54 protein-coding genes, 1 tRNA gene and 1 riboswitch (1 of these 56 running past the window's edge) are annotated in these 56,137 nt (G+C 69.3%); of the genes, 27 read left to right on the top strand and 28 right to left on the bottom strand.

Going from position 1 to position 56,137, the window contains the following annotated elements; all coding sequences use genetic code 11:
* Positions 1-11 precede the first annotated feature (11 nt).
* Positions 12-350 (bottom strand): MiAMP1 family antimicrobial peptide, encoded by a 339-nt coding sequence (locus tag ACGFNP_RS34765; protein WP_358331855.1) that lies wholly within the window; start codon positions 348-350, stop codon positions 12-14.
* Positions 351-469: 119 nt separating this feature from the next.
* Positions 470-1,801 carry a hypothetical protein gene (locus ACGFNP_RS34760; protein ID WP_393325855.1) on the bottom strand — a complete coding sequence of 444 codons (1,332 nt, stop codon included), beginning with the start codon at positions 1,799-1,801 and terminating at the stop codon, positions 470-472.
* Positions 1,802-1,969: 168 nt separating this feature from the next.
* Between ACGFNP_RS34760 and ACGFNP_RS34755 the strand changes: the two genes are divergently transcribed.
* Positions 1,970-2,461: a hypothetical protein gene (locus ACGFNP_RS34755; RefSeq protein ID WP_358331849.1), complete on the top strand. Its 492-nt coding sequence runs from the start codon at positions 1,970-1,972 to the stop codon at positions 2,459-2,461.
* A gap of 10 nt (positions 2,462-2,471) precedes the next feature.
* Here the strand turns inward: ACGFNP_RS34755 and ACGFNP_RS34750 are convergent, their stop codons facing one another.
* Both ACGFNP_RS34750 and ACGFNP_RS34745 read right to left on the bottom strand, forming a co-directional pair.
* Positions 2,472-2,996 (bottom strand): hypothetical protein, encoded by a 525-nt coding sequence (locus ACGFNP_RS34750; RefSeq protein WP_393325853.1) that lies wholly within the window; start codon positions 2,994-2,996, stop codon positions 2,472-2,474.
* Between the two features lie 74 nt (positions 2,997-3,070).
* Complete coding sequence (locus ACGFNP_RS34745) at positions 3,071-3,484, bottom strand: DUF4345 domain-containing protein (protein ID WP_358331843.1); 414 nt, start codon at positions 3,482-3,484, stop codon at positions 3,071-3,073.
* A 90-nt stretch (positions 3,485-3,574) separates the two neighbouring features.
* Between ACGFNP_RS34745 and ACGFNP_RS34740 the strand changes: the two genes are divergently transcribed.
* A complete protein-coding gene (locus ACGFNP_RS34740; RefSeq protein WP_358331840.1) occupies positions 3,575-4,204 on the top strand; it encodes a TetR/AcrR family transcriptional regulator in 630 nt (209 codons plus the stop codon).
* A 191-nt stretch (positions 4,205-4,395) separates the two neighbouring features.
* A complete protein-coding gene (locus ACGFNP_RS34735) occupies positions 4,396-5,880 on the top strand; it encodes an alpha/beta fold hydrolase (RefSeq protein ID WP_393325850.1) in 1,485 nt (494 codons plus the stop codon).
* A gap of 63 nt (positions 5,881-5,943) precedes the next feature.
* Here ACGFNP_RS34735 and ACGFNP_RS34730 read toward each other — a convergent pair whose 3' ends face one another.
* From ACGFNP_RS34730 to ACGFNP_RS34720, 3 genes are all read right to left on the bottom strand, one after another.
* A complete protein-coding gene (locus ACGFNP_RS34730; protein ID WP_393325848.1) occupies positions 5,944-6,945 on the bottom strand; it encodes an RNA polymerase subunit sigma-70 in 1,002 nt (333 codons plus the stop codon).
* A gap of 107 nt (positions 6,946-7,052) precedes the next feature.
* Positions 7,053-8,045 (bottom strand): NADPH:quinone oxidoreductase family protein, encoded by a 993-nt coding sequence (locus ACGFNP_RS34725; protein ID WP_393325846.1) that lies wholly within the window; start codon positions 8,043-8,045, stop codon positions 7,053-7,055.
* A gap of 105 nt (positions 8,046-8,150) precedes the next feature.
* Positions 8,151-8,624: a hypothetical protein gene (locus ACGFNP_RS34720; protein WP_393325844.1), complete on the bottom strand. Its 474-nt coding sequence runs from the start codon at positions 8,622-8,624 to the stop codon at positions 8,151-8,153.
* 63 nt (positions 8,625-8,687) lie between these two features.
* Here ACGFNP_RS34720 and ACGFNP_RS34715 point away from each other — a divergent pair, with 63 nt between their 5' ends.
* On the top strand, positions 8,688-8,912 hold the full coding sequence (locus tag ACGFNP_RS34715) for a hypothetical protein (protein ID WP_393325842.1): 225 nt from the start codon (positions 8,688-8,690) through the stop codon (positions 8,910-8,912).
* A gap of 141 nt (positions 8,913-9,053) precedes the next feature.
* Here ACGFNP_RS34715 and ACGFNP_RS34710 read toward each other — a convergent pair whose 3' ends face one another.
* From ACGFNP_RS34710 to ACGFNP_RS34700, 3 genes are all read right to left on the bottom strand, one after another.
* Positions 9,054-9,257 (bottom strand): hypothetical protein, encoded by a 204-nt coding sequence (locus ACGFNP_RS34710; protein WP_393325840.1) that lies wholly within the window; start codon positions 9,255-9,257, stop codon positions 9,054-9,056.
* Between the two features lie 138 nt (positions 9,258-9,395).
* Complete coding sequence (locus ACGFNP_RS34705; protein WP_393325838.1) at positions 9,396-10,361, bottom strand: NAD(P)H-dependent flavin oxidoreductase; 966 nt, start codon at positions 10,359-10,361, stop codon at positions 9,396-9,398.
* 165 nt (positions 10,362-10,526) lie between these two features.
* A complete protein-coding gene (locus ACGFNP_RS34700) occupies positions 10,527-11,744 on the bottom strand; it encodes a hypothetical protein (RefSeq protein WP_358331822.1) in 1,218 nt (405 codons plus the stop codon).
* Positions 11,745-12,056: 312 nt separating this feature from the next.
* On the opposite strand from ACGFNP_RS34700, the gene ACGFNP_RS34695 reads away from it, so the two are divergent.
* From ACGFNP_RS34695 to ACGFNP_RS34685, 3 genes are all read left to right on the top strand, one after another.
* Positions 12,057-12,491: a hypothetical protein gene (locus ACGFNP_RS34695; protein ID WP_358331819.1), complete on the top strand. Its 435-nt coding sequence runs from the start codon at positions 12,057-12,059 to the stop codon at positions 12,489-12,491.
* Positions 12,492-12,641: 150 nt separating this feature from the next.
* The gene (locus tag ACGFNP_RS34690; RefSeq protein WP_393325836.1) at positions 12,642-13,874 is read left to right on the top strand and encodes a hypothetical protein; all 1,233 of its coding nucleotides are present in this window, start codon (positions 12,642-12,644) and stop codon (positions 13,872-13,874) included.
* 76 nt (positions 13,875-13,950) lie between these two features.
* Positions 13,951-14,166 (top strand): hypothetical protein, encoded by a 216-nt coding sequence (locus tag ACGFNP_RS34685; protein WP_393325834.1) that lies wholly within the window; start codon positions 13,951-13,953, stop codon positions 14,164-14,166.
* Positions 14,167-14,218: 52 nt separating this feature from the next.
* On the opposite strand, the gene ACGFNP_RS34680 is transcribed toward ACGFNP_RS34685, so the two are convergent.
* The 3 genes from ACGFNP_RS34680 to ACGFNP_RS34670 all read right to left on the bottom strand — a co-directional run bounded on the left by ACGFNP_RS34680 (position 14,219) and on the right by ACGFNP_RS34670 (position 17,573).
* A complete protein-coding gene (locus ACGFNP_RS34680) occupies positions 14,219-15,304 on the bottom strand; it encodes an RICIN domain-containing protein (protein WP_358331810.1) in 1,086 nt (361 codons plus the stop codon).
* A 173-nt stretch (positions 15,305-15,477) separates the two neighbouring features.
* Positions 15,478-16,593 (bottom strand): winged helix DNA-binding domain-containing protein, encoded by a 1,116-nt coding sequence (locus ACGFNP_RS34675; RefSeq protein WP_393325832.1) that lies wholly within the window; start codon positions 16,591-16,593, stop codon positions 15,478-15,480.
* Positions 16,590-17,573, bottom strand: a complete 984-nt coding sequence (locus ACGFNP_RS34670) for a zinc-binding dehydrogenase (RefSeq protein ID WP_393325830.1) — start codon at positions 17,571-17,573, stop codon at positions 16,590-16,592. Before ACGFNP_RS34670 ends, ACGFNP_RS34675 begins: the two co-directional genes overlap by 4 nt.
* A 91-nt stretch (positions 17,574-17,664) precedes the next feature.
* Between ACGFNP_RS34670 and ACGFNP_RS34665 the strand changes: the two genes are divergently transcribed.
* The 3 genes from ACGFNP_RS34665 (at position 17,665) to ACGFNP_RS34655 (ending at position 22,798) form a co-directional block, all read left to right on the top strand.
* A complete protein-coding gene (locus tag ACGFNP_RS34665) occupies positions 17,665-18,612 on the top strand; it encodes a helix-turn-helix transcriptional regulator (RefSeq protein WP_393325828.1) in 948 nt (315 codons plus the stop codon).
* 39 nt (positions 18,613-18,651) lie between these two features.
* Positions 18,652-22,170: a protein kinase gene (locus tag ACGFNP_RS34660; RefSeq protein WP_393325826.1), complete on the top strand. Its 3,519-nt coding sequence runs from the start codon at positions 18,652-18,654 to the stop codon at positions 22,168-22,170.
* A gap of 106 nt (positions 22,171-22,276) precedes the next feature.
* Positions 22,277-22,798, top strand: coding sequence for a hypothetical protein (locus ACGFNP_RS34655; RefSeq protein WP_393325824.1), 522 nt, complete (start codon positions 22,277-22,279; stop codon positions 22,796-22,798).
* Between the two features lie 10 nt (positions 22,799-22,808).
* Here the strand turns inward: ACGFNP_RS34655 and ACGFNP_RS34650 are convergent, their stop codons facing one another.
* Together ACGFNP_RS34650 and ACGFNP_RS34645 are read right to left on the bottom strand one after the other, a co-directional pair.
* Complete coding sequence (locus tag ACGFNP_RS34650; protein WP_393325822.1) at positions 22,809-23,432, bottom strand: GNAT family N-acetyltransferase; 624 nt, start codon at positions 23,430-23,432, stop codon at positions 22,809-22,811.
* A 7-nt stretch (positions 23,433-23,439) separates the two neighbouring features.
* A riboswitch (SAM riboswitch) is annotated at positions 23,440-23,528 on the bottom strand.
* Between the two features lie 53 nt (positions 23,529-23,581).
* Entirely contained in the window at positions 23,582-24,223 is a 642-nt protein-coding gene (locus ACGFNP_RS34645; protein ID WP_393325820.1) for a hypothetical protein, read from the bottom strand.
* A gap of 460 nt (positions 24,224-24,683) precedes the next feature.
* Here ACGFNP_RS34645 and ACGFNP_RS34640 point away from each other — a divergent pair, with 460 nt between their 5' ends.
* Entirely contained in the window at positions 24,684-25,229 is a 546-nt protein-coding gene (locus ACGFNP_RS34640; RefSeq protein WP_393325818.1) for a hypothetical protein, read from the top strand.
* Here the strand turns inward: ACGFNP_RS34640 and ACGFNP_RS34635 are convergent.
* The 3 genes from ACGFNP_RS34635 to ACGFNP_RS34625 are packed head-to-tail and all read right to left on the bottom strand — an operon-like array spanning position 25,213 to position 29,281.
* Positions 25,213-25,794 carry a hypothetical protein gene (locus ACGFNP_RS34635; protein WP_393325816.1) on the bottom strand — a complete coding sequence of 194 codons (582 nt, stop codon included), beginning with the start codon at positions 25,792-25,794 and terminating at the stop codon, positions 25,213-25,215. The two genes, ACGFNP_RS34640 and ACGFNP_RS34635, sit on opposite strands and share 17 nt — an antisense overlap.
* Positions 25,791-26,123, bottom strand: a complete 333-nt coding sequence (locus tag ACGFNP_RS34630) for a helix-turn-helix transcriptional regulator (protein ID WP_358331781.1) — start codon at positions 26,121-26,123, stop codon at positions 25,791-25,793. The genes ACGFNP_RS34635 and ACGFNP_RS34630 overlap by 4 nt, the downstream gene beginning before the upstream one ends.
* A gap of 29 nt (positions 26,124-26,152) precedes the next feature.
* Positions 26,153-29,281, bottom strand: a complete 3,129-nt coding sequence (locus tag ACGFNP_RS34625) for an NACHT domain-containing protein (protein WP_393325813.1) — start codon at positions 29,279-29,281, stop codon at positions 26,153-26,155.
* Positions 29,282-29,437: 156 nt separating this feature from the next.
* On the opposite strand from ACGFNP_RS34625, the gene fdh reads away from it, so the two are divergent.
* Genes fdh through nrfD form a run of 3 tightly spaced genes read left to right on the top strand, consistent with a single transcriptional unit; the run spans position 29,438 to position 34,321 of the window.
* Entirely contained in the window at positions 29,438-32,629 is a 3,192-nt protein-coding gene (gene fdh, locus ACGFNP_RS34620; RefSeq protein ID WP_393325811.1) for a formate dehydrogenase, read from the top strand.
* A complete protein-coding gene (locus tag ACGFNP_RS34615; protein ID WP_358331772.1) occupies positions 32,622-33,419 on the top strand; it encodes a 4Fe-4S dicluster domain-containing protein in 798 nt (265 codons plus the stop codon). The genes fdh and ACGFNP_RS34615 overlap by 8 nt, the downstream gene beginning before the upstream one ends.
* Entirely contained in the window at positions 33,416-34,321 is a 906-nt protein-coding gene (gene nrfD, locus ACGFNP_RS34610; protein ID WP_358331769.1) for an NrfD/PsrC family molybdoenzyme membrane anchor subunit, read from the top strand. The genes ACGFNP_RS34615 and nrfD overlap by 4 nt, the downstream gene beginning before the upstream one ends.
* Positions 34,322-34,432: 111 nt before the next feature.
* Here the strand turns inward: nrfD and ACGFNP_RS34605 are convergent, their stop codons facing one another.
* From ACGFNP_RS34605 to ACGFNP_RS34595, 3 genes are all read right to left on the bottom strand, one after another.
* Complete coding sequence (locus ACGFNP_RS34605; RefSeq protein ID WP_393325808.1) at positions 34,433-35,629, bottom strand: right-handed parallel beta-helix repeat-containing protein; 1,197 nt, start codon at positions 35,627-35,629, stop codon at positions 34,433-34,435.
* Between the two features lie 178 nt (positions 35,630-35,807).
* Entirely contained in the window at positions 35,808-36,524 is a 717-nt protein-coding gene (locus ACGFNP_RS34600; RefSeq protein WP_393325806.1) for a GntR family transcriptional regulator, read from the bottom strand.
* Between the two features lie 14 nt (positions 36,525-36,538).
* Entirely contained in the window at positions 36,539-37,081 is a 543-nt protein-coding gene (locus ACGFNP_RS34595) for a GntR family transcriptional regulator (protein WP_393325804.1), read from the bottom strand.
* Positions 37,082-37,310: 229 nt separating this feature from the next.
* Between ACGFNP_RS34595 and ACGFNP_RS34590 the strand changes: the two genes are divergently transcribed.
* Positions 37,311-37,646 carry a hypothetical protein gene (locus ACGFNP_RS34590; protein ID WP_393325802.1) on the top strand — a complete coding sequence of 112 codons (336 nt, stop codon included), beginning with the start codon at positions 37,311-37,313 and terminating at the stop codon, positions 37,644-37,646.
* Between the two features lie 314 nt (positions 37,647-37,960).
* Here ACGFNP_RS34590 and selD read toward each other — a convergent pair whose 3' ends face one another.
* Entirely contained in the window at positions 37,961-38,965 is a 1,005-nt protein-coding gene (gene selD / locus ACGFNP_RS34585) for a selenide, water dikinase SelD (RefSeq protein ID WP_393325800.1), read from the bottom strand.
* 70 nt (positions 38,966-39,035) lie between these two features.
* Between selD and ACGFNP_RS34580 the strand changes: the two genes are divergently transcribed.
* The 6 genes from ACGFNP_RS34580 (at position 39,036) to ACGFNP_RS34555 (ending at position 45,318) form a co-directional block, all read left to right on the top strand.
* Positions 39,036-39,128 (top strand) — tRNA-Sec (locus ACGFNP_RS34580).
* A gap of 15 nt (positions 39,129-39,143) precedes the next feature.
* The gene (gene selA / locus ACGFNP_RS34575) at positions 39,144-40,433 is read left to right on the top strand and encodes an L-seryl-tRNA(Sec) selenium transferase (RefSeq protein WP_393325798.1); all 1,290 of its coding nucleotides are present in this window, start codon (positions 39,144-39,146) and stop codon (positions 40,431-40,433) included.
* Positions 40,433-42,178, top strand: coding sequence for a selenocysteine-specific translation elongation factor (selB, locus tag ACGFNP_RS34570; RefSeq protein ID WP_393325796.1), 1,746 nt, complete (start codon positions 40,433-40,435; stop codon positions 42,176-42,178). Before selA ends, selB begins: the two co-directional genes overlap by 1 nt.
* A gap of 71 nt (positions 42,179-42,249) precedes the next feature.
* On the top strand, positions 42,250-43,149 hold the full coding sequence (locus tag ACGFNP_RS34565) for an MIP/aquaporin family protein (RefSeq protein WP_358331753.1): 900 nt from the start codon (positions 42,250-42,252) through the stop codon (positions 43,147-43,149).
* 56 nt (positions 43,150-43,205) lie between these two features.
* Complete coding sequence (gene fdhA, locus ACGFNP_RS34560; RefSeq protein ID WP_358331750.1) at positions 43,206-44,429, top strand: formaldehyde dehydrogenase, glutathione-independent; 1,224 nt, start codon at positions 43,206-43,208, stop codon at positions 44,427-44,429.
* A gap of 163 nt (positions 44,430-44,592) precedes the next feature.
* Positions 44,593-45,318: a trypsin-like serine protease gene (locus ACGFNP_RS34555; protein ID WP_393325793.1), complete on the top strand. Its 726-nt coding sequence runs from the start codon at positions 44,593-44,595 to the stop codon at positions 45,316-45,318.
* 25 nt (positions 45,319-45,343) lie between these two features.
* Here the strand turns inward: ACGFNP_RS34555 and ACGFNP_RS34550 are convergent, their stop codons facing one another.
* Positions 45,344-46,633, bottom strand: a complete 1,290-nt coding sequence (locus ACGFNP_RS34550) for a PHB depolymerase family esterase (RefSeq protein WP_393325791.1) — start codon at positions 46,631-46,633, stop codon at positions 45,344-45,346.
* Between the two features lie 244 nt (positions 46,634-46,877).
* Between ACGFNP_RS34550 and ACGFNP_RS34545 the strand changes: the two genes are divergently transcribed.
* The 4 genes from ACGFNP_RS34545 (at position 46,878) to ACGFNP_RS34530 (ending at position 49,553) form a co-directional block, all read left to right on the top strand.
* Positions 46,878-47,582 (top strand): ThuA domain-containing protein, encoded by a 705-nt coding sequence (locus tag ACGFNP_RS34545; protein ID WP_358331741.1) that lies wholly within the window; start codon positions 46,878-46,880, stop codon positions 47,580-47,582.
* The gene (locus ACGFNP_RS34540) at positions 47,567-48,670 is read left to right on the top strand and encodes a Gfo/Idh/MocA family oxidoreductase (protein WP_358331738.1); all 1,104 of its coding nucleotides are present in this window, start codon (positions 47,567-47,569) and stop codon (positions 48,668-48,670) included. Before ACGFNP_RS34545 ends, ACGFNP_RS34540 begins: the two co-directional genes overlap by 16 nt.
* A 118-nt stretch (positions 48,671-48,788) precedes the next feature.
* Positions 48,789-49,319 (top strand): phospholipase, encoded by a 531-nt coding sequence (locus ACGFNP_RS34535; protein ID WP_358331735.1) that lies wholly within the window; start codon positions 48,789-48,791, stop codon positions 49,317-49,319.
* Positions 49,320-49,382: 63 nt separating this feature from the next.
* A complete protein-coding gene (locus ACGFNP_RS34530) occupies positions 49,383-49,553 on the top strand; it encodes a hypothetical protein (RefSeq protein WP_393325787.1) in 171 nt (56 codons plus the stop codon).
* On the opposite strand, the gene ACGFNP_RS34525 is transcribed toward ACGFNP_RS34530, so the two are convergent.
* From ACGFNP_RS34525 to ACGFNP_RS34510, 4 genes are all read right to left on the bottom strand, one after another.
* On the bottom strand, positions 49,523-49,978 hold the full coding sequence (locus tag ACGFNP_RS34525; protein WP_393325785.1) for an acyl-CoA dehydrogenase family protein: 456 nt from the start codon (positions 49,976-49,978) through the stop codon (positions 49,523-49,525). The two genes, ACGFNP_RS34530 and ACGFNP_RS34525, sit on opposite strands and share 31 nt — an antisense overlap.
* Before the next feature lie 107 nt (positions 49,979-50,085).
* Positions 50,086-51,294 (bottom strand): amidohydrolase, encoded by a 1,209-nt coding sequence (locus ACGFNP_RS34520; protein ID WP_393325783.1) that lies wholly within the window; start codon positions 51,292-51,294, stop codon positions 50,086-50,088.
* Between the two features lie 100 nt (positions 51,295-51,394).
* Positions 51,395-52,342: an ornithine cyclodeaminase family protein gene (locus tag ACGFNP_RS34515; RefSeq protein WP_393325781.1), complete on the bottom strand. Its 948-nt coding sequence runs from the start codon at positions 52,340-52,342 to the stop codon at positions 51,395-51,397.
* Positions 52,339-53,220 (bottom strand): PhzF family phenazine biosynthesis protein, encoded by an 882-nt coding sequence (locus tag ACGFNP_RS34510; protein WP_393325778.1) that lies wholly within the window; start codon positions 53,218-53,220, stop codon positions 52,339-52,341. The genes ACGFNP_RS34515 and ACGFNP_RS34510 overlap by 4 nt, the downstream gene beginning before the upstream one ends.
* A 70-nt stretch (positions 53,221-53,290) precedes the next feature.
* Between ACGFNP_RS34510 and ACGFNP_RS34505 the strand changes: the two genes are divergently transcribed.
* The gene (locus ACGFNP_RS34505; protein WP_393325776.1) at positions 53,291-54,160 is read left to right on the top strand and encodes a LysR family transcriptional regulator; all 870 of its coding nucleotides are present in this window, start codon (positions 53,291-53,293) and stop codon (positions 54,158-54,160) included.
* Here the strand turns inward: ACGFNP_RS34505 and ACGFNP_RS34500 are convergent.
* On the bottom strand, positions 54,144-55,193 hold the full coding sequence (locus ACGFNP_RS34500; protein ID WP_393325774.1) for a hypothetical protein: 1,050 nt from the start codon (positions 55,191-55,193) through the stop codon (positions 54,144-54,146). The two genes, ACGFNP_RS34505 and ACGFNP_RS34500, sit on opposite strands and share 17 nt — an antisense overlap.
* A 119-nt stretch (positions 55,194-55,312) precedes the next feature.
* Between ACGFNP_RS34500 and ACGFNP_RS34495 the strand changes: the two genes are divergently transcribed.
* Positions 55,313-56,137, top strand: the 5' portion of a protein-coding gene (locus ACGFNP_RS34495; RefSeq protein ID WP_393325772.1) for a winged helix-turn-helix transcriptional regulator. The gene runs 117 nt beyond the window's last position; 825 of the gene's 942 nt are visible here — the first part of the coding sequence; it begins with the start codon at positions 55,313-55,315; its stop codon lies off the right edge, out of view.

The raw sequence follows: 56,137 nt of genomic DNA, 5'->3' as shown, positions 1-56,137 counted from the left end.
TGAAACCGGCGTCAGCACACCTTGAAGATGCTCTTCCAGCCGATGCCCGTCTTCTGCTGCGCGTTGCTGTTGGTGGGCAGCGTGAAGTGCACCGACCCTCTGGCGTTGATCTGGTTGTGCATTCGGCCGGACTGGCCGGCGCCGTACCACTTGTACGACCCGCGGTAGCGGAGGTTGGTCAGGCCGCACTCGGTGATGACCTGTGTCCTGCCTGTGAAGCCCGGCCCTTCGTAGGCCACGTACATCGAGTCGGGGGCCGCGGACGTCGAGGCGTTGGCGGCACCGCCCATGATGGTGATCAGGGAGGCAGAGATGGCAGAGACGAGCGCGATTTTCTTGATGCTCTTCACAGCGATCCTCCGGATGCGTCGTGGTTTTTCCTAACGAGAGGAACATATGGATCAACGCTTGATCGCCACTTACGCCCCACTTGCACCACACGTGACAAGTGGGAGTAAAGCCAGCGAACTTAGCCCGCCGCCAGAGTCTGGGCAGGGCCGCCGATGTGCTGCCAGGTTCCGGAGCCGGCGGACCAGCGCAGGATCCGCGAGCGGTCCTCGGTCAGCACGAACACCGCCTCCCGGCCGACCGCCACCTCCGCGCCGGATGGGCCGATGTCCTGCCAGCTCTGGACCGCTAGGCCGGTCGTCACGTCAGTGAGGACGCGCAGCCGTGCGCCCGAGGGGTCGGTGGAGAAGAGGCCGGCGGGGCCTCCGTACAGCTCTGCCGCTGGACCTGCCGCGTACGTCCAGGGCGGCCAGGGTGCCGACGGAACGTCTGAGAGCCAGCGGTTGACCAGAGCGCGTTCGGGGGTCAGGCCGTACAGGTGCCGGTCAGTGAGGGCGAACGAGGCCCCCGCCGTGCCGACGCGGTCCCAGGCGAAGGGGCGGCCCGAATACCGGAAGATCCACCCCTCCACCGGATTGGTCGCGAACAGGCCTGGCTCGCCGCCGTACAGCCGCGCTGCTGGGCCGCCGATCGTGGTCCATGACGTGCCGTGCCCGTTCCACACGGCGACGGACTGGTGGTCGGCGGCCAGCCGGAAGACGTGTGCGCCGCTCACCGCGAACTCGCCGCCGGGCTCACTGATCAGCGACCAGTGGCCAGGCCGGCCCTCATACCGGTAGAGGCGGTCGTCCGTGCCGGTCGCGAACAGACCGGCGGGCCCGGAGTGCAAGCGCTTGGCTCCGTCGCCGATTCTGGTCCACCCCGCTGCGTCCGTACCATCCCAGCGGAAGACGCCATCCCCGCCCGGCCCCACGGCGAACACGGCGTCCCCACTCGGAGATCCCCATCCGAGCAGCAGGGCGAGCATCGTGAGAACCGCGATCGCGGCGCCGCCACCGACGAGGTACAGGGGGCGTGGACGGCGTCGCCTCTCAGGCGGCTCGGGGCTCGCGGCCGGTTCCATGACCGCCGCATCTTCGACCGCCGCATCTTCGACCGTCGCCATCGTCGGCGAGGGTCGCGACGGCGGAGCCACTGGGACGGGTTCGCGGTGTGCTGCTTCGAGGGCCGCCGCGTGCAGCTGGGCGGCGGTCTCCATGTGACCGTGGCGGGTGCGTTCGTCCGGTGCGTGGTGGTCCTGGACCAGTCGCGTCAGCAGCTCCAACGGGATGATCTTCAGGCCTGAGCGGTACTCGCTCCAGAGCGTCTTGCTCACGTGATACCGCGCGGCGAGCTCGCGGACGGTCATCCCGGCGGTGAGCGTCAGCAGGAACTCCGCCAGCGCGTTCGCCTGCTGCGTGCTGCCACGAGGGCCGCCCTGGGGCCTGCCCACCTTGCGGTTCATCGCGGCCATCGCTCCCTCCGTCGGTGATCAAGTCAACAGACCCGATTGTCCGCGGACAACTCATTGTCCGGATTTGATCAGGGCCGCTTCCGGACAACCGGCGGACCCGCCAGCCTCGAAAACGCCGGATAGACACGTTTCGCCAGATCACGGGTATCTGGCGCGAGAGGAGATTTCGTGACCAGAAACGCCTTCACGCGACTCGCCGCAGTGACCCTGCTCGCCACCGCCGGGTTGGCGGCACCCGCCGACGCCGCAAGCGGGTACACCCCCGAGCAACTGTGTGGCAGCGGTTTCAACACGGTGGCGCTGGGCCGCATGTCGGTCACCGACCAGACGAACACCCTTCGTGGCCATGTCTACCTGCTCTACAGCCCGTACACGGGAGAGCACTGCGTCGTCACCATCAAGTCGGATTTCGTGGGCACACCCACCATGACCACGGCGACCCTCCTCGTGCGGAGCGGCATCTTCACCGCCCCGCACAAAGAAGAGGACCCGGGAAACTTCAAGTACTACGCGGGTCCGGTGAAGACGAACGCCAGGGGCAAATGCGTCTCCTTCAGGGGAACGATCAGCTCTCCCGGATCCGGCTTCCAGGCCTCGGGCGGTTGGAGCGGTTACGGCGACTGCGGCAGGCAACCTTCCCGCCAACGCGGCCTCCGCTGACAAGGACCTTCTACAGTCGGAGGACTCCGCCCGGCCAGGTGATCTCCAGGAGCATCAAGTCTGGGAAGAAACTTCTGATGACGATCACGACAAGTCCCCAGAACAAAATCCCGATGAGCGTGCCGATGTAGTCGTCGTCGGAAGTCCTGCCGAGACGAATGACCAAGGGGACGGCGACAGCAAGGCCAGTTCCAGCGGCCGAGAGGCCGAGCCAACCGAGATCTCGACCCGGATTTAAGAAGCCCACCAACTCTCCAAGTATGATCAACCCGGCCATGATCCAGGCGCTGACAAACACCCACTGTGGCTGTCGTTTAGTGGAGCGAGACGGCCGCGACGGATATGCACGTTTGGGCCAAGAGATGCCTTGTGTTGGCGGTTGTGCATGATCGTGCACCGGGGGCGCTGCGAAATGAGGCGATTGTGGCGCCGTGGCCGTCGGGCCTTTTTGATCTTTGCGGTGGTAGGTCAATGCCGCGTACACAAAGCTGCCTGCGGCAAATATAAGACCCGCAATGGCAATGAAGGTGGCCACCTATCCAGGTTCCAGCATGCCGCACACGCTTGTCACGATTTCACGTAACTGATTTCCTCTGCGCTGCTCGGAGATCATCGCTCGGCGGGCACGGACGCCACGTCGCCGCGCAGGGTGCGCTCCTCTGCGTCGGCCAGCCAGAAGAAGACCGGCGGCAGGCTGAGCTCGATCACCGCCAGCGCGATCTGGAACCACTGCGGCCAGCCGTGCACGGCGAGCGAGAGCAGCCGGCCCACGCCGCCCAGCAGGAAAACGCCGGCCAGCCACCGCACCACCCGAGCCGGGATCGGACGCTGCCGCGCGGCCCATAGCCAGGCCAGCCCGTAGCCGACGAAGCTGGCCCCCATGAACCGGCCCCAGCTGTCGACCGTCGTGCCGGCGGAACCGGCGCCGGGGATCGCCGCGTTGCCGAGTGCCACGTGGAACAGGCCGATCGCGACGCAGGCCCAGCCCATCAGCTGTGTGAGTACGCGCAGAACCCTGGCCACAGTCCCTCCAAGTCGTCGTGGCGGAGCTTATTTGACATGCGTCTACTACAGTGGGCGTACTAGTAGACCTATGTCAACTAAGCTTCTTGCGTGCCTCCTCGCCAGCGACTCACCCCCGCCGATCGCCGCGCCCAACTCCTCGCCGTCGGCGCACGGCTCTTCGCCGCGCACCCGTACGCCGACGTGCTGATGGAGGAGGTCGCCGAAGAGGCCGGTGTCTCCCGGGCCCTGCTCTACCGTCACTTCCCCAGCAAGCACGCTCTCTTCGCAGCCATCTACCAGCAGGCGGCGGACCAGCTGCTTGCCGAGACGCGCCTCGACTCCGCCGACTCCCTGGTTGAGCAGCTCATCCAGGGCATGGACGTCCATCTCGACTACTTCGTGGCGAACCGCAACGCCGTCCTCGCCGCGAACCGGGTCCTCGCGGGCGACCCGGTGATCCAGACGATCATGACGAACGAGCTGGACGCGCTCCGTTCGCGGCTGCTGACCGTACTCCCACTCGCGGACGAGAGCGCCCGCGAGGCTGTGTCCGGCGTCCTGAAGAGCTGGCTGGTTTTCGTCCAGGTGCTCTGCGTCGACTGGCTCACTCACGCGACCTGCACCCGCACCCAGCTGCGCGATGTCTGCGTCGGTGCGGTTCTCGGTGCTCTCCGACCGCTGTTCGCCGAGGACCTCGCCCCCGACTGGCCGCGACAAGGGCCCGCCGCGGGTACCTAGGGCCTGCCGTACTTTGTGCCAATTTATGGGTGCAAGTCACATCAACGTCCCGCACAAGCCATGATCGAGGCTGGCCGCGCGCTCGTAAAACGGGGGGCGTGTAGGCCAACCAAGATTGGAGCAACGTGCGAAGAAGGACAAATCTGCTCGCTACCGCATTTCTGGCATTGGCGGCGGTCTTACCTGTTCCTGTGGCGTCCGCGGCGACCGAGCCGGAAGCCAGCAGCACCACTGCGGCCACGCGGCAGAGCAGCATCACCTGGGCGGCCTGTGAAGAGGAACCCAGTGCCGAGTGCGGCAAGCTGACCGTCCCCATCGACTGGTCCAAGCCGAACGGCGAGACCATCGACCTGGCCATCGCCCGGCGCAAGGCCACCGACCCGACGGCTCGGGTCGGCTCCCTGGTGATCAACCCTGGGGGCCCGGGCGGGTCGGGTGTCGAGGCCGTGTACGGCGCGCCTGACTCGTACACCGAGGAGCTGCAGAAGCGCTTCGACATCGTCGGCTTCGACCCCCGGGGCGTGGGCCGCAGCCACCCGGTGATCTGCTCGGCCTCGGTGTACAACCAGATGCCGCACACCGTCATCTCGAGCCAGGCCGAGTACAACGCCTGGGACGCCTTCACCAAGAAGCTGCACCGCGACTGCCGGGCACGTACCGGCCCCCTGTACGACCACGTCGACTCGCGCAACGTCGCGCGCGACATGGACGCCCTCCGCGCCGCCCTCGGCGAGGAGAAGCTGACCTACTACGGCATCTCGTACGGGACGCTGATGGGCCAGATGTACGCGGAGATGTTCCCGAACCGGATCCGGGCTCTCGCGCTCGACAGCAACATGGACCACAGTCTCGGCGTCGCGGGCTTCCTCAGCACCGAGGCGATCGCCATCGAGGACGCCTTCGACCAGTTCGTGGGATGGTGCGAGGCCGACACCAGCTGCGTCCTGCACGGGCGTGACGTCCGTCAGATGTGGCGGGATCTGCTGGCCAAGGCCCGGAGCGGCAAGCTGTACTACCCGACCGCCCCGGATCGCCCGATGACCGAGCTGCAGGTCATCTACAACGCGGCGCTCGGCACCGAGGGGCCCGACTGGCGCCTGCTGAGCGAGGTCATCAACTGGCTGAGCGGCGGGCCCGAGCCGTCGTGGGTCCCGCCGCTGCCGGGCCGGGGGCCCGTGGAGGGCGACACCGCCGAGCTGCCCACCCGGATCCTCTGCCAGGACTACAACCTCCGGGTGCGGAACTACGCCGAATATGCCCTCTACATGAAGATTTCCAAGCGCCTGGCGCCCGACGTGCGATACCACCCGTACCCGATCGACGACCTGCCCATCTGCCTCAACTCCACGACGACCAACCCGCCGCACCAGTTGAAGTACACGGGCAGCGCGCCGATCCTGCTCGGAAACTCGCTGCATGATCCCGCCACGCCGTACATGTGGTCCGCCAACGCGGCGCGGCAACTCGGTCCGAAGGCTGTGCTGCTCACCTACGAGGGCTGGGGGCACCGCATCTACGGCAAGGACAAGTGCCAGACGGACATCATCGACCAGTACCTGATCGCTCTGACCGTGCCTCCGCCCGGCACCCGCTGCGCCGTGGGCACGCCTGAGGAGAGCCTGCTCAAGCAGCAGCGGTCGCAGAGGACGTGGCCAACGGACAAGCAGCACTGGTGACCACAGCCGCCGGACCACGGCACACGCCGCGGTCCGGCGGTCTTCCCATGCGGGCCCAGGACCTCAGTCCGTGAGCACGTCTGGGAAGCCGAACATCACGACCAGCGCCGGATCGTGGAACGCGATCACGCGGGAGACACCGGTGGCGGTTGCGGCCAGCACCACAATGCCGTTCGCCCGGAACGCGCCGTCCGCGTCCCGGTAGTACTCGACGGCGGCGGGCTGGCCGTTAGCCGTTGTGGCGATCATCCGCCAGTCGCCCGGCGCGCCCAGCACGTACGCGTCGAGCATGTGGATACACCTCACCCGGCCGGCCTGCCATTCGCGGAATGGGGTCGCCTCCAGCGTGGCGTCCACCCGCAGCACTTGTTCCAGCAGGCCGGCGTCGGAGCGCTCGAAGGCCGCGATGTAGCCGTCGAGCAGCGCACGCGCCCGCTGGTCGGTCGGTTCGAGCAGTTTCTCGGGTTCTGGCGCCAGTTCGGCCAGCCGTGCCCGGGCGCGCTGCAGACCACTCTTCACCGCCGCGGTAGTGGTGCCGAGGATCTTCGCGGTTTCGGCCGCGGAGAACGCCAGCACCTCGCGCAGAATGAGGATCGCGCGCTGGCGGGCGGGCAGGTACTGAAGGCCGGCGATGAGTGCCAGCCGTAGCGATTCGCGCGCGACCACCGCCGCGGCCGGATCGTCGGCGGCCGGGGCGATCCATCGGTCCGGCAGCGGTTCCAGCCACGAGACCTCGCCCGGCGCGACCTGACTCGGCGGGCGATCGGGTCCGTCGTACGGGCCTGTCAGGCCCGAGGGCAGCACCCGGATCCGGCGCGGCTCCAACGCGGTCAGGCAGACGTTGGTGGCGATCTTGTAGAGCCAGGACCGAATCGACGCACGGCCCTCGAAGCCCGCGTAGGAACGCCATGCTCGAAGATACGTCTCCTGTACCAGGTCCTCGGCGTCATGCGCCGAGCCGACCATGCGGTAACAGTGCGCCAACAGCTCCCGGCGGAACCGCTCGGTCTCGGCGGCGAACTGGTCCTGGTTCGCCGCCTCCCGCAGGTGCGCCTTGCTTGGCATGCGCTGTTCCTTGTCCGGACCGGTCCCGCCGGTCGGGACCGTCACTCATTACGACCGGGGCGCGGTTGCGAAGGAATCGAAACCCAGGTCAGCGGGCATCCGGGCTGTCACGGTAGCAGGGCCAGTTTGCCGATTGTGGCGCGGGTTTCCAGTTCGGCGAGGGCCTTTGGGCCGTCGGCCAAGTCGTACGTGGTGGGGCGAGCGGGGGTGAGGACGCCGGCGGCGATGAGGGCGGACAACTCAGCCATGAGCTCGCCGAAGATCTGGGGTGCGGCCTGGATCAGCACGCCGATGTTGAGGCCGATGATGTGGACCTGGTGCTTGTACACCAGCTCCCAGTTGGTGATCGCGGCTTCGCCGCCTGCGACGCCGTAGACGACGACCCGGCCGGTGACCCGCTTGGCGGCGGCCAGGCTGGCGTCGAAGGTGGTGCCGCCTGCCGACTCCAGCACAAGGTCGGCGCCGGCGCCGCCGGTCAGCCGCAGCACCTCGGCGGTGAGGTCGCCATCGACGGAGTCCAGGACGTGGTCGGCACCGAGTGCCAGCACCGTCTCGTGCTTGCTCGGCGAGGCGGTGGCGATGACCGTCGCGCCGTAGTGCTTGGCCATGGTCACCGCGGCCTGGCCGGTCGCGCCCGCCGCGGCGTGGACCAGCACGGTCTCGCCGGCGGTGATGTGGCCCAGGGGCCTGAGCGCGGCGAGTGCGGTGGGCCAGTTCACGGCCAGGCCCAGCGACTGCTCGGCTGTCCAGCCGGTCGGCACCGGCATCGCCGCGGCCGCGGGCAGGACCATGTACTCGGCGAAAGCCCCGTATCCGATGCCGATGACGCGAGTCCCCGGTCGTGGGCCGGTCACCGCCTCGCCCACCGCCACGACCTCGCCGGCGGCCTCGAAACCCGCCAGATACGGTGGCCGCGGGCCGTCCAGGAACGTGCCGTGGGCCTTCGAGATGTCGGCGAAGTTGACGCCGGCGGCGGCGACCCGGATCAGGACCTCGCCCTGGCCAGGGCTCGGTACCGGTGCGTCGGTGAGCAAACGTACGTCCTGCGTGCCCTTCAGTGAGGTCTGCTGCAGGGCACGCATGGTGGCGGGAATGGTCACGGCGATCAGCTCTCTACTCTCGACCGGCCTCTTCGGCGGGCCGGACCGTCGACCATGTAGACCGCGGCCACCGCGGAAAGGAATCGGCAGCTCGGTAAACGGTGGTCAGCATGAGTCATCGACGTCGATGACAGCGACCAGTTCGGGACCGACGAGAACCAGTTGGGCGCCTTCACCGCGAAACTCCAGCGGCCAGCCGCTGCTGTAGGCGAGCAGCGGTGTCCCGTCGTCGCCGGCGACCCTTTTGATGAGCGTGTCGATGAGATCGCGAAGGACCGGGATGACGAGCTGGTCCGCGGGTGGCTGAGGGTCGTCCCAGCTGTCGTCCTCGCTCAAGCACACGGCCAGGGCCATGTCGGCGGCGGCTTGCTCGGTCTCGGCAAGTACGGTGGCCAGGGCCGCACCGTCCAGAAGTCGAAAGTCGTCATCTTTGAACCGCTTCCAGGTGCGGAAGGTGGCATCGGCGCTGGTGTCCAGGACGAGGCCGTGCGGTTCGACGGTGACCTCGAAGCCGACCGCGTTGTTGTTGTTCATCCAGAGGAACTCGCTGAGCAGCGTCGTGTCCCAGGTGATCCGCATGTCCGGTCCGCTGGCCGGCACTGTGGTGCCCGGGGCCACGGACAGCCGGCAGGCTTTTCCGTCGTGATCGCGTACGAGGAGGTGCAGTTCGTCGTCAAGCCGATCGCCACCCGGCTCGGCGGCGACGTGGATTCTCAGCAGGTGCTCGCAGGCCCACTGGGTCAGCACACCGGCCAGGAAACCCACCAGCGGCCGGACGCGTCGGTCGAGCGGTCCGGAACCCGCCTCCAAGGTCTCGGTCAGGGCCTCGATGACGTACGCGGCCGCCTCGTCGGGCCGACCGGCTGAAGCCCGCTGGCCGCAGAAGTAGTCCAGGCCTTCCTCGAACTCCAGCAGCTCGGCCTCGACGGGGAAACGGTCCCCGGCCGCGCCGAACGTCTCCGGGAACCGGCCGTACTCGCTGACCTCTGTCAGTGGCGGCGACGATTCTCAGTCCTCGTCGAACACGCGGGGAGCACTGCCGCTGATGATCTGCACACGCCATGCGGGAACGCTAGTACGTGAGTCGGGCGGTAGCCACTGCTCCAGCAGGCGCGCGGTCGTCGTGATCAGGTGTTCCTCGATGGCCATCTTCATTTCTCTCTGGTCAGGCAATGGCATCCCGGACATAACGGCGATCACCTTAGCGATCAAGTGCGGCCAGCCTGTGCGGCGAGGTCGAGCGGACCGGAGAAAGACGGAAGAGCGGTACTTTAATGTCCTGTGACGCAGCCGGGCTCACATCGCCGATGATTTCCCGCTCGACGCCTATTTGGGGCCGAATTTGTGCGGTCAGTGCCTTCCCGCTCGCGCCAGTGCGTCCTCAGCCTGCGCGGCGAGGGCCCCGACAAGGTCGGCTGCGGAGGGCAGGTCGTTGATGAGGTCGATGGCCTCGCCGGCCCACATCGGCAGTGCGGGTAGCTCGCCTCGTGCCACGCCATCCTGGTACGCCTGCTTGGCCTGAACATTGTTGGCGAGCTCCGCTTCCCGGCCCCGCCATTGATCAAGGAAGGGGTGGCCGAGGGTGCGGGCCGTGTACTTCGACGGCCACCGGGAGCCTCGGGCGATATCGAGCACGCTGTTGCGCTCGGTGTCCTCCCCGCGTCCCTCGACGATCGCCTTGGCGGTCGAGGGGGCCACCAGCGCCTCGGTCGTGGCCTGGAAGCGGGTGCCGATGAGTGCTCCGGCGGCTCCCAGAGCCAGTACGGCGGCCAGGCCGCGGCCGTCGGCGATCCCGCCCGCCGCCAGCACCGGCACCGGTGCCGCCAGGTCCACCACGACCGGTACGAACGGCAGCGTGGAGCGCCCCTGCCGAGCGCCATGCCCGCCGCTCTCGACCCCCTGCGCCACGATGACATCGGCGCCCAGGTCCACCGCCCGCCTGGCCTCCTCCAGATCGGTGACCTGAATGATCAGTGTCGTACCCGCCTGGTGGATGCGTTCGGTGTACGGGCTCGGGTCTCCGAAGGAGAGCATCACCGCCCGGGGAGAGTACTCCAGCGCCCGCTCGACCGCCCCGACATCGATCTGCCAGGTCAGGAAACCGATCCCCCACGGCTTTCCGGCGGCGCCCTCGGCGACGATCGGCACTTCGCGGGCCAACCACTCCGGATCCCCGTTGGCGCTGCCCAGCAGCCCGAGCCCGCCACCGCGAGATACGGCGGCCGTCAGCGCACCACCGGCCGATCCGCCCATCGGCGCCAGGGCGATGGGGTGCTGCACACCGAACAACTTCGTGAATGCCGTCGAAAACGCCATAACTACAATGATCACCCCTTACTGGCTTATACGCGACGGTCGTCCTGCGCATGCTGCGCAGGACGACGAGACGATCGCCGCGGTGCCGGCGTCGGCAAAGGGTTGAACCACGGGACCAAGTACACCCTCAGTCAGCAGAAACACCGTTCATGTGGGCTGGAGCCCTCACAGTGACGTCGGCTCGGGGAGCCGACTGAGGATCCAGGTGCAGAGTTCTTCGGTGATCTGGGTGTGCGCCTCGTTCTCGGACGCGCAGAGGAACTCGTCCAGCTCGCTTTCCGACGGAGGCAGGCTGCCGATGTTGGCGTACACGTCGTCCTGGTCGTCGATGTCGCGGATCGCCACGGCGCTGACCGCGGGGACGAAGCAGATGGAGCGGTAGTACACCTCGGCCGGGTCGTGCTGGTTCAGGGCGTCGGCCAGAATGCCGAAGGACTCCAGTGTCCCGCCTGGTGCGCCGTCCAGCTCGGGCAGCCCGCTGGTATAGATGTCCTCGGCGGCGCCGAAGATGCTTCTGAGCGCGGCCACTTGCTGGTCATCCCCGGCGGACTGGGTGTAGAGCACGGTGCCGTTGAATATCAGGCCGGTGCATTTGAGCGCTTCGACGCCGGCCGGAACCCCGTTGCCGATGCCGTTCCCCGAACCGTTGGCGACCCCTATCTTTCTCGGGATGCTCGGCCACGAGCCGACCTCGCTCAACCGGTCGAGGAATTCGTTACGCAGCCTGTCCTGCTGGGGTTCGCTGTCGACTTCGGAGATGTGACGGAACAGCAGCTGGCGCGCGGCCGGGCTGTTGATCTGGCGGGAGAAGACGGGGTTGCCCAGCCTGAGGAAGTGTGCGAATGCCTGCAGGGAGATCGGGATCCACGCGCCCCGATGCGGACTGTCGTAGGAGACGTAGAGGGCCGTCTGGTGGTCGAGGCCGTCGTGCTCCATCTTGGCCAGGGCGTAGCGGGTGACCAGGCCCCCCATACTGAAACCGCCGACGGTGAGCGGCGTGTCCCCGTACCGTTCGGCGATCGTCTGGGTGATGGCGGCGATCGCGGTCTGCGCGTTGTCCAGGATCGACGCGCTGCGCTCGGCGAAGCCGAGGATGACGAGGTCGTGGCCACGGCGGCGCAGCTCGCTGATGAGGGGGTAGTCACCCCGTTCCAGGAAATGCCAGGACTCGTGCAGGTTGGACGGACCTGTGTTGAAGCCGTCGGCCAGGATGACCGGATTGACCAGGTTCTGGTGGCCTTCTCCGTAGTACACCCAAGCGGTGCCACCGGGAAGTTCCCACATCCTGTCCGGTGTGGGTGCCGGTGCGGAGACCTCCAGTGGCGCGATCAGCTTGATCGGCCCGATGGCCTGCGCTGCCCGTACTGCCTGCTCTTCGCTCATCCCATTCCCCTCTCCAGTGTGCTCAGGTGGTCCGGCCGCCTTGCCGGATCACTGTGATGATTACGCACCGCAATAGGACGAACGCAGATCGGCACGGCGGAGAAGGGACAAGGATTGACTATCCGTCACAGATCAATTACATGATTCGTGTTCCTGGAGGCCGACCCACACACGGGTGCCGGGCGGGGCAGGATGCGTGCTGTGGAAGTCGAGCGGGCCAAAGGGAGTCGGTTTCGGGATCCCGGTGTGCGTCTGTGGCATTTCGCCACGGAGATCCTGGTCCGGTGTCCGCGGTGCGACGGACGTGCGCTGGTGGCGGTACATCCTGATCACCGCGACGGCCATACCTACGCCGTCGGCTGGCTGACGGCGCCGCACCGGCTGACCTGTCCTGGGTGCGCCCACGTCGCCGAATGGGGGCCGCGGCGGTGGCAAAGCGGCGCCGGGGATGCGTACTTCACCCGTGGCGGCCCGCTCGTGGTGCCCGAGCTCGGCGGGCCGGACGACCCCTACTTCGGGCTGCCGTTGTGGTTACGGCGGCCGTGTTGTGGGCGGGTGTTGTGGGCGTACAACGTTCCGCATCTGGAGCTGCTGGAGGCGTACGTGGCCGCGGCGCAGCGGGAGCGGCCCACGCCCGCGGGGTCGCAGACGCTGCTGGAGCGGCTGCCTGCATGGATGAAGGCAGCCGGGAACCGGGCCGAGGTGCTGGCCGCGATCCGAGAGCTGCGTGACGGGGAGCGTCCGTAGCGGGCTCCGCGCGGCAAGCCGGCGCCGCGTCTTGGGGGTGGAGGCGCAAATCTTTGGGTCTGGGTTGGGGCTCGGCCCTGAGGTGGGGGCAACCTCGGCCGGGCGAACCTGGGTGTCGTCACTAACACGACTACTTCACAGGAGAAGCCCATGTCGATCAAACATCAGCTGGCCGCCACCGCCTTGGCCTTGATCGGTACGGCGGGTGCGTTATTCGCCCCGGCGACGGCCCAGGCCGCGCCGCCCGTCGCCGCCGGCTACGCCAACATCAGCGGCCCCGGCACGGTCGGGCAGTGGAGGACCCTGCCTGCCGGCGACATCTACAACAGCAGTGGGCAGGGAGCCCTGGTCATGCACAACGGGCAGGGAAGCTACTCGGTCCAGTTCCCTGGCCTGGGCGTGACGGGTAACCCCGGCACCGCCCTGCCCGGCGTCGTTCACGCCCAGTCCACCCTGTCCGGCACGGACGTGTGCCAGCCTGCGAGCGCCCCGTTCCTCGCCTCCAGCGGCGTCATGCAGGTCACCATCAAGTGCTTCAACCCCAGCGGCGCCTCGGTCGACCCGTTCTCCATGGTGGTGACCTACAACCGCGACGGGAGCGAGGGCGGCCGGCTCAACACGGTGCGGCTGAGCAAAGACGACATCGCTCAGCTCACCTCCCCGGGTGCGACGGTTGCTCCAGCCGTGCAGTTCAGCAGCCTGCCCGGGCCCATCACCGTGCGCCGCGACCTGTCGCCTACTCCGCAGACGCCAGGCTTCTACACCTTCGCCATCCCGCGTAACCCCGGGGCCGCCCGCGTGCACGCGGTGAACGTCAGTGCCATGGACGTCAACGCCGGGCTGTCCAGAGTGGTGTGCAATGTGACCAGCGACGCGCCCGATCCGAGCAACGACAAGATCGAGCTGGTTCGGGTCGGCTGCCACAACATGAACGGCACTGCCACCGACAACCCCGTGAACCTCACCTTCGCGGAGGACGTCAACACCCTCGGCAAGCTGACGTTGTCGTACGCCCACGTCACCACCCCCACCTACAACACCAACAACACGCCCGAGCCGAGCAAGGAGCTCTTCGCCGACCATCAGCGCAACGACTTCGGCGGCGTCCCCGGCAGGGTGTGGTTCGAGAAGATCGGCCTGGGCCACTTCCAGGTCTACCTGCAGAACCAGGACCGCCAGCAGGGAAATCTCGGCGCCGTCTCGGTGATCCCGACAGGCAGCAGCACCGTCAACAAGGTCTGTAACCTGGCCGACGACTTCAACACGACGGAGCCCTCCACCGGCACCCCGGCACGCAGGATTCGCTTCCTCTGCTTCGATCGCGTCACCGGCGCCGTGTGGACGTCCGCGAGATTCCAGCTCAACTACACCGCACGCCAGTAGTCCTGTCCCTTGAGGTGCTCCCGGCTCGTCTGCCGGGGGCACCGTCGTGGTGTGAGGGCGAAGCCGTGGTGACCTGGTGCGCGTCGGGGGGCGCCCTGCCCGGCCATCACCGGCCCGGCCTTCCGATTGCCCGAGACTGCACACCCTCGACGGCGAAGGCGTGCTGCGCGACATGTCCGTCGGCCCCGAGGCGACGGCCGCCACGATCTGCGCCCGCGCCGGGCGGGGGCTGACGCGGGCCGACTGGCAGCGGCATCTGCCAGGCGTGCCGTACCTGGAGGTCTGCCCGTGATACCGGCCCGCCCTCGTGGATCGAGGTCGGGCCGGTATACGTCTGTCCGAGGTCAGCTCAGGAAGCTGCCGTACGGACCGTTCAAGATCCCATTCTTCTGGCTCTGGCTGAAATGCGTGTTCGGGTAGTCGTAGAACGACGCCGACATCGGGGTCCCGTCGGTGGACGTCGAGTCGGGCAGGCCGAAGGCGTGGCCCAGTTCGTGGACCATGCCGCCGTACCAGCGGTTCATCGGGCCGTTCACGCCCGCGGCGCCGTCGGCGTCGTGCTGGTTCAGGATCACCCAGCCACCTCCGCCACCGCCGCCCGCACCGTTGCCTTCCGCGCTGATCTCACCCACGTTGATCCAGCGCGAGTCGGGTGCTCTCAGGCTCAGCTTCCTGATCAGTTCCTGCTGCATGTTGAACACGGTCCACCAGTACGGGTCGCTCCCGTTGGGGGTGGTCTCGTACCAGCTCTTCACGTGGTCGCCGTTGACGACCTCGACCACGGTGGTGTTGAGGGTGAAGGTCTTGCCCAGCTCCTGCTTGTAGTAGCGCTGCGCCTCGCGCATGACGTTGGCGATGCCGTCCGGCCACCGCTGGTCGTACGCCACGTCGGACGGCTTCAGCCAGTACACCCGGACGGTCTTTTCCGGGGGTGTGGTGGTGCCGCCACCGCTGCTGTAGTTCGGCAACCGCCAGGTCCGCGAGGACACCGCGTCGCAGGGCAACTGCACGAGGGCGGCGTTGCCGGCCGAGGAGCCGCCTGTGGGCACGACGCACTTGCTGGAGTGCACCGCCTGGAGCCTGAAGGTCTTGTCGGTCCCGCTGACCGTCACCGGGACCAGGCGGAACTTCTGATTGTTGGCGCTGGAGCAGGTCCACTGGATGACCGTGGCGTTGTCGGCGGTGGACGCGCCGTAGACGTCCACGCACCTGCCGGCGGTCGACGTGGCGATGGTGTACTGGTCGGTGGTGCCGCTCACCGGGGTGAAGGTGAGGTTCTGGTTGGCGCCGCCGTTACAGGCTGCCTGCGTGAGCTGGACACCGTTGGTGGTGGAGCTGTTGGGCAGGGTCAGACAGTTGCCGCCGTTCTGGTTGACGGCCGTCGAGGTGAAGGTCGTCGCGGCATTGGCCGGCAGGGCGGCCAGCGTCATGATCAGAAAGACTACGACGGCGGTGAGCGGCGCAATGGCAGCGGGTAATCGTCTCATCGATACGCGTCCTCCGTGTCGTGGGAATGAGCGCAGGCAGGGTCTGAGTGACGCCCTGGATCGGCCTTGCGGACACCATGACTCACGAAAAGGTTTTCGGCAAGATTTTATGAACGTTACATCCTCAGCGCTGACGTGCTGCTTACTGCTTCCCGAAATGCTTTTCGGTCAGTCTCGCCTCCCACGAACGGCAGCAGGCGCTCCGTCTCCTGCTCCAAGGCCGTCCGATCGATCGCGGACAGCGGGCGGAACGGAGTCAGGCGCAGGGTGTCGCCTTCGAGGGACCAGCTTCCGCGTACGACGCCGTCCACGAGGAAGGTGGGCCGTACCTGTGCCTGGCCGGGCATGACGCGCTTTCGGTCCTCGTGGCTGATGATGCGGGTGCGGTCGGCGTGGCCGAGCAGGGCGTTGTCGAAGGCGGGCAGCAGTCGCACGGGCGCGGGCGTGTCGGGATCGGGCAGTTCGGCGTCGGCCAGGTCGATCAGTTCCCTGCCGTCGGGGTCGCGGTAGTGGCGTAGTTCGGCGCGCATGTCGGAGACGATCTCGCCGAGGCGGGTCAGCCCGGACCAGGCCTGTACGTCCATGGTCGCGGCTGGGCCGAAGGCTGCCAGATAGCGGCGGATCAGGTGCTTGGCGGTCGCCGGGGACATGGGCCGGCCGAGCCAGGTCTCGGCAGGCGTGACGGAGACGGCCGACCGGGTGCCCCAGGAGCCCCATGTGCCGGTGGCCGGGTTGTGGATGAGGGGGGCTCTGAGCTCGACCTCTCCGGCGAGGATGCGCCCGTCGCGGCCTGGGTGGCGTTCGGCCAGCCGTCGGGCCAGCTCCTTTCGCGGTGTCGCTTCGCCCGCCAGCAGCTCAAGCCCGGTGGCGACCAGCGAGGCGGTGTCCAGGCCCGCGCTGTTGCGGGCGAAGTACGCCGAGCGGGCGGTGCGGTCGAGCACGGGCTGCAACAGCGGCCGCAGCCGCCGGAAGTCGTCGGCCGCGGTGAGGTGCTGGGTACTGCGGAGCAGGCCGGAGCGGACCACCTTCCGATCCTGCAGCAGCGTGGTGAGCTGGGAGTGGGTGAAGCCGTGGATCCTGCTCCACAGCCCGACGTAGGGCCAGTTGGGCTCTTGCGCCTGCAGTGCGACCAGGCGCCCGATCACCTCCAACGGGGTGTGATCGGTGCGGGTCAGCAGGAACTGGCGGTCCAGCAGGGCCCGGTTCAGGGCCCTGCTCGAGAGGGCCGTCACGACAGCCGCACCGAGACGTTGCCCCGGTAGGACCCCTGGAGCAGGGACAAGAACGCCTGCGGCACGTCCTCGATCCCGCCCTTGATGGCCGTCTGCGGGTAGACGAAGCGGCCCTCGCCCAGCCAGGTGCTGAAGTGTTCCCGCCAGGCGGCGATCTGGTCGGGGGTGTGGTAGCAGGAGAACGGCAGCAGCTCGACGCTCCGGGCCTGGGCCGCGGCATGATCGGGCTTGGGGAAGCGCTCGGCCGCGTCGCCGAGCTGGCTGGACAGCGAGCCGCACAGTGCGAAGCGGGCGCCGGGCCTGGCCGTCCGCAGCGCGGCCTGATACTGCTCGCCGCCCACGACGTCGAAGAACACCGAAATGCCCTCGGGCGCGAGCTCGCGGAGCCGGTCGACCGCCGAGCCGTCGTGATAGTCGAACGCGGCATCGTAGCCGAGCTCGTTCACCAGATAGTCGACCTTGGCCGGGCTGCCGGCGCTGCCGATCACCCGCGCCGCGCCCAGGCACTTGGCGATCTGCCCGGCCAGCGAGCCGATCCCGCCCGCCGCGCCGGAGACGAACACCACGTCGCCCTCGCCGACGCCCGCCACGTCGGCCATCCCGTAGTAGGCGGTCGGCCCCTGACCGAGGTAGTAGCCGGGGTCAGCGATGGGATCAAGCTTGATGTACTGGGCGGCTGGGCCCGCCGAGTACTCGCTCCAGCCGGTCATCGACTGGACCAGGTCGCCGGCCGCGAGCTCGGCGCTGTCGGATCGGATGACGGTGCCGATGGCGGCCACGCCCACCCGCTGGCCCGGCTGCCAGGCCGGCACCGGGATGGTGCAGTCCGCGCGCATCAACTCCAGGTAGGTCGCGGCGAGCCCTACCTGGTCGGTGCGCACCAGAACCTCGCCGTCCACCTCGGTCGTGGCGACGGTGAAGTTGTCGAGTGCCGGTGCGCCGGCGATCTGCGCGGCCAGCTGGATCTCACGGCTGATCATTTCTTGGTCCTTAGGTCGGTACGTCCTTCGAGATCGACACTAAAGAGGCTTCCGGTCACTTTTTGACCGGAAGTCCAGCGAGGATGGCGACATGGCGAACACCAGCTCACGGACCCTCCGACTGCTCTCGCTGCTGCAGACCCACCGCCACTGGCCCGGCCTGGAACTGGCCGAGCGGCTCGGGGTCTCCGAGCGGACGCTGCGCCGCGACGTCGACCGGCTGCGCGAGCTCGGCTACCCGGTCGGCGCGGCCCGGGGCACCGACGGCGGCTACCAGCTCGCCCCCGGTGCCGTCCTGCCGCCGCTGCTGCTGGACGACGAGGAGGCGGTGGCCCTCGCGGTGGGCATCGGCGACGCGGCACAGAGCGGGATCGCCGGGATGCAGGAGGCGTCGCTGCGCGCGCTCACCAAGGTGGTACGAGTCCTGCCGCCCCGGTTGCGGGCCAGGGTGGACGCCCTGCGGGCGATGACGCTCTCCGTCGCCGCGTCCGGGCCGGTCGTCGCGGCGGGGGTGCTCACCGCGGTCGCCCAGGCTTGCCGGGACCAGGAGCGGTTGCGGTTCGCCTACACGGCCAGAGGCTCCGCCCCCACCGACCGCGAGGTCGAGCCGCACCGTGTCGTCGCACTCGGCGGCCGCTGGTACCTGGTCGCCTACGACCTGTCCCGGCACGACTGGCGCAGTTTCCGCCTCGACCGGCTGACCGAGCCGACCGCGACCGGCACGCGCTTCCGGCCGCGTCCGCTCCCGGCCGAGGACGCCGCGGCCTTCGTCCGGACAGCGAGCAACATCCCGGCCCCGTACCAGGTCGAGGCGCTCGTCCACGCCCCCGCGACCCGGGTACGGCAGGCGGTCGGTCAGTGGGGCACCGTCGAACCGCTCGACCACGACACCTGCCGGCTCACCATGACGTCGACCTCCCTCGATTGGCCGACCCAGGCGCTGGGCAACGTGGGCGCCGAGTTCGAGGTGCTGGGGCCGCCGGAGTTCGCCGCGCATGTCCGGGAGTGGGGCGCCCGCTTCCTCCGGAGCGCTAGATAGTGGGACAACTCACGCGTGACGATGCGCGTCTAATCCGCCGTGGGATCGCTGAGCGGGGGAGATCCGCAGCACATCGGGGGTTACTGGCTGGCCGGGCGGATCGGGTCGGGCGGGCAGGGGGTCGTCTACGAGGCGTACGACGGGGACGGGCGCCGGGTGGCGCTCAAGATGCTGCACGCGGCCGGTGGCGACGACAGTCGCGACCGGTTCGCCAAGGAGGCGACCGCCGCGGGCCGGGTGGCCTCGTTCTGCACGGCCAGGGTGCTGGACGTGGAGCTGGACGGGCCCAGGCCGTACATCGTCTCGGAGTACGTGGCGGGGCCGAGTCTGCGGCAGGCCGTGCGCGAGGGGCGTAGGTTCACCGGTGACGATCTGCACCGGCTGGCGACGGCGGTCGCGACGGCGCTGACGGCGATCCATGAGGCGGGCGTCATCCACCGTGATCTGAAACCCGACAATGTGCTGCTCGGTCCCGACGGGCCGCGGGTGATCGACTTCGGCATCGCGCGGACCCTGGACATGTCGCTCACCAGGACCGGAGAGGTGTCGGGTACGCCCAGCTACATGGCGCCCGAGGTGTTCACCGGGCAGCGGGTGGGCGCTTCGGCGGACGTGTTCGCGTGGGGCGTGATCATGGTGTACGCCGCCACCGGGCAGGAACCGTTCGACGCCGACAACCTCGGCGGCGTGATGCACCGGGTGCTGTCGCACCAGCCCGACCTGAGCGCGCTGCCGCCCCGGCTGGCCGAGCTGGTCGCGGTCGCGATGCGCAAGGACCCCGCGACCAGGCCGGCCTCCCGCGACCTGCTGCTCGCGCTGGTCAGCGGCAACGGCAGCGACACCAGAGGGCTCCTGACCGAAGGCAGCCGCGCCGCCCAGGGGGTGCGCGGGGAGGGCGAGGCCGACCCGGCGCTCGGCACCATCGCCGAGGACGCCTATGGCGCGCTCGGGCCGCAGGAGCGTGAGCTGGCCGCCGAGGTGTTCCTGCGCCTGGTCGCCGTGGACGAGGAAGGCCGCGAGAGCGGCAGGACCGTCTCCCAGGACGAGCTGTTCGGCGGGCGTCCCGAGCCCGAGGTCGCTGCCATCCGGCGCATCCTTCGGACGTTCTCGTACGTCGTGGCCGCCGAAGAGGACTCCGTCGCGCTGTCGCGTCCCGCGCTGTTGCGAGCCTGGCCCAGGCTGCGCATGTGGGTGGACGCCGACCGTACGGGCCTCGCCGTCCTGAGCCAGATCACCAGCGCGGCCCGGCACTGGACCGACAACGGCAGGCGCGACGGCGACCTGCTCCAGGGCAGCCGCCTGGAACAGGCACTGAGCTGGGCGGCCACCGGCCGCCGCCACGTGACGCTCACTCCCCGCGAGCGCGACTTCCTCCAGGCGGGCACCGCGCTGACCAGGAAGCGCGCCAGGCGCCGGGCCCTGACCACCACGGCGCTGGCGGCCTTGCTGGCGGTGTCGCTGGTGGCGAGCGGGCTCGCGCTGTGGCAGCGACAGCAGGCGGCCGGTCAGCGCGACGTGGTCACCGCCAAGCAGGTGGCGGCTGAGGCGGACCGGCTGCGTACCACTGACCCGGTTCTGGCGATGCTGCTCAGCGTGGCGGCCTGGCGCGTCTCCCCGCAGGTCGAGGCCCGCTCAGCGGTGATGGCCTCGCTACAGCAGCAGGAAACGGCCGCATTCCACGACCCCCAGGTCAAGGGGGTGGCCAGGCGGACGCTCAGCGGCGATGGCCGCACGCTGGTCAGCGTCAGCGACAGCGGCGTCAACGTGTACGACGTCCGCACGCACAAGCGGACGGGCGGCTGGCGGGGGCTGGGGCTGAGAGACAGCTCGGAGCTCAATGCTCCGGTGCTGAGCAGGACCGGACGGCTGGTGGCGATCTACACTCACGAAGAGCTCGGCGTCTGGGACCTCGCCACCGGCAAGCGGCTGCTCAAGGAGCTCTTTCCGGCCGGCGGCATGCTGATCGGCGTCACGATCGGCGAGGACGAGGCAACCCTCGCGGTCAGTTACGACAACGACCTCGACCACCTGGTGGACCTGCGCACCGGCAGGAAGTTCGGCAGGATCGCCGCCTTGCACGGGTGGGGTCCGCTGATCGACCCGACGGGCAAGCACCTGCTGCTCACCGGCGAGAGCTTCGCCGAACACGCTCTGCCCGGCTGGACCCCCGAGCATCGCTACGCGGGCTGCAGCCACCGGACGCACTCGGTCGCCGCGTTCTCGTCCGACGGCGCCACCCTGGCCTGCGCGGGCAGCGAGGTGGTGCTCTTGGACACCTCCACCGGACGCCGTCGTAACAAGGACGTCTGGACCTGTGACGTCTGCGTCGGCCACTTCCCGCGGCTCCGGTTCAGCCCCGACGGTCGCTACCTCGCCGCGTTCAACGTACGCAAGCTCCAGGTGTGGAAGGTCGCCGACCACGACCTTGAGCTGCTCACGTACCAGTCCGAGGGCGACCTGTCCGATGTCGGTTTCGACGGCTCGACCCTGCGCTATCTGATGGACGACGCGGTGATCAGCGTCGACCTGTCCACGCGCGCCGCCTCGATCAGGACGGGGGGCGACGACGCCATCGTCAGTCCCGGCGGCAGGTGGGCCGCGATCCGCGGCCTTGACAGCAAGTACGTCCGGCTCTGGAACATGCGCGAGCGCAAGGAGGTCGCCCGCTTTCCAGCCGACCCGGACATGCTGGCCGTGCTGCAGTTCGACGAGCTGGGCAGACGGCTGCTCATCGCGCCGGAGTCCGGCCGGATCGAACTGGTCGACGTCGGTACCCGCAAACGGATCTGGTCGATCCGCTCTCGGCACGCCGTCGACGGATTCCCACCGTTGCGGGCCGTCTTCAGCCCCGACGGCAGGACGATCGCGCTCGTCCTCGGCCCGGACGGGCAGACCCTGAAGTACTGGCTCACCGTGCTCGACGCGGCCACCGGCCGGGTTCTGCACGACAGCCCCACCACCAGCGACGGCGGCCCGTACCTGCCCGACGGCAAGAGGCTCGCCACCGGCTCCGGCAGGTTCATGGACGTGGCTACCGGCAAGCTGGTCGGGGAGGGCTATGACACGTCCACCTCCGGCGGGGACGGTGTCGCCCTGAGCAGCCGTGGTCTCATGGCCATCGCCTACGACGAGACGGGACGCGTCTCGCTCTGGGATCCCTCCGGGCCGACGGCATTGCGTCCCATGCTGCCGAAAGCGGCGGGTCCCGCGAGCGTCCTGGCCTTCTCACCGAGCGGGGACGTGCTCGCGGCGGCCAGCGGTGGCGTACTCCAGCTCTGGGACCCCGTCAACAGGCGGCGGCTCGGCGGCGGCTTCGACCCCGCGACGATCCAGGATGTCGACTCGCTGACCTTCAGTGCCGACGGCGGCACGCTGTACTACTCGGCCGACGGCGACATCCTGGAGATCCCCGTCGGAGCCGAACGGGTCGCCGCGCTGGTGTGCGGGCGCGCGGGCCGCCGGCTCACCGAAGCGGAGTGGAGCCACTACCTGGGCGATATCGCGTACCGGGAGATCTGCCCGAAGTCGGCTTTGACGGTTGTCGCTGGTCCAGGCTGACAGTCGCCGCGGGCTCGTGACAGCGCGCGGTCAGCCCGGTCTCAGCGGTGGTGGGCATCGTCGTCTTCATCGAGAACGGAACACCGGGACGAGGAGAACACCCACCATGATCACATTCGCCGCGGCACTGCAACTGCTCATCGCGCTTGCCTTCCTGAGCATCCCGCTGGTGCGCCACCGCTACGGGGGCAGTGCGAAAGCGAACGCGGAGGCGGAACTGACCCGTCAGGGAGTGCCCATCTCCGTCCTGGAGGAGAACAAGCTCAGCTTCGACGCCAGCGGCCACGAAACGGTCGTCCCCGTGACGGTCGCCCTGGTCATGACGGTGCTGGCCGTGCTCAACCTGTCCGGGAGCGACTGGGGGCAGACCCTTTCCTGGGTCTTCCAGCCGATCGTTCTCGCCGGCAACTTCCTCATCCTGTACAGCAACCTGACCGCCGCCAAGTCGGTGAAGGCCGCCTTCGACCGTAAGGGTGACCCGATGCTTCAGCGCATCGACGTGCGGGCCCTGCTCAAGGCTGCCGAGGGCGGGTTTCCCACCTGGGTCATGCCCATCCTCCAGAACATCCGGCACGCCGTGGTGATGGGCGGGTCGGCCCTCGTTCTGGTAGCGATGATCATCGCGTGATGCACGGGGACTACCCGGCGCTCACGGTGGTGAGGCGAGCGTGCAGCGCCGACTTGACGGCCGGCCATTCGGCGGCGACCACGGAGAACATGGCCGAGTCTCGCAGCTTCCCCGCTTCGCCGGGCGCCCAGGACGGCGACCAGCTACGCAACACCCCCTCGAAGCGCGCGCCGAGGCGCTCGATGGCCCGACGTGACCTCTCGTTGCGCGCGTCGGTCTTGAGGTCGACGCGCGTGACGCCCAGCGTCTCGAACGCATGGGTGAAGAGGAGGAGCTTCGCCTCCAGATTGATCCCGGCGCCCTGCGCCGATGCCGCGAGCCAGGTCCAACCGACCTCGATGGCGCACAGGTCTTGCCGGTCCGGCCAGGTCCGGGGATCCCAGAACGCGGTGCATCCCACCGCCATCCCGTCCCGCACCCGAACCTGCGCGAACGGCGTCAACCCGTCGGCCACCCGAGCGAACTGGGCCGCCAGATAATCCTCGATCTCGGTGGCCCGGGGAACCAAGGTGAAACCGTAGGAGGAACGATCCTCCTCTGCCGCCCGCGCCAGATCCGGCGCGTGCCTCATCGCCAGCGGCTCCAGCCGAACGGACGATCCGTGGAGCACGGGAACATCGAGCCGGAGGCTCATGGGACTCTCCTCATCGTTCCTGGCGTTGGCACCTTGCCCTCGGGCAGGTTGCCGGACCGTCATCGGGCCAGGCCCCTCGGATCCTCTGGATGATCTCGGTGGAGAGATCCTGCCCCAGCGTGGAGGGCGGCGTCAAACGTCATCGCGACCTACTGGTAGGTCTGCGGATCCACGCTGCGCCACTTGCCGTCGCCGTCGGCGTTGGCTACTCCGCCGATATACATTTTCTGGTACGAGGCGTAGTCGGTGTTGCGGGCGCTGACTTTGAACGGCTTGCCGTGGTCGTCGATGCGCTGATTGATCAGTTTGCCGTTGCTGAGCACATCGAGCGCGATCGAGAACTCGCAGTAATGCTTCTGTGTTGTCGCGGTCACTTGAAAAGTGATCTCTTCATCACGTTTGAGGGAGATCGTCTTCTCGCGGAAGTAATCTCCACCCCATTCTGTGTCGTTGACCAGCGTCTTGCCTCGGGGGTCGGTTTCGTCGAGGTCGAGGCCAATTTTTATGCTGTCCTCGCTGCCCGCGCTCGGGCTCTCGAACAATGTGCCGGTGAGCGGTGGGCCGCAGCGCGGGACCGCCTTCATTCCGACGATGCGCACGGGCCGATCTGCGTTTCCGTGAACGACGATCTTGAAGTCGGTGCTGTACGGGTCGACGCCACCTTGTTGCCGAAACCATCTGTGCTGTGCATCTGAATATTCCGGCAGGGCATTGATCTGGGCAAGTTGATCACCTGAGAGGGTCACTGCCTCGGGAAAGATCCAGGTGTTATGCAGGTCCGAATGTTCCACTTGGACGAGATCGACTGACAGTGGCGGCCCCGCGGGGCGTGTCGGGGTCGGTGAGGGCGTACGAGGCTCCGGTATGGCGCTCGGGCGGGGCGACGGGGTGAACGGCTGTTGTATCGCCCAGATCAGCACGCCGACAAGCACTGGGGTGGCAATAGCCGTTCCGGCCCATTTCACTGCAGGCCGATTCCACCAACGCTGCGGCTTAACAGGATGTCGGATTCGTGGGTATTTCGAATGGTTTGCCATCTGAGCACCGGCTCTCATTGGGATTCCGGGTCCATATTGAGTGCCGCCTTGCTCGTATGCAATCGGATTCGACGAGCCGCCTCCGCTGATGTCCATCGTCATACGTACCTGCCCATGGCGACGGCCTTCTACCTGCGGGTGTTTACGGGCCGTCCCACTTGCCGCAGACTCCACCATGAGGTTCTAGAGTGGGCGTGACTGGTTGGCGGGTGACATGGCGCGTCCGGCGGCACACAAGGCGAACTCTCCCCTGGAGCCGGAACCGATGTGGGGGCAGCTCGGCTACGTCAGGTATGTGTCCAGGGGCGGCTATGGCCCGGATGCCATCGAAACGCCGACCGCGATGCCGATGCTCCTCGCACCGCTGGCGCAGGATCCTGAATTCACGCATCAGGGCGTGTCACAGTGCGGCCGTTGTGGCGTCCTGGTCACAGTAAAGAAGCGGCGTACTCCTTCCAAGCGTTCGCGCCTCGCGGCGAAGAAGTATTGGGTCGCCGGTTTTTCGAGCGGCCTGTGGCTCTCGATCATGGGGGTCATAGCGTTCTTCGCGCAGATGCGGGGCGCCACGGACGGGACGCCCGGCATGCTGACAACGGCGTTCACCCTATCGGGGCTGTTTTTCCTTTGGCTGCTGACCGGCGTCGTTGGCGAAATAGTAAGAGATTGGGGTTTTGTCTGCGAAGCAGGAAAATCGGGAGGCGTCGAAATCGATTGCACTCATGTCGCAAAGATCGTGAAAGCCCCTAAGGTCGGCTCCTGACGGGAGTAGCTGGACCGCTCCGGCGCCAGGTCAGGGCCGCCGCGGCGGCGAAGGCCAGGGCCGCGCAGCCGATCTGGGCGAAGGCTGTCGGGGTGGATACGTACGGAAGGTCGCCGAGGTTGCCGAGGACGGCCACCGGTAGGAACAGCAGCAGCGCCGCCCGTCGCCCCACGACCGATCGGCACGCGTATCCGGCCGCCAGCGCCACCACGACTAGCCAGGGCACGAGTCGCAGCACGCCGGCGAGGCCGCGGTTGTGCAGGGCCTCGGCAGCCACCACGAACTCGGTCGCCAGCACGCTGGCCAGCATCAGGAACGGCCACAGCGCCAGGGCTAGGGCCAGCCCGTCCCGCCAGGCGGGCGCGGAGGCCGGGCCGAAGGCCCGCCGCCCGTGTACGCGCAGCGCGCCCCACAGCAGGTCGGCCATGTCGGCCGGATCCGGGCGGGTTTGGCCCGGCCGCGCCCCGGCCAGCAGCACGCTGATCATCTCTTCCTCGTGCCGGGCTCGGTGGTCGCGTGGGTAGCAGGCCAGGAGGCGGCGGTAGCGGGCTTCCAACGGGCTCATACCGTGCCCCCCGCGCCGGCGGCGCGCAGGCGCGTGGTGGCCGCTCGGGCGTGCCGGCGCATCCGCTCGGCCTCCGCCGCCAGCCTGGCCGCGCCGTCGCCGGTCAGCCGGTAGTAGCGCCGCACCCTGCCGTCCACGATCTCCTCCCGGTCCTCGGCGATGAGTCCTTCCGCCTGGAGACGGTCGAAAGCGGCGTACAGGGTGCCGGCGCGCAGGCGGACCTGGCCGTCGGAGATGCGCTCCACGTCGGTGATGACGCCGTACCCATGCTGGGGACCGGCGGCGAGCGCGGTCAGGATCAGGAAGCTGGGTTCCTGCATTTGCCTCATGCGATCAATATATACTGATCATCTATATATCAGACGCCCTGCCGCAGTTCCCATAAACGGACGGTCTTGTCCTCGCCGGCCGTCGCGAGCAGGGATCCGTCGGGACTGAAGGCCGCGGTGGTGGCCCGCTGGCCGTGCGTTGTCCGTAGGACCTCGGTGTCGGCGTCTACGTCCCAGAGCACGACGTCAGGTCCGGGACCGGCGGCGGCGAGCAGGGTGCCGTCAGGACTGAGCGCGACGTGCCTGGACTCCTCGGGCAGCGTCACGAGAGCGGCGCCGGAGCCGGTGTCCCAGACGCGGGTGATGTGATGGCCCGCGGTGGCCAGACGGGCGCCGTCGGAGCTGAACGCGACGTCGCGCGTCCCGAAGGCCCACTGGGGGCCGGGGGCCGGTTCGTACAGCCGCTGAAGCGCCACGCCGGTCTGGGCGTCCCAGATCTCTGCCTCCCAGCGCCGGTCCTGTGACCATCCGCCGGAGGTGGCGGTGGCCAGGCGGGTCCCGTCGGGGCTGAACGCGATGCCGGTCGGGGCGACCAGGTGGGCGATGCGCAGGAGTTCGGCGCCGTTGGTCGCGTCCCAGATCCGGGTGGTGTTTCCGGTGCCGCTCGACGCCATGCGGGCGCCGTCAGGGCTGAAGGCCACCGCCCACACGCCGCCGCCGTGGGTGATCTCCAGGAGTTCGGCGCCGGTGGCGAAGTCGACGATCCAGATCTTTCCGGCGGTGAGATCCCTGGTCCTGAGGTCGAGGCGTTCGCCGGTGACGGCGAGCCGCCGGCCGTCGGGGCTGATCGCGGCCGTCCAGCCCACGCTGGACAGGCGGCCGAGGACGGCGGTCAGGCCGCTGCCGTGGCGGAAAGCGCGCTGGGGCCGGCCGGTCAGGTCCGTCAGCGTGGTCGTACCCTCGCCGGTCCACGCCAGGCCGGCGCCGTCCGGACCGAACGTGACGCTCGAGACCTTCCGGGCGGTCTCGATCGTTCGCGAGAGCACTGGGGTGAGCTCCAGGCCCGCGCGGCGGGGCACGGGGCGGTGAGGGCCGACGGCAGGCCGGGCCACGCCGGTGGGCGACGGCTCGTGGCGGCCGGCGAGGTGGTCGTGGAACTCGGCGTGCCGGAACTGGTAGAGCGGGCCGACCGCGCGCAGCAGCCCGAGGCGGTGGGCGTCGTCCAGGAACGCCATCAGCCGGCGTGGCAGCTGCCGCCCGCGCGCCAGGCGAAAGGTGGCCAGAACGTAGACCGGCCACGCGTGCTGCTTGCCCGACACGGCTCCGTAGGCCGCTCCGGCCGTGGCCAGGACCAGGCTTCCCCATGCCACCTCGATCGGGGACGCGCCCGCCGCCCCGATCGCGGCCGCGCCGATGAGCGCGCCGAGGAACCCCCCGACGAGCAGCCGCACGAGGTTGAGCCTCCGGTCCGCACGCCAGCTCGTGAGCGGCGTGCTGGCCCGCCCGTCCACGGCCGGCGCCTCGGCCCAGCCCACCACGGCGTCGGTCAGAGAGGTGAGCAGCAACGCGGGCCCGAACAGCGCCACCATGGCGACCGTGGCGGCCAGCGCGTCCGTGAGCGGCTTCCCGGTGACGAGGTCGAACACCGTGTACCCGGCGGCGATCACCAGCGCCGTCCAGATCACTATTCCGAGGGTGAGGGAGAGTGCCGACAGCAGTTGGCTGAGCAGTGAGAAGGTTCGCCGTCCGAGACGGAGGTCGACATAACCCGGCTGGTCGTGCGCCCACGTCCCGTGGTCGCTGTGGCTGGGCCCCTCCCGATAGGCGATCACGATCCCCATGCCGCCGGCGGCGAACCACCAGGTGAAGTCCTTGAGCAGGAACGTCGTCAGGATCAGGCCCCACGCCGCGCTCGCCAGCAGCAGCGCGAGCAAGACCCCAGGTCCTGGGGGCGGCCGGCGGAGGGTGGTGGCCGCGAGCCGCCACCAGGCGAAGTCTCTGACCCCTATGCTCTTGCCGCCCACCTGCACGCTGTCGGCCTCGGCGGGGGTGCGATCGAGGAGTTCGGCCAGGTGGCTGAGCCATTGGGTGACCTGTTCTGGCCGGTAGAGGCGGTGCGGCCGGAACAGGTCGGCGTCGGACCCCCGCGCGGGCGGCCGGGCCTCGATGAGGGCGGGGATGAGCCGGTTGAACAGGTGGGCGCGCAGCGCGGCCGCGGTGGCGAAGCGGACGGGATCCAGCAGCGGGGACGGGTCGGTGGCCGGAGCGGCGGCGTAGACGGTACGCAGCAGCCACAATCCCAGAGGGCTGGAGACCGTCTCCGACAGCGGCGTCACGGGCCCGTCCCGCAGCCGCTCCAGAACGCGTTGCCAGCCGGGATGCGGCTTGGTCCGGTCGAGGATCTTGTTCAGATAGCCGGCGGCGGCCGTGGCCGACAGGGGCTCGGCCTCGACCACTGCCGCGCGGTCCAGCGCCTGCGCCGCATCGGCGTACTCGGTGGTGCGGCTGGTGATGACGAGCCGTGTCTCCGCGGGCAGCGCCTGGTTGAGCTCGGTCAGCACCGCCGGCAACGAGGCGGCGGGCATCTCGTCGAGCCCGTCCAGGACCGGCACGATCCTGCCGTCGCGGAAGAGCAGGCGCACCGTGTCGGTGCCGAACGCGCGCAGCGCCGGATAGCCCTGCTCCAGCCGATCGGTCAGCCAGTCGTCGAAGTGCGGGAACTCCTTGACGTCCCAGCTGTTCATCGACAGCAGCACCGGCACCGGCTCCTGGCCGGCGGAGTCCCGTACCAGTTCGCGGACGAGCTGGATCGCGAGTGTCGTCTTGCCCGCTCCCGCGCCGCCCAGCACCACCAGGCGGCGGCCCGACCCCCGGAACCGGTCGGCCAGACCCTCGATCTGGTCGCTCGATCCCGACCAGGTCACCTCCCCGCCGACGGCGATGCCATCAGGACCGTCGAGGAAGCGCGGCTCGTCGATCATGTTCCACTGGACGGGCATCGGGTCCGTCTCCAGCGCCAGCACTCGGACCGCCTCGTTGTGCCACTGGTCTTTCACCATGGTCCGGAGAGCAGTGAGCGCGGGCTCCAGCGGCGCGACCTGGCCGGTGTCCCGCTCGCGTAGCGCGGGGAGCACGATGACCAGGCCGAACAGGCCGGTCAGCAGCCAGTTGAGCGGGCTCCACCACCACGCGTCCACTTCGACGGTGCTGGTCGCCATGTTCCCCACTAGGCTGATCGCGACGCTCGCCGCCGCGATCGTGACCGGCGGCACCTTACGACGACCCCTGCCCCTGGCGCGCATGCGCTCAGCATCGTGGTTGCGGCACGCTGGATTCAACACCCATGCCTGAGGTTAGGCCCGACATATCGGGGCATGGCTCGCATTGTGTCCGGTGGGGGATGGTTCTCCCGGTGGCCGGTGGTTCGGCAGCTCAAGGGAGAGGACGGCAGGGGCGACGCCGCGCGCTCCGCCCGTACCGACGCGCTGACTCCCCGCGTTCAAGAGGCCGACAAGGTCGCGCGGTCGGTCTGCCCCTACTGCGCGGTCGGTTGCGGTCAGCTCGTGTACGTCAAGGACGGCCGCGTCACGCAGATCGAGGGGGACCCCGACTCGCCCATCTCGCGTGGGCGGCTGTGTCCCAAGGGGTCGGCGAGCAAGCAGTTGGTCACTCATCCCGGACGCCAGACCCAGGTGCTGTACCGGAGGCCGCACGGCACCGGTTGGGAGCGGCTCGACCTCGACACCGCGATGGAGATGATCGCCGACCGGGTGGTGCGGACCCGGCGGGAGACGTGGCAGCAGACCCACGAGGGCAAGGTCGTGCGCCGCACGATGGGCATCGCCGGGTTGGGCGGGGCGACGCTCGACGACGAAGAGAACTACCTGATGAAGAAGCTCTACACCGCCCTCGGCGCGATCCAGGTGGAGAACCAGGCGCGCATTTGACACTCCTCCACCGTCCCCGGTCTGGGGATCAGCTTCGGGCGTGGTGGCGCGACCACCTTCCAGCAGGACCTGGCGGGTGCGGACTGCATCGTCATCCAGGGCTCCAACATGGCCGAATGCCATCCGGTGGGGTTCCAGTGGGTGGTGGAGGCCAGGGCTCGGGGGGCGAAGGTGTTCCACGTGGATCCGCGCTTCACCCGGACCAGCGCGCTGGCCGACCGCCACCTGCCGATCCGCGCGGGTAGCGACATCGTGCTGCTCGGGGCGCTGATCAGCCACGTGTTGCGCAATGAGCTGGACTTCCGTGAGTACGTGCTGGCCTACACCAACGCGGCCACGATCGTGTCCGAGGACTTCCGGGACACCGAGGACCTCGACGGGCTGTTCTCCGGCTTCGATCCGGAGACGCGTACGTACGACCCGAGCAGCTGGGCGTACGAGGGGACGGGCGAGCAGGCGCCGGGCGAGCACCTGGAGGGCGGCCGGCACCACGCCGCGGCCGCCGGGGCGGACACCTACGGCTCCGGCGGTGCCGCCGCGCATCCCAGCGCGGCGACGGATCCGACGCTGCGTCATCCGCGCTGCGTCTACCAGATCCTCCGGCGGCACTTCGCCCGCTACACCCCAGAGCTGGTCGAGCGGCTGTGCGGCATCTCGCGCGCGGACTTCGCCGAGCTCGCCGACGCGATCACCGCGAACTCCGGCCGGGAGCGCACCACCGCCTGGGTGTACTCGGTCGGCTGGACCCAGCACACGGTGGGCGCGCAGTACATCCGCACCGCCTCGATCCTCCAGCTGCTGCTGGGCAACATGGGCCGGCCCGGTGGCGGCATCCTGGCGCTGCGCGGGCACGCGAGCATCCAGGGCTCGACCGACATCCCGACGCTGTTCAACCTCCTGCCCGGGTACCTGTCCATGCCCCACGCCCACCGGCACGAGGGCCTGGCCGACTACCTGGCCCGCGAGGGCGGCGAGAAGGGCTTCTGGGGCCACCGGCGCTCCTACCTGGTGAGCCTGCTCAAGGCGTGGTGGGGGGAGGCGGCCACCGAGGAGAACGACTTCTGCTTCGACCACCTGCCACGCCTCACCGGCGACCACGGCCACTACAGCGCGGTGATGGGCCAAATCGACGGGACAGTGAAGGGCTACTTCGTGATCGGGGAGAACCCCGCCGTAGGTTCCTCCGGCGGCCGGGCGCAGCGCCTCGGCCTGGCCAACCTCGACTGGCTGGTGGTACGCGACCTGACGCTGGTGGAGACGGCCACCTTCTGGCAGGACGGCCCGGAGCTGGAGACCGGGGAGATGCGGACCGAGGACATCGCCACCGAGGTGTTCTTCCTGCCCGCCGCGAGCCACGTGGAGAAGGAAGGCACGTTCACCAACACCCAGCGGCTGCTGCAGTGGCGGGAGAAGGCGCTCGACCCGCCGGGCGACTGCCGCAGCGACCTGTGGTTCTACTACCACCTCGGCAGGCTGGTCAGGCAGCGGCTGACCGGCGACGAGATCGACCGGCCGCTGCGCGAGCTGACCTGGGACTATCCCGAGGAGGGGGCGCACCGGGATCCTTCGGCGTCGGCGGTGCTCCGCGAGATCAACGGGGTCGGCCCGGACGGGCGGGCTCTGTCGGCCTACACCCAGCTCAAGCCGGACGGGTCCACCAGTTGCGGCTGCTGGATCTACTGCGGGGTCTATGCCGACGAGGTCAACCAGGCGGCCCGGCGCCGGCCGGGGCGGGAGCAGTCCCCCGTGGCGCCCGATTGGGGCTGGGCCTGGCCGGCCAACCGGCGGATCCTCTACAACCGGGCCTCCGCCGACCCGGACGGCCGCCCGTGGAGCGAGCGCAAGGCCTACGTCTGGTGGGACGCCGAACGCGGTGAGTGGACCGGCCACGACGTGCCCGACTTCGAGAAGGGCAAGCCGCCGGACTACGTGCCGCCCGAAGGCGCCAAGGCCGAGGCCGCGCTGGCCGGGATCGACCCGTTCATCATGCAGTCCGACGGGAAGGGCTGGCTGTACGCGCCGGCGGGGCTGGCCGACGGACCGCTGCCCGCGCACTACGAGCCGCACGAGTCGCCGGTCGGCAACCCGCTGTACGCCCAGCAGGCCAACCCCGCCCGCGAGATCTACTCGCGGCCGGAGAGCCCCTACAACCCGCCGGAGTCGCCGCGCTTCCCCTACGTGCTGACCACGTACCGGCTCACCGAGCACCACACGGCGGGCGGCATGAGCCGGCCGCTGGCCTACCTCGCCGAGCTGCAGCCGGAGCTGTTCTGCGAGGTGTCCCCGCGGCTCGCCGCCGAGGTGGGGCTGGTCAACGGCGGCTGGGCGACGATCGTGACCACCCGCACCGTGATCGAGGCCAGAGTGCTGGTCACCGGCCGGGTCCGGCCGCTGCGCATCCAGGGCCGGGTGATCCATCAGATCGGCCTGCCGTACCACTGGGGCTGGGGCGGTGGCGGCCTGGTGACCGGCGACGTCGTCAACGACCTGCTGCCGCTGGTGCTCGACCCGAACGTCCACATTCAGGAGGGCAAGGCCATGACCTGCGACGTACGGCCCGGCAGGCGGCCGAGGGGCCGGGCGATGCTCGATCTGCTGGAGGGTTACCGCCATGGCTGAGCGGATGGGCTTCTTCACCGACACGAGCGTCTGCATCGGCTGCAAGGCCTGCGAGGTGGCCTGCAAGGAGTGGAACCAGCTGCCCGACGACGGGTTCGTGTTCGAGGCGACGTCGTACGACAACACCGGGGCGCTCGGGGCGAGCACCTGGCGGCACGTGGCCTTCATCGAGCAGTCGGTCCGGGCGCCCGGCGACAGCGCTGATGACGGCGTGGAGCGGTGGCTGATGTCGTCGGACGTGTGCAAGCACTGTACGCACGCCGCCTGCCTGGACGTCTGCCCGACCGGCGCGCTGTTCCGCACCGAGTTCGGCACGGTGGTGATCCAGGAGGACATCTGCAACGGCTGCGGCTACTGCGTCTCGGCCTGCCCGTACGGCGTGATCGACCGCAGAGAGGGTGACGGACGGGCGTGGAAGTGCACCATGTGCTACGACCGGCAACGCGGCGGCCTCGAACCGGCGTGCGCCAAGGCGTGCCCGACCGACTCGATCCAGTTCGGCCCGCTCGACGAGCTCCGCGACCGGGCGGAGGAGCGGGTGGAACGGCTGCGCGCCGACGGGCACACCGAGGCCCGGCTGTACGGCGAGAGCCCGGACGACGGGGTGGGCGGCGCGGGCGCGTTCTTCCTCCTGCTGGACGAGCCTGAGGTGTACGGACTGCCGCCGGATCCCGTGGTGACCACCCGCGACCTGCCGGACATGTGGCGCTGGGCAGGGGCGGCGGCGCTGTCCCTGGCCGGGGCGGTAGCGGTGGCCTTCGTGGGTTCGGTCAAAGGGGTGCGGCGGTGACGCGGGAGCGGTCGATGGTGCCGGAGGCGGAGTTCCGGTCGTACTACGGTCGGCCGGTGCTCAAAGCCCCCGTCTGGCACGAGCCCCATATGCCGACATATCTCTATGCGGGGGGTTTGTCGGGGGCTTCGTCGGTGATGGCGGTCATGGCCGGGTTCACCGGGCACGATCGGCTGGCGCGCACCGCCCGGGTCGCGGCGGCGATCGGCGCCGCCGCCGGAACCGGGTTCCTCATCGCCGAACTGGGCAGGCCTTCACGGTTCCTCAACATGTTCCGCGTGTTCAAGCCCACCTCGCCGATGAGCCTGGGCTCCTGGCTCCTGGCCGCCCAGGGCGGGCTGTCGGCGGTCGCGGCCTCGACCGAGCTGACCGGGATCCTGCCCGTCGTGGGCGACGCGGCGGCCCTCGCCACCGGCCTGACCGGCCCGCTGACCGCCACCTACACCGCCGTCGTGGTCGCCGACACCGCCGTACCCGCTTGGCACGAGGCCTATCGGGAGCTGCCGTTTTTGTTCGCCGGGAGCGCGCTGGCCAGCGCCGGGGCGGTGGGCATGCTGGCGACCCCTCGGGCGGAGGCGGGGCCGGCTCGGGTGGTGGCGGTTGTCGGGGCCGTCGTGGAGAGTGTCGCGGGCATGCTGATGGAACGTCGGCTCGGGCTGGCCGGCGAGCCGTACCGGGTGGGGAAGGCGGGGCGCATGATGCTCTCGGCCCGGGTGCTGACGGCCGGTGGCGGGCTGCTCGCGGCGGTCGCCGGGCGCGGCCGTGCCCTCACCGCGCTTTCCGGTCTCGCCCTGACGGCGGGTGCGCTGTGTACTCGGTTCGGCATCCTGGAGGCGGGCAGAGCGTCGGCCGCCGACCCGAAATACACCGTCATTCCGCAGCGGCAGCGCCTCGACGCCTAGAACAGCGCGATGGGGTCATGCTCCGGCAGGGGCCGCGCGCATGCGGCGGGTGGCCGTGTGCGGCCGCATGCGCGCTGGCCACGTGGCGGGAGGCCGTGAAGAGCAGGTGGGTCAGAGGCCCGCGGTCACCGTGACCGTCGCGTCGTTCGGCGCCTTGACCAGGGGCTTGGTCACGTTCTTGACGAGGTTTCCGGTGGAGGCGACGGTCAGCGACGCGCCGCTCTTCTTCTCGTACTGCAGCCCTGTCTGATCGGCGGTGCCGTTGCCCAGGATGGCGTTGCCGGTGACCACCACGTTCCCGGCGCCCGACTCCACCCCATCCACGGCGATGTAGTAGTAATGGGGGCCCGTCGGCGGCGTCTTGCCCGCGTCGCGGAAGTTGTGGATCTTGTTGTTGGAGATCGTCGTGGTCGCCCCCTCCTGTACGACGCAGCGGATGCCGTACAACCACGCCTCCGCAGTGGTGGCCTTGTAGCCGAAGTCCTCGATGTAGTTGCCCTGGATCGACGTGCCGAAGCAGCGGTTGAGGTCGAGGGCGCTGCTCGCGTTGCCGTACAGGTGCAGGTCGCTGAGGAGCCAGCCGGCGGCGTTGTCCGATTCGACGGCGCTGGTGCCGCTGTCGCGTACCCATGAGCGGGTGAACGTCCAGTCGGTGATCACGCCGCCGTCCGGGTCGAGGACCTTGACGCCCGCGCCGCCGGAGCCGGTGATGTAGACGTCGCTGATCACCCCGTTCACCATCGTGTTGGTGGCGGAGTCGATGGTCGTCCCGTTCTTCGACGGGTTGCTCAGGCGGATCGCGTCCGAGGAGGTCTGCTCGATCTGGATGTCCGAGATCCGGCTGCCCCAGGAGCGCAGCATCAGGCCGACGGTCCCGGTGGCGTTCTTGGCGCGGTTGCCGTCCAGGGTGAGCCGCTCGACGCGAATGGGGTTGCCGGAGTACGCCTGATCCGCGTCCCATGTGTCCGAGGCCAGCAGGGCGGGCAGGTTCACGCTGTCGGCCTGCTTGATCCTCAGGCCGGTGCGCGAGTCACCGCGGTACGTGCGATCGCCGCGCAGCACGATGGTCTTGTTGATGACGCACACGGCCGGCTCGTCCGCGGTGACCGAGCGGCCTAAGATCACGATCTCGTCGCCGGCCTTCGACGCCTTGATGGCGTTGTTGATGGTCGTGGCGTCGTCCGTCCCGGTGCATTGCACCTCTTTGCGGGCGGCCTCGGCGGGGGTCGGTTGCGCTATGACGGCGATCCCGGTAGCGGCCAAGGCCAGTGCGGTGGCCGAGACCAGAGTGAATACCGATTTATGCACTTTTCGTCTCCAGGGAGATAAAGATCGTTTACGTGCAAGATCAGTATGAAATGCGTGGCAATGGAGAGGAATGTCATATTGGTCACACGCGTCGAGGCTCTTGCTGTTCGTTCGGATCGCGACAGGCCGTCGACCGGCAGTAACGACCGTCGTTCCCGGCGACTCGCGTCCAGGCCGGTCAGTCTGCGATCTGGTGGTACGACAACTCGTACAGGTGCCCACCCTTGATCAGGACCGACACTTCGACCGGCCGCTCACCCTCGCTGTAGACAACGCGGAACTGCCGAAACACCGGCACGTCAGGCGGGAGATCCAGCGCCTGCACCTCCGTTTCGGTCGGCTGTCGAACGGAGATGCGATCTACGAAGTGGCGTTGCGGAAACCCGAGGTCGGCCAGCGCCTGTGGCGCGCCACCGCGGATTCTTCCCCGGCCGGCCAGCGGGCTTCCTGCTGCGATGTTTGCCGGGTAGTAAGACCATGACAGTTCCACGGGGGCGCCGTCGTGCAGCAGCAGCCGATGACGCATGACGACCAGATCTTCGCCGCTGACAGTGAACGCCGCAGCCACATCGCTGGGCGGTGCTACCTGCCCGACCTTCAGCAGCTCATAGCTGTATCCACGGGGATCTGGAGACATGTACGTGCTCGCGTTGACGACGAGAGGCTGCCTGTCGCGGACGAACACGCCCTTTCCAGCGTGGCCGCGTACGAATCCTTCGTCTTTCAGTGCTTGAAGAGCGCGCTGGATCGTTGCGTTCGCCGCGTTGAAACGTGCCACCAGGTGTGGCGTGGAAGGGAGTTGCTCGCCCGCCTTCAGGTCGCCGGACATGATCTCCGCACGCAGTTCGGCCGCGATCTGCTGATGGCGCGGACGAGAATCCAGCCGCGTACCCACGATTGCAGGTCTCCTCACTTGATGATCATCTGATAGCGCAACTCGCGACCGTGGGCCACCATCGTCATCACGCTGACCTCAATCGGCGTTCCGTCGTCAATTCGAACGATGCGGGTCAGGAGCAGAACCCAGTCCTCTGGTCGAAGGTCGAGAGCCTGTCGCTCTGATTCGGTCGCGGGGCGGGCTCGGACGGCTTCTTCCGCGCTGTGCGGGTGGTAGCCGAGCTGGGCGAGAAGGGTGGGAGCCCCGCCAGGGATCTTCCGCATTTCGGCGAGCCGAGTGCCACGGGCGATCGTCGCTGGGTAGTAGGAATCGGCGAGCTCCGTTGGCTGGCCGTCCGCGAGCACGAGACGGCGGCGGACGAAGGCGGTCTGATCTGCGGCCAGTCCGAAGGCCCGCGCGACTTCCTTCGGCGGATGGACCTCTTCCACCGCCTGGAGGTGGTGCGTCCCAACCTTGCCGTGCTGGGCGGCTTCCTCTGCCCATGCATCGGGCTCTCCGGGACGCCGCGGCCGTACGTAGGGCGCGGAAACGCTGACCCAGCCCGCGTCTTCCATGCGCTCCTCCTTCGGTCACGAAAGGCCTTCAGCAGCCACCGTACCGGGTCGATGGCGTCACGGACTGATCAAGGAGCTGCGGTGTGCGGATGTCCGCAATCCTTGATGCCTTTCGCGAATCGCAGTAAGGTTACTGCCAGTGCTTGACGGTCGATCTCACGAGCGGCTGCCGCCGTCTGGTCGCACCCGAGCCGGTGGTCCTCGAAGAGACCGAAGGGATGGAGAACACATGCTTCTCAAGCCGTTGATGATCGCTCTCGGCCCTGATCAGAGCGCACATGCCCTTCGGTATGCCCTGGCTGAGCAGGACATCGCCTCCGACATTCACGCCGGCTACGGGCTTGCTCTGGTGTCGGTGCGGGTCGGCCTCGTGGTTTGGTGCGACGGCAACTGGTTCTGGTGGCGGGTGGGTTGGAACGACCGGCGCAAGCGAGTCTTGTACGCCCGGCATCCAGCGGACGAACCCGTTCGAGCCGCTCGGCGGGTGGCTTTCCGCTGCGAAGAGGTTTACCGGCACAATCCGCACTCGGAGCTGATCGCCGATGTCGTCTCCTCCGTCCGGTGAATACACCGTGGTCAAGCTTCGGCTGCCGGGCGATGATCGTGGACTTGATGCACAGTCCCGCATCTACTCGGGGGTTCGCCTCGCTGCTGATCGGGCGGCAGGGCACTGTGGTGAGCATTCTGCGCAACGGCACGTTCGCCTTGATCGCGCTTGAGGGCGAGCCAGGCGAGTTGCCCGGCGGGGTGCGGCGATGGTCCGTCCACTGGGACGACCTGCAGATCGACTCAGGGATGAACGGGCCTGATGAGGTGTTACGGCCTGGCCGCAGCTCGGCACGCCTACGACAACCGCCGCTGACCGCGTCGCCCGGCCGGTCAGCGGAGTCGCAGGTGGGGGCCGTCCAGGGGGATCAGTTCACCGATGATCGGCGCGCCGGGGAGCTCCCCGGCCACCAGCAGGCCGCCGGAGGTCTGGGCGTCGGCGAGCAGGAGCAGGTCGTTCTCGCTGAAGCCGCCGGGATCGAGCCACGGACGGACCCAGCCGAGGTTGCGGCGGGTGCCGCCGCTGACGTAGCCGTCGCGTACCGCCTCGCGGGCCCCTTCCAGGTACGGTACGGCCGCCACGTCCACGACGGCCGTGACGCCGCTCGCCCTGGCCAGTTTGTACAGGTGGCCCAGCAGGCCGAACCCGGTCACGTCCGTGGCGCATCCCGCTCCGGCGGCCAGCGCCGCGCGGGAGGCGTCGCGGTTCAGGGTGGTCATCGCCGCGACTGCCTGTGGGAACACCTCGCCGGTCGCCTTGTGCCGGGTGTTGAGCACCCCGATGCCGAGCGGCTTGGTGAGGGAGATCGGCAGCCCGGGGCGGCCACCGTCGATGCGTAGCAGCCGTGCGGGATCGGCCAGGCCGGTGACGGCCATGCCGTACTTCGGTTCCGGGTCGTCGACGCTGTGGCCGCCCGCGAGGTGGCAGGCCGCGGTCCGGGCCACGTCCAGGCCGCCGCGCAGCACCTCTTTCGCCAGGTCCAAGGGGAGCTTCTCTCGGGGCCAGCCGAGCAGGTTGACCGCCACCAGTGGCTCTCCGCCGACCGCGTACACGTCTGACAGGGCGTTGGCCGCCGCGATGCGGCCCCAGTCGTAGGGGTCGTCCACGACGGGGGCGAAGAAGTCGGCGGTGGCCACGATCGCCCGGTCGCCGTCGATGCGGACCACGGCGGCGTCGTCTCCGTCGTCCAGCCCGATGATCAGCTCCCCTATGGCATCGGGGTCGCGTGTGTGGAGGTCCGCCACCACGGACTCCAGTTCGCCGGGTGGGATCTTGCAGGCGCAGCCGCCTCCGTGCGCGTACTGCGTCAGCCGGACCGTCTCGGTCCTGTATGTCATGGCGTCCTCGGGTGGCTCTCGACGGGTGTGGCGCTTCAGGCCATACCCGCTGGTCAAGTAGGTTTCCCTTGGAGGCGTCTGGGCGCCTGGTGGCCCCCGCGGTCTTCAAAACCGACGAGGCCGAGGTCCTCGGCCTGGCGGGTTCGATTCCCGTCCGCCTCCGTCTTATTTTCGAATAGTGGACCCACGAAGGCACGTACCGCGCACCGATGCCGTGCTCGCTGATCCGCGGCTGGTCGCGGCGGGCGGGCGGCTGGGGCGGTCGGTGGTCAAGGACGCGGTGACGCGCGCGCAGCAGCGGGCGCGGAGCGGCGAGATCGGTCCCGAGGAAGTTGCCGACGCGGCGGTGGCGGCGCTCCCGCAGCAGGCCGCGAGCCTGCGGGCGGTGATCAACGCGACCGGTGTGCTGGTCCACACGAACCTCGGCCGGGCGCCCCTGTCACCTGCCGCGATCGAGGCGGTGGCTGCCGCGGCCGGTGCGGCCGACGTGGAGTTCGACCTGGAGACCGGTGCGCGGGCCCGTCGCGGGCGGGGCGCGCTGGACGCGCTCGCCAGGGCCGTGCCGGGTGCCGAGGATGTGCACGTCGTCAACAACAACGCGGGCGCGCTCGTGCTGGTGGCGACCGTACTGGCCGCCGGGCGGGAGATCGTGATCAGCCGGGGCGAGCTCGTGGAGATCGGTGACGGGTTCCGCATCCCCGACCTGCTCGGCTCCACCGGGGCGCGGCTGCGCGAGGTGGGCGCCACCAACCGCACCTCCTACGGCGACTACGCGGCGGCCGTGGGACCGGAGACCGGATGCGTGATCAAGGTCCATCCGTCGAACTTCCTGATCGAGGGCTTCACCGGCTCCGTCGAGGTAGGGGAGCTGTCCGGGCTTGGGGTGCCTGTCGTGGCCGACATCGGCTCCGGCCTGCTCGCGCGCGAGCCGCTGCTGCCCGACGAGCCGGACGCGACGACCGTACTGGCGGCCGGGGCGGATCTGGTGACGGCGAGCGGTGACAAGCTGCTCGGCGGGCCGCAGGCGGGACTCCTTCTCGGTCGCCGTGACCTGGTCGAACGGTGCCGACGGCACCCGCTCGCCCGTGCCCTGCGGGTCGACAAGCTGACGCTGGCCGCGCTGGAGGCCACGCTCCGCGGTCCCGCCGTGCCCGTTCGGCTGGCGCTGCAGGCCGATCCGGTGGCACTTGGCGACCGTGCCGCGTTGCTCGCCGGGCGGCTCGCCGCCGCGGGTGTTGACGCGCGGGCGGTGCCTAGCCAGGCCGTTGTCGGGGGTGGCGGGGCGCCCGGCGTGACGCTGCCGAGCGCTGCCGTGAGCCTGCCCGAACGGCTCGCCGCGCCGCTGCGGACCGGTGAGCCGCCGGTGGTCGGACGGGTCGAGGGCGGGCGGTTGCTGCTCGATCTCCGTACCGTTCCCGGCGAGCGCGACGAGGACGTGGTGCGGGCGATCCTCGGGGTGGGTGGCTGATGTACGTCGTGGCCACGGCGGGGCACGTCGACCATGGCAAGTCCACGCTGGTGCGGGCGCTCACCGGGATGGAGCCCGACCGGCTGGCGGAGGAGCGGCGGCGCGGGCTGACGATCGAGCTGGGGTACGCGTGGACGACGCTGCCCTCGGGGCGGCGCCTTGCCTTTGTGGATGTTCCGGGGCATGAGCGGTTTCTCGGGACGATGCTGGCCGGGGTTGGACCGGTGCCGGCGGTGATGTTCGTGGTGGCCGCGGATGAGGGGTGGATGCCGCAGTCCGAGGAGCATGTGGTGGCGCTGGAGGCGCTCGGCGTGCGGCACTGCCTGCTCGTGGTCACCCGAGCGGACCTCGCCGATCCGGGGACGGCTCTCGAACAGGCGCGTACTCGGCTGACCGTTGGTGTGCTTGAGGCTGTGGTGGTGAGCGGGCGGACCGGGCAGGGGCTCGGGGAGCTGCGGGAGGCGCTGGACCGGCTGGTCGCCGGGCTTCCCGCGCCTGATCCGGAGGCGCCGGTGCGGCTGTGGATCGATCGGGCGTTCAGCGTGACCGGCAGTGGGACGGTGGTGACCGGGACCCTGTCTGCGGGCACCATCTCGGTGGGTGACGAGCTGGCGCTTGGTGGGGAGTCGGTACGGGTGCGGGCGCTGGAGGCTCTGAAGGAGCCCCTGTCCTCGGTGGCCGGCGTCGCCAGGGTGGCGGTCAACCTGCGTGGTCACGGGCTGCCTGAGCGAGGCCGGGCGCTGGTCACGCCCGGCCGGTGGACGTACACGGACCTGGTCGACGTCCGGATCTCTCCCGTCGGGGATTTTCGGGACGTGCGGCGGCTGCCTCGGCGGCTGATCGCGCACATCGGGTCGGCGGCGGTGGGGTGTGAGGTGCGGATGCTCGGTGGGCGCCTCGTACGGCTGCGCCTGGCCCGTCCGCTCCCGCTGCACCTCGGAGACGTGCTGCTGCTGCGCGACCCCGGCCGGGACCGGGCGGAGGTACGGGTGCTGGCGGGGGCGAGCGTGCTCGACGTACGCCCGCCGGCGCTCGGCCGCCGGGGCGCGGCGCGGGAGCACGCCGCCCTGCTGGAGTCGGCCGCACCGAACGCCGCCTCTGCCCTGCACATCCACGGGCTTCTACGCGCGGCCGACCTGATCGCGATGACCGGCACGTCCGGCGCCGGACCGGTCTGCGGGGACTGGTACGCCGATCCCGAGCACTGGGCCGAGTTGGCCGAGCGGCTCACGGCTACGGCGCGGCGGTACGCCGTGGAACACCCGCTGGAGACCGGCATGCCCCTCGAAGCCGCCCGCCACGAGCTCGGCCTGCCCGACCGGCAACTGGTCGCCGCGCTGGTGCGGCCACCCCTCACCCTCGCTGAGGGCCGGATCATGACCGGGCCCTCCGGCCTGCCCGCGCCGGTCGCCCGGGCGGTCGAGCGGCTGAGGGTGGAGCTGTCGGCGCACCCGTTCCAGGCGCCGGAGGCCGGGCGGCTGGCCGAGCTGGGGCTGGGCTCGCGGGAGGTGGCGGCGGCCGTACGGGCCGGGCGGCTGTTGCGCGTGACCGACGGGATCGTGCTGCTGCCCGGCGCGGACGCCCGGGCGGCGGAGGTGCTGAGCCGTCTGCCGCAGCCCTTCACCGTGAGCCAGGCCCGGCGCGCCCTCGACACCAGCCGGCGGGTCGCGGTGCCGCTGCTCGAACACCTCGACCGGAGCGGGCTCACCCGGCGCGTGGACGAGGTCCATCGCCGCTGTCTCTGACACGGCTCCTTTTCAGGATGTCAGGTATATATTCGAATTTGGGGATAAACCATCGTCATCGGGGGGTTGCGATGGTTGGAGACCTGCCGCGACGTCTCGTCGCGGAAGCCATCGGAACGATGTTGCTGGTGCTCTTCGGTGCCGGCTCCGTAGTGGCCGCGCTGGTCATGGGGAACGGCCGGTTGGACTATGCCGCGCTCGGCATCATCTCGCTGTCGTTCGCCATCGTGGTCGCGCTCGTCATCTACGCGTTCGGCAGCACGTCAGGCGCGCACATCAACCCGGCGGTCACCATCGCCCTGGCCGCGGGACGCAGGTTCCCGTGGGCCGAGGTGCCGTTCTACATCGTCGCCCAGCTCGTCGGCGCGTTCGCCGGCGGCCTGCTGATCGTGGGCGGGTTCGGCCGGCGGGCCGTCACCCAGGGCGTCGGGTTGACCGCACTCGGCCCGGGCGTGAGCTACGGGCAGGGCATTCTGCTGGAGGCACTGGGGACGTTCCTGCTGCTGCTCACGATCATGGCGATGGCGGTCGACCGGCGGGCGCCGTCCGGCTGGGCCGGTTGGATGATCGGACTGGCCGTGGCGTGCGAGATCTTCGTGCTCGGTCCGCTGACGGGCGGCTCCGTCAACCCGGCCCGTACGTTCGGGCCGTACCTGACGACCACTCTGTTCGGCGGTAGCGCGCCATGGGCGCTGTACGGCGTTTACGTCGCCGGCCCGATCATCGGCGCGGTGCTGGCCGTCGTGGTGTACGACGTGGTCGCGCGCCCGCTCCGGGAGCTGCCGGAGACGGCCGAACAGGGCACGGCCGGAGAGATCGTCGGCGCGCGGGAGCCGCGGAGCGAGATGGCCGAGGCCGCGCAGGGTGTCGCGGGTGACATCCCGGCGGCCCGGCAGCCGCACGACGAAGAGATCCGTGACCGGGTGGGGCACGGAGGCCGCCGCCGCTGGCACCTCGGACATAGGAGGTGATGCGTGACCAAGTGAGCGAACGAACATCCGTCATTTCGTACAAGGGAGGGATCGTCATGCCCGGCAACAGGGGCGTGTCGTACGACGGTCCAGGCAAGGTCGAGGTACGCGAGACCGACTATCCCGAATTCGAGCTCATGGACGGCCCGGGTGTCAACCCGGCCAACGTAGGGCGCAAACTACCGCACGCCGCCATCCTCAAAACGGTGGCGACGAACATCTGCGGCAGTGACCAGCACATGGTCCGCGGCCGCACCACGGCTCCGCAGGGCCTCATCCTCGGCCACGAGATCACCGGCGAAGTAGTCGACACCGGTCCCGACGTGGAGTTCATCAAGATCGGTGACCTCGTGTCGGTGCCGTTCAACATCGCCTGCGGCCGTTGCCGCAACTGTAAGGAGGGTAAGACCGGCGTCTGCGAGAACGTCAACCCCGACCGGCCCGGCTCGGCGTACGGCTACGTCGACATGGGCGGCTGGGTAGGCGGGCAGGCGGACTACGTCCTGGTGCCGTACGCCGACTGGAACCTGCTCAAGTTCCCGGACAAGGACCGGGCCATGGAGAAGATCCTCGACCTGGCCATGCTCGCGGACATCTTCCCGACGGGGTTCCACGGCTGCGTGAGCGCGGGGGTGAAGCCGGGATCGACCGTCTACATCGCCGGCGCCGGCCCGGTCGGGCTCGCCGCCGCGACCTCGGCGTTCCTGCTCGGTGCCGCCGTGGTCATCGTCGCCGACCTGAACAAGGAGCGGCTGGACCAGGCGCACACCTTCGGCTGCGAGACCATCAACGTGGCCCTGGGCGAGCCGAAGGACCAGATCGAGCACATTCTCGGCGAGCCGGTGGTGGACTGCGCCGTCGACGCCGTCGGGTTCGAGGCGCGCGGTCACGGACACGAATCGGAGGAGGAGCACCCCGCGACCGTGCTCAACACACTGATGGACGTCACCCGGGCGGGTGGCGCGCTCGGCATCCCAGGCTTGTACGTTACCGGCGACCCCGGTGCGCGCGAGGAGTCGGCCAAGCACGGTTCGCTGTCCATCCGGATCGGCCTCGGCTGGGCGAAGTCGCACTCCTTCGTCACCGGCCAGTGCCCGGTCATGAGGTACAACCGTCAGCTCATGATGGCCATCCTGAACGACCGGGTGCAGATCGCGAAGAACGTCAACGCCACGGCGATCCCGCTGGACGACGCGCCGCGGGGCTACCACGAGTTCGACGAGGGGGCCGCGCGCAAGTATGTGCTCGACCCGCACGGCATGCTCGCCAGGTCGTCCTAGCGACAGGGTTTCCACTGCGAGCGGTGTGCAGCGCCGCTCGCAGCGCGTCGTGTGTGACAGTCCGTAGGTAAATCTTCTCCCACATTCTTTGGCGCGGAGGCCGGACACAACTTACAGTTCCCGCATGCGTTTTGTCCCCTTTGTCCTAATTCCTCTGGCATTCATGGTGGGTATCGCCGCTCCCGCGTCGGCCATCACCCACGGCTCCGCCGACGGGAACGTCCATCCGGAGGTGGGCGCCCTCATCGCCGGCAAGCCGCACTCCGACGGCACGTGGAGCTACTGCACCGGAACGCTCATCTCGCCCACCGTCTTCCTCACCGCGGCCCACTGCGGAGAGCGCGGCCAGAAGACCGCCCGGGTCTCCTTCGACAGCCAGTACCAGCGTGGGGACAAGACGTACACCGGTCGCTATGTGCAGGACGCGCGCTTCAAGGACAGCTCTGAGCTTCATGACATGGCCGTCGTCATCTTCAAGACGGCCATCCCAGGCATCAAGCCGGCTTCCTTGCCGGCGGCGGGGCTGCTCAGCCGTCTCAAGGCCGAGAACAAGCTGAAGACGGCGCAGTTCACCCCCGTCGGGTACGGCGCGGTGGGTCGGAAAGCGCGCCATTTCGCCTACTCCGATGTCCGCCAGCAGACCTCCATCTCCTTCGAAGCTCTGTCCCGCAAGTGGCTCGACCTGTCGGTGAACCGCACCAAGGGCGACGGAAGCACCTGCTTCGGCGACTCGGGTGGCCCGAACTTCCTGGGCGGTCCCACCTCGCACCTCCTCATCGCCACCACCGTCAGCGGAGCCGACGACTTCTGCAAGGCGACCAACTTCGACTACCGTCTGGACACCGTCACGGCCCGGCAGTTCCTCGGCAAGTTCGTCACGCTTCCCTGAGGTTTGTCGTCGGCTCCGCACCACGTCAGGCGATGCCGCAGGTTGTGCCGTTGAGGGCGAACGAGGTGGGTTTGCCGGTGTTGCCGCTGTGGGTGGCCTGGAAGCCGAAGTTGGTGGATGCCCCGGCCGCGATGGTGCCGTTGTAGCTGACGTTCCTGGCGGTGACCTGGCCACTGGAGGGGGCGATGGTGGCGCTCCAGGCGGAGGTGGCCGTCTGCCCGCCGGGGAGGGTGAAGGCCAGGGCCCAGGTGTTGATCGGGGACGCGCTGGTGTTGGTGATGGTGACGGACGCGGTGAATCCGGTGTTCCAGGTGTTCATGGTGTAGGTGACGCGGCAGGCCCCGCCCGGCGTCGGGGTGGGCGTCGGAGTCGGGGTCGGGGTGCCGGGGGATCCGCCGTCCAGACCGAAGAACTGGATGACCGACGCGGCCATGCCGCCCTGCGGAAGGCTGTGCCCGACGCCCTGGAGGCTGACGCCCTCGACGGCGACGTTGGTGCCGGTGCCGCCGTAACGGGTCCGGGTCCAGGTCGACTGCGGGTGGTCGGTGAAGGCGGGGGTCTGGCTGAGCCCGTGGACGTTGGTCCACTGCTTGATCTCTTCTTGGAAGTTCGGGTAGCGGAGCGTGGCGTCTTCGGTGCCGTGCCACAGTTGCATGCGCGGCCGCGCCCCGGTGTAGCCGGGGAAGGCTCCGCGTACCAGGTCACCCCACTCCTGCGGGGTCTTGATGATGGTGCCGTTGGCGCAGGCGCTGTTCCAGCCGGAGCCGTCGGTGGTGGCGAAGCAGCCGAACGGCACTCCCATGAACGCCGCCCCGGCCTTGAAGATGTCGGGGTAGTCGCCCAGCAGCACGTTCGTCATCATGCCGCCCGAGGACGCGCCGGTCACGTAGACCTGGGCGGGATCGCCGTTGTTGTGCTGCTCGACGTACTTGACCATGGACACGATCCCCACCGGGTCGCTGCCGCCGTCGTGCTTGAGCGCCTGCGGCGAGGAGACGTCGAAGCAGTTTCCGCTCCTGGTGGCGGAGGGGTAGATGACGATGAATCCGTACCTGTCGGCCAGCGAGGCGAACTCGGTGCCGGAGTAGAAGGCGGGCCCGGAGCCGGTGCAGTAGTGCACGGCCACCAGGATCGGCGGCCGGGCCGCGACGTTGTTCGGTACGTACAGGTGCATGCGCAGGCCGCTGGGGTTGGTGCCGAAGTTGGTCACCTCGGTGAGTGAGGCCGGCGACGCCGGCGAGGCCATGGTCAGCCAGGCGACGACGAATATCGCGGCGGCGATCGCGGCGCCGAGCACTCTGGTGGTTATCCTCATCCGCTTCCCGTTCTCTCGATGCGGCCCGAAATATTCGGAGTATTCGCAAAAATATTTCGAGAGACAAGAGTCCACGTGGACCGTAGAATCTGGCGAGCAAGTGACCTGGGAAGGCTCAGCTAGCGAGGGCAAGAAGCTTGAAACTTTCGGACCGATGGCCGGGTGTCCGTGACCTCCCTTTAGGCCGTTTTGGGATGGAATGCGATGATCAGAGTCGTCCATTGCCGAGCGGATGGGTGGAAGCATGACGGACGATCACGGCCGGAAGGCTCTGGTGGTGCGAGGCGGCTGGGAAGGGCACGCTCCGGTCGCGGCTACCGAGCTGTTCATCCCCTTCCTCGAAAAGCAGGGGTTCGAGGTGCACCGGGCGGAGTCGCCCGCGCCGTACGCGGATCCCGGGTTCATGGCCGATGTCGATCTCATCGTGCAGTGCTACACGATGGGCACGATCGAGCCCGCGGAGTTCAACGGCCTGCGGGCCGCGATCGAGTCGGGCACCGGGATGGCGGGCTGGCACGGTGGCATCGCCGACTCCTTCCGCAACTCCTCCGACTATCTGCATCTCATCGGCGGGCAGTTCGCCTGCCATCCGGGCAAGGATCCGGCCGAGCGGGAAGGCTCGCAGGCCGACAACTACGTGCCGTACACCGTGAACCTGCCGCCCGAGGCGGGGGATCACCCCATCACGGCGGGTATCACGGACTTCGGCCTGGTGACCGAGCAGTACTGGGTGCTGACGGACGACTACATCGACGTGCTGGCGACCACGACGCAGAAGGTCCGCCCATGGGACCCCTGGCATCGGGAGGTCACCTCGCCGGCCATCTGGACCCGGCGGTGGGGGAGCGGGCGGATCTTCGTCGCGACCCCGGGGCACAGCCTTGACGTCCTGCAGGACGAGAACGTGCGCACCATCATCGAAAGGGGCATGCTGTGGGCCAGCCGGTGAACGTGGGCATCGTGGGGTGCGGTGCCATCTCGGCGCAGTATCTCCAGACCATCGACCGATTGCCGCAGTTGCGGCTCGTCGCCGTGGCCGATCTGGACCTTGACCGGGCGAGGGAGGCGGTGCGGCCCTATGCGGGGGTCGACGTGCTGAGCGTGGCGGAGCTGATGGCGGACCCGCGCGTCGGCGTCGTGCTCAACCTCACCATTCCCGCCGCCCACGCCGAGATCGCGCTCCAGGCCATCGCGGCCGGCAAGGACGTCTATTGCGAGAAGCCCCTTGCCGCGACCGGCGAGGACGCCGCGCGGATGCTGCGGGCGGCCGAAGTCGCCCAGGTCCGCGTGGGTTGCGCGCCCGACACCGTTCTGGGCACCGGTACGCAGACGGCGCGCAAGGCGATCGACGACGGCCTGATCGGCAGACCCGTCGCGGCGACCGCGACGATGATGACACCCGGCCATGAGCGCTGGCATCCGAACCCCGACTTCTACTACGCCCCCGGCGGCGGCCCGCTCCTGGACATGGGCCCCTACTACATCACCAGCCTGGTGACGCTGCTCGGGCCGGTGGCGTCGGTCATCGGCGCGGCCAGCCGCACGCGGGCCAAGCGCACCATCGGCTCGGGCCCCCGCCAGGGCGAGGAGATCCCGGTGACGGTGGACACGCACGTCACCGGAGTGCTCGTGCACACCTCGGGAGCGCTGTCCACGCTGGTGATGAGCTTCGACGGGACGGCGACCAAGGCGCCCAACATCGAAGTACACGGAGAGGCGGGCTCGCTCGTCGTCCCCGACCCCAACTACTTCGATGGGTCCGTCCTGTTCTCGGAGGCGCGGGACGGTTGGCAGACTCTTCCGGCGGCGGCCGGCTACGTCGGGGCCGGGCGCGGAGTGGGCCTGGCCGACTTCGCGGCTACCCCCGCGGGCGAGGAACCTCGTACGAGTGGATCACTGGCGTACCACGTGCTCGACGTCATGGAGTCGCTGCTGACCTCGGCGCACTCCGGCGCGGCGGTGAACATCACCAGCACCTGTGAACGGCCCCCGCCGGTGGACCTGATCGAGCCTTTGCAGAATGTCGACTCGATGTAAAGGTCCGTTGTCGGCGAACTTTTCCGAGTAAATTAAGCAGGATCTGCTTCTGCGTCAGGCGGCATTTCGCTTCATCGTTGGACCGTCAGGTGCACCTTGGCAAGAGAAGCAGGTCCTCATGGTCAGACGATCCCTCGTGCCGTTAGCCTCCGTCGCCCTCTCCCTGATCGCCGTCCTCGGATTCGCACTACCAGCCTACGCGGTGACTCTGGAGCAGAAACTCGCCGCACTCTCCGGATTCTCCCAGCCCACCGCCGCAAGCGCCGCCTCCTGGCGGGCCGCCTGGCAGAACCAGGCGGCGTGGGCGGACTACGCCTTCGACTGGTCCACCGACCTGTGCTCCAGCAGCCCGGACCAGCCACTCGGCTTCGATTTCCGGATGCCCTGCAGGCGACACGATTTCGGTTATCGAAACTACAAGGCCGTGAGCCAATTCCCGGCGAACAAGGATCGCATCGACAGCGCATTCTATTTCGATATGAAGCAGGTGTGCGCCGGATACTCGGGACTGTCCAAGTCCACCTGTGACGGCCTCGCCTGGACGTACTACCAGGCGGTCAAGCAGTTCGGTGACCTCGTCGTCACGGACGCGCAGATCCAGCGGGTCAAGCGGGACGCCGAGCTGAACGCCCAGAACGCCGACGCGTGAACTGAACGACCAAGGCGGGGATGCCGTTGCCGCATCCCCGCCTTGGTCGTTTTATGGTGAAATATGCCGAATGGAGCGAGCGCGGCAGTTGGCCTGACGACCAGTTACGAGGTGCGCGGCGGTGTGCTCCTGCGGCAACTGCACTGGTACGGCCTGCACCTGCTGGCGGCGCTGGCCATGGGCGTCGTGCTGGTGGTCTCGCGTTATTCGAGAGCGAAGAGCAGCCACGACTGATCCGGGGCCAGGCCGGCCAGTTCACGGCCGCACTCCCGCAGCACCTGCGGGCCCGAGGTGATGTGCGCGGTGCCGGCGTGGACGTCCCTGAACAGCCGCTGGATCAGCCCATCCCGCAGCGCCGAGGTGCCGCCCGAGGCGTAGACGAACCGGGCCACCTCGGAGACCGTCGACGTGACGTGGTTCAGGGCGAGCCGCACCATCGTCTCCTGACGTACGTCGAGTCGCCGGCCCGAGTCCAGAGTGCGTTCCGTGTCGTCCCATGTCTCGTGCACCAGGGCCTTCGCCGCGCGGAACGCCGCCTCGGCGCGGGCGAAGTCGGCGTGGAAGGCGTCACTGCCGGCGAACTGGCCGGGCCGCCCGGACCGCGCCCCGGCGTAGCGGATCAGCTCGTCGAGCAGCCGGCGGCCGACCCCATCGCTCATTTCCAGGTGCTCCTGTTCGTGATCGTCGGCGCTCTTACTCCGTCAGATCACGTAAGTGGCACGTTGTCGAGAATTCCGCCCGAGTTAGTCCATGGCAGGTGGGACGATCACCTGCCGGCGGTGGAGGAGGCCAGGCGCCGGTATGACTCCTGAACGGTCGACGGATCGGTCCTGATCCCGCTCGCCGTACCCGGGTCGTAGCGGTAGACCTCGCGCCCGCTGATCAGCACCCGCAGTGCGCGGCTCATCACGTCGAGTGGGTCGCCCGACCACAGCACCACGTCGCCGTCGAGACCAGGGCGCAACGCGCCCACCCGGTCGTCCAGTCCCATGATCATGGCGGGGGTGGTGGTGATGGCGCGTAGTGCGGTGTCGCGGTCGAGCCCCTCCTTGACGGCGAAGGTCGCCTGGTGGACGAGGAAGTGGATCGGGACGACGGAGTGGTCGGTGGTGATCGCCACCCGCACGCCGGCGGCGGCCAGCACGCCCGGGTTGCGCAGGGTGCGCTGCCGCAGCTCGACCTTGCTCCTGGTACCGATCAGCGGCCCGCTGACCACGGGGATGTCCCGCTCGGCGAGCAGGTCCGCCATGAGGTGGGCTTCGGTGCCGTGGTTGACGACCAGGCGGTAGCCGAACTCGTCGGCCAGCCGTACGGCGGTGGCGATGTCGTCGGCCCGGTGGACGTGCTGCAGCCAGGGCAACTCGCGATCGAGCACCCTGACCAGCACCTCCAGCCCCGGGTCGAAGGGATCGCGCCTGACCAGGTACTCACGCGCCCGCAGGAAGGCGTCGCGGATCGCCGCCGCGGTGCCCATCCTGGTCGAGCCCTCGTACGAACGTTTGGGGTTCTCACCGAGCGCGCTCTTCACCCCGACCGGGTCGCGCAGGACCATGTCGTCGGCGGTGCGACCCCAGGTCTTCACGGCCACGGCCTGGCCGCCGATGGGGTTGGCGGAGCCGGGCAGGATCACGGCCGTGGTGACGCCTCCCGACATGGCGTCGAGGAAGCCGAGGTCAGCGGGGTTGACGCCGTCGAGGGCGCGCAGGCGGGCACCGTTGCGCTCGCCCTTCTCGTTGAGGTCCTCGCCGAGGTCACCCTCTCCTTCCTCGCCGATGCCCATGTGCGCGTGCGCCTCGACGAAGCCGGGCAGCACCCACTGCCCGCGCGCCTCGAGCACGGGCGTCCCTGCCGGCACGGGAATGTCGGCGGCAGGGCCGACGGCGGTGATGCGGCCGTCGGCGATGAGCACGGTGCCCCCGTCGATGGGGGCACCGTCAATGGGGACGACGTGTCCACCGGTGATGGCGACGTTCACTGTTCTCCGCTCCGGTGTGTGACGTGGTGGTGTTCGACGACGAAGGAGGGGACGAGCTCGACGTGGCGGGCGGGGACGCGGCCGATCCAGGTGCGGGCGATCACGGGGTTGTCTCCCGTTCGAGCAGGCGGAGCGCGGTCTCGGCGGCGGCGAGGTCCTGGATGCCCAGGCCGACGAGCTTGGCGACGGTGATCTGCGAGGTGGACGTCCTGCCGGGGTGGCGGCCGAGCAGCAGGTCGCCGAGTTCGACGTCCGGCGCCCTGCCCGAGGCCCGCAGGTCTCCCGCGTGCAGCGGGGTGCTCTCCCGGCTGTCGACGGCCAGCACGTCGGCGCGGTGGAAGCAGGCCGGGTCGAGTTCGGCCTTGGTGTCGTCGTCCGCGCCGACGGCGGTGACGTGCTGACCTGGCCGCAGCCAGGCGCCCTCCAGGATGGGCCGGCGGCTGCCGGTCGCGGTGACGATCACGTCGGCCCGCCGTACGGCGTCGCTGGGATGGTCGGCCACCGACACCGTGAGCGGCGGACCGGCCGCCAGTAGCGCCGCGCGCAGGGCCCGCGCCGCGTCGGGCCGCCGGCCCCAGACGACCACGTGCTCGATCGGGCGTACGGCTCGCGCGGCCAGGACCTGCAGTCGCGCCTGGGCCCCTGTGCCGAGGACCGCCACGGTGGCGGCGTCCGGCCGGGCCAGCAGCCGGGTCGCCACCGCTCCCGCCGCGGCGGTGCGGACGTCGGTGAGGTGGTGCTCGTCCATGAGCAGGGCGCGCAGGTCTCCGGTGGTCGCGTCGTGGACGGCGACGAACCCGCTGGACGGCGAAAGACCGCCGGCCGCGCGGGCGGCGAACCAGGCCGCGACCTTGACGGTGAACACGGACCGGCCTGGCATCCACGCCGACTTGACGTGCACGTCGCCCTGGTCGCCGGCCGGCGCGAACACCGTGATCGGTGCCTCGCCCAGCCCTTCGCTGAAGTCGGCGAAGGCCCGCGCCACGGGTTCGACGAGTTCGTCCAGGCCGATGGCGGCCCTGATGGCGTCCGCGCCGTACACCTTCACGGCAGGACCCGCAACGAGCCGGTGCCGACGGCGGCCACGCCGCCGCCGACGGTGACGCGGCGCACGTCGTCGGCCGTCCCGTGGGCGGTGATGGCGATCCTGCTGGGCCGTCCGGTGAAGCGTCCCTGTGCCAGCGACAGCTCCTGGCCGTCGCGGGCCCTCCCGTGCCGCAGGAGGTAGGCCGCCACGCACCCGGCGGCACTGCCGGTGGCGACGTCCTCCAGGACGCCGTCGTTGTTCCAGTGCCTGCCCTCGACCGCCACCGCGTCGAGGACATAGGCGAACTGGGCGCCCAGGCGTTCCAGGAATCCGCCGAAGTCCGGGTGGCGGATGCGGGCCCTGGCCAGCGCGTCACCGTCGCGCACCGCGACGACGAGATAGCGCAGGCCCGTGGAGACGATCTCCAGCGGCAGCTCGTCGTCGAGATCGTCCTCGGCCAGGCCGAGTGCCTCGGCGGCGGCCGCTCGCTCCAGCGGGGCCTTCTCCGCCGCGAACACGGGCCGCCCCTGGTCCAGCAGCGCCGACACCTGGCCAGGCCGCTCGCCGGACGTGGTGACGCGCACGGTCCCGGCCTTCAGCTCGAACGTCCATGCCCGCTCCTCGCCCGGCTCGGTGCCCGCCAGCTCGTGGAGCACGGCCGCTGCCCCCAGCACCGGGTGTCCGGCGAAGTCGAGCTGCTCCAGCAGGTCGAACACGCGGGCCCGCACGACGCCGGGAGCGTCCTGCGTGCGCACGAAGATCGTCTCGAAGTGCCGGAGCTCCTGCGTCACCCGGAGCATCCGCTCCGCGTCGAGCGGCGGCGGATCGACGAAGACGGCGAGGCTGTTGCCCGTGTAGGGCCGGTCGGCGAAGACGTCGACGTGGTGGTATCCGGTCATGCGGTCAGCGTAAGGATCCGTCTCTTCATTGAGAATGCCGATAATTCCGTGGGAGGCATAATGGTTGCTTATGGAGAAGGATTTCCAGATCGCCGACCTGCGCTCCTTCACGACGACCGTGCGCGCGGGCAGCATCACCCGCGCGGCCACCGCGTTGAAGGTGAGCCAGCCCGCCGTGAGCCAGCGGATCCAGCGCCTGGAGCAGGCCGTCGGTGAACGGATCCTGATCCGGGACCCCCACGGGGCCAAGCTCACCCCCGCGGGTGAGACGCTGCTCGCCTACGCCGAGCGGATGCTGGCCCTGCATGACGAGGCGCGCACCTCGATCAACGGCCGCGGCGCGGCCCCGTCGGGACGGCGGGCGATCGGGCTGCTGGAGGACCTGGCGATCACCACGCTGCCCGCCGCGCTCGCCGACTTCGCCGCGCTGCATCCGCAGGTGGACCTGGAGGTGATCGTCGGCCCCGCCGCGGCGCTGCGCAGGCCGGCCGAGCGGGGGCGGCTGGACCTGGTGTTCGGCGACCCGTCGGTGATGCCGGACGCTTCGGTGCGGTGGCAGCGCCAGGTGCCGTTGACATGGGCGTGCGCTCCGGCCTTCGACCCGTTCACCGACCCGCTGCCCCTGGTGCTGTTCACTCAGCCCTGCCAGTGGCGGCAGCCTGTGCTCGACGCGCTGGGCCGCCACGGGCGCCGGTGGCGGATCGCGTTCCAGAGCACCAGCGTGCACGCCGTCCAGGCGGCGGTCTCGGCCGGGATCGGCGTGGGGGCGCTGTTGATCGGCAACGTCCCGCCCGGCGCCGTCCGGCCGTCCGAGCAGCAGGGGCTGCCGCCGGTGCCGATGGTCGACGTCGCGATCTCCCGTCGCGCGGACACCGACACGGACGAAGCGGTCAACAGCCTGGAACGCCTGCTCCGCCGAACGTTCACGGGAAGGCGGTGACCGGGGCAGCGTGGGCCCGGAAGCCGGCCTTTCGCCACACCTTGAACAGGCGCCTGGCGGAGCCACCCACCGGGCCGACCGCCTCGTAGAGCACTTGCCGAGAGACGGGCTCGGCCGTTTCCACGGCGGTCACCGCGTCGTCCGCGCTGCTGATCGTGTGCGTGCAGACGCTCAGCAGATAGTCGGGGATCTGCAGGCGCGGGTCCGTACAGCCGACCAGCGGGACGCCCACCGCGGCCACGACCGGGAAAACGGTCCCGGGAATGCCGATGGCGGCTTCGGCCCGTGCCGCCGCCTGGACCGACGGGACCGCGCTGATCTCGTACCGTTCCCACAGCGAGCGGTCCTCGCGCGGGTGCAGCCCGACCAGGATGTGCTTGCCGGCCGCCGCGAGGCGTTCCGCCGCGGCGAGCAGCAGGTCCGTGCCGGGGGCGGAACCGCCGGTGCCACTGGACTTGGTCACGCTGGTGAGCACCAGGACGGTGCCCTCTTCCGGGACGTGCCTGGGCAGGTCGTCGGTCTGCGGCGTACCCACCACCGTGATCGGGCGGCGCGTGCCCAGATAGTCGTCGAACACCTTCGCCTCGGCGGGCGACGAGGCGGTGATCGCCCGTAGCCGCTCGCGGAACTCCTTCGCGCGTGGCGCCTCGACGGGCAGCTGGTAGGCCAGCGAGCCGGCGACCAGCGGCAGGTGGCGCAGCCGCGCGGCGCAGTCGGCGGGCCAGTCCCCGGCGCCGGTCACCACGAGCAGGTCGCCGTGCGGGTTCTCGTCAGGTGTCGCGACCGGGACTGGATCACCCGGCTTTATCCCTGATCGGTCGGGCACCAGTTGCACGACCTCCCATCCCAGGCGCCGCGCTTCGGGCAGCAGCGGCGCCGCGTGATAGGTGCCCCACGGCTCGTTCGTGGCGATCAGTACCCGGCGGGGTGCCTGAGCCGCCGCCCGTGCGGCGGTACCGCCCAGCACAGTGAGCCCGACCCCGGACAGCGCGCCGGCGAGCAGGGACCGCCGGGACAGGTCATTGAATCCCATGGTCTCGGAATCTATGGGGCGGTTGTGAACGGAGGTGGTCGTTGAGGAGAACGAAGCGCCGGGCGTGCGCCGGGCCGAGGTAGCTTTTATCGTCGAAGGAGCAGGAAGGCGAGGAACGGGTGGCGGGAGCGGAGCGGCCCAGCGCGATCGGGCAGGCGCTGCTGGCGATCAGTGACCAGTGGACCTTGCTGATCCTGCAGCGGGCCTTCCTCCTGCACATCCGGCGCTTCGCCGACTGGCGGGACGAGCTGGGCATGTCCGAGTCGGTGCTGGCCAACCGGCTCAAGGAGCTGGTCGCGGGGGAGCTGCTGCGGCCGGTCCCCTACCGGGAGCAGGGCCGTACCCGCACCGAGTACCTCCTGACCGAGCGCGCGGTCGAGCTGTGGCCGATGCTGGTGGAGATCTGGTCCTGGGAGCGCAGGTGGGTGCCGCGCCGTCAGGGGCTGCCGGAATTGACGCACGACGTCTGCGGCAACCGTACCGACGTCGAGCTGGGCTGTGCGAGCTGCGGCCGGGCGCCGGTCGCCGCCCGTGACACCGAGACCGTGCGGGGCGCGGCCACCTTCGCCCAGGTGACCGTGCCGCGCCATCACCGCAGGACCGTCCGCGGCGCGGCCGAGCGCGACCCGCTGTCCTATTTCCCCGAGACGTTCGAGCTGCTGGGCGACCGCTGGAGCACGGTGATCCTCGCGGCCGCCTTCCTCGGCATACGGCGCTTCACCGACTTCCAGGCGGAGCTCGGCGTGGCTCCGTCGGTGCTGGCCAACCGGCTGCGTCTGTTCACGGAGCTGGGCGTGCTCGCCGTGGAAGAGCCCGGGACGCGGCCCCGGTACCGGCTGACCGACAAGGGCATGGACTTCTTCGGGGTCTTCGCGTTCATCGTCGACTGGGCGCAGACCTGGTACACCGGCCCGCCGGACACCGACCTGCGCGTCACCCATCGC

Source organism: Nonomuraea sp. NPDC049269, assembly GCF_043197155.1.
In the GTDB taxonomy this organism is placed as follows: Bacteria; Actinomycetota; Actinomycetes; order Streptosporangiales; family Streptosporangiaceae; genus Nonomuraea.
This window is presented reverse-complemented; position numbering and strand designations above follow the sequence as displayed.

Coding starts and splice junctions, on each gene's coding strand:
- ACGFNP_RS34760 (WP_393325855.1), bottom strand. CDS start 1,801: ATGGCCGCGATGAACCGCAAGGTGGGCAGGCCCCAGGGCGGCCCTCGT.
- ACGFNP_RS34730 (WP_393325848.1), bottom strand. CDS start 6,945: ATGCCAAGCAAGGCGCACCTGCGGGAGGCGGCGAACCAGGACCAGTTC.
- ACGFNP_RS34720 (WP_393325844.1), bottom strand. CDS start 8,624: ATGCGGATCACCTGGGACACGACGCTGCTCAGCGAGTTCCTCTGGATG.
- ACGFNP_RS34705 (WP_393325838.1), bottom strand. CDS start 10,361: ATGGCGTTTTCGACGGCATTCACGAAGTTGTTCGGTGTGCAGCACCCC.
- ACGFNP_RS34700 (WP_358331822.1), bottom strand. CDS start 11,744: ATGAGCGAAGAGCAGGCAGTACGGGCAGCGCAGGCCATCGGGCCGATC.
- ACGFNP_RS34690 (WP_393325836.1), top strand. CDS start 12,642: ATGTCGATCAAACATCAGCTGGCCGCCACCGCCTTGGCCTTGATCGGT.
- ACGFNP_RS34680 (WP_358331810.1), bottom strand. CDS start 15,304: ATGACGCTGGCCGCCCTGCCGGCCAATGCCGCGACGACCTTCACCTCG.
- ACGFNP_RS34670 (WP_393325830.1), bottom strand. CDS start 17,573: ATGATCAGCCGTGAGATCCAGCTGGCCGCGCAGATCGCCGGCGCACCG.
- ACGFNP_RS34665 (WP_393325828.1), top strand. CDS start 17,665: ATGGCGAACACCAGCTCACGGACCCTCCGACTGCTCTCGCTGCTGCAG.
- ACGFNP_RS34655 (WP_393325824.1), top strand. CDS start 22,277: ATGATCACATTCGCCGCGGCACTGCAACTGCTCATCGCGCTTGCCTTC.
- ACGFNP_RS34650 (WP_393325822.1), bottom strand. CDS start 23,432: ATGAGCCTCCGGCTCGATGTTCCCGTGCTCCACGGATCGTCCGTTCGG.
- ACGFNP_RS34640 (WP_393325818.1), top strand. CDS start 24,684: ATGGCGCGTCCGGCGGCACACAAGGCGAACTCTCCCCTGGAGCCGGAA.
- ACGFNP_RS34635 (WP_393325816.1), bottom strand. CDS start 25,794: ATGAGCCCGTTGGAAGCCCGCTACCGCCGCCTCCTGGCCTGCTACCCA.
- ACGFNP_RS34630 (WP_358331781.1), bottom strand. CDS start 26,123: ATGAGGCAAATGCAGGAACCCAGCTTCCTGATCCTGACCGCGCTCGCC.
- ACGFNP_RS34625 (WP_393325813.1), bottom strand. CDS start 29,281: ATGGCGACCAGCACCGTCGAAGTGGACGCGTGGTGGTGGAGCCCGCTC.
- ACGFNP_RS34615 (WP_358331772.1), top strand. CDS start 32,622: ATGGCTGAGCGGATGGGCTTCTTCACCGACACGAGCGTCTGCATCGGC.
- ACGFNP_RS34595 (WP_393325804.1), bottom strand. CDS start 37,081: ATGGAAGACGCGGGCTGGGTCAGCGTTTCCGCGCCCTACGTACGGCCG.
- ACGFNP_RS34590 (WP_393325802.1), top strand. CDS start 37,311: ATGCTTCTCAAGCCGTTGATGATCGCTCTCGGCCCTGATCAGAGCGCA.
- selD (WP_393325800.1), bottom strand. CDS start 38,965: ATGACATACAGGACCGAGACGGTCCGGCTGACGCAGTACGCGCACGGA.
- selB (WP_393325796.1), top strand. CDS start 40,433: ATGTACGTCGTGGCCACGGCGGGGCACGTCGACCATGGCAAGTCCACG.
- ACGFNP_RS34565 (WP_358331753.1), top strand. CDS start 42,250: ATGGTTGGAGACCTGCCGCGACGTCTCGTCGCGGAAGCCATCGGAACG.
- fdhA (WP_358331750.1), top strand. CDS start 43,206: ATGCCCGGCAACAGGGGCGTGTCGTACGACGGTCCAGGCAAGGTCGAG.
- ACGFNP_RS34555 (WP_393325793.1), top strand. CDS start 44,593: ATGGTGGGTATCGCCGCTCCCGCGTCGGCCATCACCCACGGCTCCGCC.
- ACGFNP_RS34550 (WP_393325791.1), bottom strand. CDS start 46,633: ATGAGGATAACCACCAGAGTGCTCGGCGCCGCGATCGCCGCCGCGATA.
- ACGFNP_RS34545 (WP_358331741.1), top strand. CDS start 46,878: ATGACGGACGATCACGGCCGGAAGGCTCTGGTGGTGCGAGGCGGCTGG.
- ACGFNP_RS34535 (WP_358331735.1), top strand. CDS start 48,789: ATGGTCAGACGATCCCTCGTGCCGTTAGCCTCCGTCGCCCTCTCCCTG.
- ACGFNP_RS34530 (WP_393325787.1), top strand. CDS start 49,383: ATGCCGAATGGAGCGAGCGCGGCAGTTGGCCTGACGACCAGTTACGAG.
- ACGFNP_RS34525 (WP_393325785.1), bottom strand. CDS start 49,978: ATGAGCGATGGGGTCGGCCGCCGGCTGCTCGACGAGCTGATCCGCTAC.
- ACGFNP_RS34510 (WP_393325778.1), bottom strand. CDS start 53,220: ATGACCGGATACCACCACGTCGACGTCTTCGCCGACCGGCCCTACACG.
- ACGFNP_RS34505 (WP_393325776.1), top strand. CDS start 53,291: ATGGAGAAGGATTTCCAGATCGCCGACCTGCGCTCCTTCACGACGACC.
- ACGFNP_RS34500 (WP_393325774.1), bottom strand. CDS start 55,193: ATGGGATTCAATGACCTGTCCCGGCGGTCCCTGCTCGCCGGCGCGCTG.